Here is a 56,471-nt window from a genome sequence, read left to right as displayed (position 1 = left end):
GCTATTGGGCCTCAACACCTTGTTTGTGGCGCTGATGGACCATCCTGACTTCAAGACTCTGGACTTTTCTCACCTCAAACTGACTAACTCGGGCGGCACGGCGCTGGTCAAAGCCACCGCATTGCGTTGGGAAAAACTCACCGGTTGTCGCATCGTCGAAGGTTACGGTCTGACCGAAACCTCGCCGGTGGCCAGTACCAACCCGTACGGTGTCCACGCCCGGCTGGGCACAGTGGGCATACCGGTGCCGGGTACAATCATGAAAGTCATCAGCGATGACGGTCTTGAACTGGGGCTGGGGGAGCGCGGAGAACTGTGCGTCAAAGGCCCGCAAGTGATGAAAGGCTACTGGAAAAACCCGGAAGCGACGGCTGAAGTGCTGGATGCCGAGGGGTGGTTCAAGACGGGCGATATCGCAGTGATTGATCCTGATGGTTTTGTGCGCATCGTTGATCGCAAAAAAGACCTGATTATCGTCTCGGGCTTCAACGTGTACCCCAATGAGATCGAAGACATTGTGATGTCTCACCCCAAGGTGGCGAACTGTGCGGTCATCGGTGTACCCGACGAACGGACAGGCGAGGCGGTCAAGCTGTTCGTCGTGCCCCGTGCAGGCGGAGTGAGCGTCGAAGAGCTTAAAGCGTTTTGCAAAGATAATTTCACCGGCTACAAAGTACCCAAACAGATCGTCGTGCGTGATTCGTTGCCCATGACGCCGGTAGGCAAGATATTGCGCCGCGAGTTACGAGATACCGTCTGATTCTTCCAGCTTGGCGACAAACGCCCGCGTGCCATTGGTAGGCGGGCGTTTTTATTTACCTGTAAAACAATCGAAAATGCTCTCTAGGCGCGCTGTAAGCCCTTGTTTAGAGAGGTTTTGACCGTAATAGAGTTACTGCTCTAATGGTGACTTAGGATTGTAGGACAGTCAGAAAGGTGACGCTGAGGCCTGTTTTTGGCCCTAGGCGACCTCTGGCAAAGCTGCTACTCTCGGCGCGCTTTGTGACTTGTCGGTAAGTAAAAAGCCAGAATTATCCATTACAAAAATCAAACAAATAATAACCGCATCAAATGCGGTGAAGAATTCGCGCTGAGGAGTGGGCTTCCATGATTGAAGGCTTTTGGAAGGATAAGTACCCAGCTGGGATTGCTGCTGAAATCAATCCTGACGAATACCCAAATATTCAGACGGTATTGCGCCAATCTTGCCAACGTTTCGCCGACAAGCCGGCATTCAGCAACCTCGGCAAAACCATCACTTACGGTGAGCTCTACGAGCTGTCAGGCGCTTTTGCGGCCTGGTTGCAGCAACACACCGACCTGCAACCCGGCGACCGTATCGCTGTTCAGTTGCCCAACGTGCTGCAATACCCTATCGCTGTGTTCGGAGCCATCCGCGCCGGCTTGATCGTGGTTAACACCAACCCGCTTTACACCGCGCGGGAAATGGAACACCAATTTAATGACTCCGGTGCCAAGGCGCTGGTTTGCCTGGCGAACATGGCGCACCTGGCCGAAAAGGTCGTGCCCCAGACCTCAGTCAAGCATGTGATCGTCACCGAAGTGGCCGACTTGCTGTCGCCCTTCAAGCGCTTGCTGATCAACAGTGTCATCAAATACGTGAAGAAAATGGTTCCGGCGTATCACTTGCCTAAAGCCATCAAGTTCAACGACGTACTGAGCAAGGGTCATGGCCAGCCGGTTAATGAAGCCAATCCGGCCAGCAACGATGTGGCTGTACTTCAGTACACGGGCGGCACCACGGGTGTGGCCAAGGGCGCGATGCTGACCCATCGCAACCTGATCGCCAACATGTTGCAGTGCAAGGCGTTGATGGGTTCCAACCTCAATGAGGGCTGTGAAATCCTGATTACCCCATTGCCGCTGTACCACATCTACGCGTTCACCTTTCATTGCATGGCGATGATGTTGCTGGGCAACCACAACATCTTGATCAGCAACCCGCGCGATTTGCCGGCGATGGTCAAAGAACTGTCGAAGTGGAAATTCACCGGTTTTGTCGGGCTCAACACCCTGTTTGTTGCGCTGTGCAACAGCGATGCCTTCCGCAAGCTGGACTTCTCGCCCCTCAAGGTCACGTTGTCGGGCGGCATGGCGTTGCAACTGTCGGTGGCTGAGCGCTGGAAGACAGTGACCGGTTGCCCGATTTGCGAAGGTTACGGCATGACCGAAACCAGCCCGGTGGCCTCGGTAAACCCGATCCAAAACATTCAGGTAGGCACCATCGGCATTCCGATGCCGTCTACCCTGTGCAAAGTGATCAACGATGCGGGCGAAGAACTGCCGTTCGGTGAAGTGGGCGAGCTGTGCATCAAAGGCCCGCAAGTCATGAAGGGTTATTGGCAGCGTCCTGATGCGACGGCCGAAATCATGGACAGCGACGGTTGGTTGAAGTCCGGTGATATTGCGATCATCCAGCCTGATGGCTACATGCGCATTGTCGACCGCAAAAAAGACATGATTCTGGTGTCGGGCTTCAACGTGTACCCGAATGAACTCGAAGACGTGATGGCTTCATTGCCGGGCGTGCTGCAATCAGCGGCTATCGGCATTCCAGATGAAAAAACCGGCGAAGTGATCAAGGTTTATATCGTGGTCAAGCCGGGCATGACCCTGACCAAAGAGCAGGTCATGACTCACATGCGCGCCAATCTCACCGCCTACAAGGCGCCGAAGATTATCGAGTTCCGTGAGAGCCTGCCGACGACTAACGTAGGCAAAATCTTGCGCCGTGAATTGCGTGATGAAGAACTGAAAAAACTGGGCCTTAAAAAGTAATCCTGCCCAGAGACGACAAAGCCCCGCACTGCGGGGCTTTGTCGTTTTGCAGGATGAATTTCCTGCTGGTAACGCGTTTACTTCTGCAAGAACTGCGCAAAATTGACGCCGGTGCCTGTAGGGCGTACGTCCTGCAGGAAGGAGTCCTTGTCTGCGCTCAGCTCAAGGCTCATGGTCGGCGTGCGTTTGTGCGTGGCGCGAACCACCATGCCCTCGCGTTTTTCACGCAGGAAAGCCGTGGTGACCTTCACATGCAGCAACTCATCGGTGCTCGGGGTGTGCAGCAGCAGGTGCACCCATTCGTATTGACCGATGGCCAGGCGAGCCAGCGGAATATCGAACCACCAAATGTTCTTGTTGGTGTTCAGTGTGGCGAAATGGCAGTTGTTGACGCCAAGCACTGCGCCGCCAAGTTCCTGGTTTCTGCGGGCAATGGCCTGCTTTTTATCGAGTTTCATAACCTTCCTACATTTTGCGGATCTTCAGCGCCATAGCCTGAATACGTTGCGCATTCTCGGGGGTTAGCGGGCAAACATAAAGCTCAACCTGCGCCGAACGACGAAATGAGCCACAGAAAATAAATGAAACTCTGCGCGATGAGAATGGGTCAACCCTTGTGTCGAGGTAATGACATCCGAAATTTCATCAGGAGAAATCCCATGAGCAGCACTGGCGATAAGATCAAAGGCATGGCGAACGAAGCAGTCGGTAATGTCAAACAAGCGGTCGGCAAAGCCACCGACAATGACAAGCTGCGCGCAGAAGGGAAGGCCCAGGAGTTGAAAGGCGAAGGGCAGCAGGCAGTCGGCAAGGCCAAAGATGCGGTGAAGAAAACCATCGACAAAGCCTGATCGCGCCCCTCGTCACAACGCCATAACGGTCACCTCTCGGGTGGCCGTTTTTACAGGTTTGACGGTTAAATGTTTCCAAAGTCGCCAGTTAGACTACTTTTGAGGTAAAACCCCCCTCCAGTGGGAGGGCGTGTTGAGCCCCTTTTTCAGCGGCGAAAGGAGACGCTATGTTTTTTCCGGTCTTGAAAGGCCTGCCGTTAGGCAAAGTACTCATTCGCACAGTCAAAGAGTTTATCGACGATGAGATGTCGACCTATGCCTCTGCGCTGGCCTATCAAATGCTCTTCTCGTTGTTCCCGTTCATTCTGTTTCTGATTGCACTGATCGGCTTTTTGCATTTGCCTGACTTCTTCACCTGGCTGCGTTTGCAGTCCGAACTGGTGCTGCCGCCGCAGGCGCTTGAGCAAGTCAATCCGGTGATTGACCAATTGCAGCAGTCCAAGGGCGGGTTGCTCTCGGTGGGTATCGTGATCGCATTGTGGACGGCCTCAGCCAGCGTGCGTCTGATGATGAGCGCGATGAATGCGGCCTATGACGTGGTTGAAGGGCGTCCGGCCTGGAAGCGTTTTCCGCTGTCGATTTTCTACACCATTGGTCTTGCCGGCATGCTTCTGGCTGCCGCCGCGCTGATGGTGCTCGGCCCGCAAGTGATGAGCTGGCTGGCGGGCCAGGTGGGCCTTGAAGAATTTGTGGTCACGCTGTGGACCATTCTGCGCTGGCCGGTAATCATTTTGTTGCTGATGGTGGCCGTGGCTGTCATCTACTACGTCATGCCCGATGTAGAGCAGAAATTTCGCTTTATTACGCCAGGCTCGGTCTTGGCCGTAGTGGTCTGGATTCTGGCCTCGCTGGGTTTTGCTTTTTATGTCAAAACATTTGCCGATTACAACGCCATGTATGGCAGCATCGGCGCAATTATTGTGCTGTTGCTGTACTTCTATATTTCGGCAGCCGTGCTGCTGTTGGGCGCTGAAATGAACGCTGTGATTGAGCACATGTCCGCCGAAGGCAAGGACTCGGGTGAAAAGACATTCGATGAGTCCGATGATGCCGAGGTCAAACATCATGTGTCCGGTCTGGGGCGTGACCACTCCCTTAAACCCACTTCAGATGAAGCCTGATCATGATTCGTGAAATTTTGAAAATGGGTGACGAGCGCCTGCTGCGGGTTGCTCAGCCAGTACCCACCGAGATGTTTGATACGCCAGAACTCTGGCAATTGATCGATGACATGTTGCAGACCATGGAGCACGCCGGTGGTGTGGGCCTGGCAGCCCCGCAAATCGGGGTTGACCTGCAATTGGTGATCTTCGGCTTCGAGCACAGCGAGCGTTACCCCGATGCAGAGGCCGTGCCGCAAACCATCCTCATTAACCCGCTGATCACGCCATTGAGTCCGGCTGTCGAAGAGGATTGGGAAGGCTGCTTGTCAGTGCCGGGGCTACGTGGGGCAGTCGAGCGTTTTCAGAAAATCCGTTACGAAGGTTTCACCCCTAAAGGTGAGCCGGTCGTCCGCGTGGCCGAAGGTTTCCATGCGCGGGTGGTGCAGCATGAATGCGATCACCTGATCGGCCGTTTGTACCCGTCCCGGATCAAGGATTTCAACAAATTCGGTTTTATCGACGTGCTGTTTCCGGATCTGGAGCCTGGCACTAAAGAGTAGGTTTGAGGCCCATCGCTATCATCGCCTTGTTGCGTTGATAGCGCACCAGACGCTCATGCAACACCTGGGGCAAGTCGGTATCTAGGCTAAACCCCAGCCTTTCATAGAACCCTTGCAGCTCAGGGTCGCAAAACAACCAGACCGGCCCCTCACAAGCCGACGCCGCAGCCTCCACCAATGCCGCGGCAATCCCACGCCCACGCACCGCGGGTGCGACAAATAACCCGGTCAACCAGTTGCCGTGGGCTACGGGACGCAAACACAAACCGGCGACAATCTCTTCTTGGCGAGCTACCCACAATTGCGCGTCTTTACTCGCTTTCATCGACGACTGGTGAGCGCGATAAAACTTGTTCATGAGGGGCCACAACGGCGCTTCGAGCGGGGCGTAAACAAGGGTAGTCATGAAGTCCACAGGCTTTGATAACGGGCACGCAGTATATACACGCACATCGGTTATGCGGCGTTGAAAACAGGCTTGCCAGCGATGCAGGCGCTGCGGTTTTTCTGCTCATTGTGAGCGTTTCGTCGCGCCTTGCTGGCAATTGGCTTGCACCCTTTTTTTGTCTGTCTATGCTTCAAGCACAAGGGGCTTGATGCGCAAATGCTTACCCCTGAGTGAGTATCACGCTAACAGTAAGCACTTAATTCGCTGGCGGTCTTGTGCGCCTTGAAATGATCGATTCATCAATAAGCAGCATCTTCAGGGGTTGAGTCATGTTTAATTTACACCGCAAAGCCGACTTGCTTGAGAACCAGCGCCTTAGCTGTTCTTTGGATGATATGAAGGCCAAGTTAATGGCTGTCAGCCGTTCAATGGCAATGATCGAGTTCAGCCCTGAAGGCATCATTCTTGAAGCCAACGATAACTTTTGCCGAGTGATGGGCTACAGCGTTGACGAGATTCGCGGCAAGCATCACCGTCTGTTTTGCGAAGACGCTTACCAGCGTGGAATCGAATATGCTCAGTTCTGGAAAAGCCTGGCGAATGGCGCACCACTCAGCGGGACTTTTTTACGGCTTGATAAAGCAGGGCGCGAGATTTGGCTCGAAGCCAGTTACATGCCGATTACCGATGCAAACCAGCAAGTAACCAGCGTCATCAAAGTGGCTGCCGACATTAGCGAACGGATCAATAAAGAGCACGAGAATCAGAGCATCGTGAATGCCCTGAGCCGCTCCATGGCCATGATTGAGTTTTCACCCGATGGCCGAGTCATCAATGCCAACCAGAACTTTCTCGATACCCTGCATTACTCGCTGGCTGAAATTGTGGGCCAGCACCACAGCATGTTCTGCCGCCGCAATGAAGCAGAATCAGCTGAGTACAAGGCCTTCTGGGCCTCGCTCAATCGTGGCGAATACCATTCCAGGCGCTTTGAGCGGGTCGATAAATACGGCCATACCGTGTTCCTGGAAGCCTCCTACAACCCGATCTTCGACGCCAAGGGGCGTTTGTACAAAGTGGTGAAGTTTGCCAGCGACATCACGGCACAAGTCACTAATCTGCAAACGGCTGCCGAATCTGCCCACGCAACGTCAGTACAAAACGACGCGTGCGCGCAGAAAGGTTCACAGGTGGTTCAGCAAACTGTGCAAACCATCGAGGCCATTTCCAAAGACCTCAACGAGGCCGCGCAAAGCATCGACGCTGTGAGCAAGCAATCGGACATCATCGGAAAAATTGTGCAGACCATTCGCGGCATCGCCGATCAAACCAATCTGCTGGCGCTCAACGCGGCCATTGAAGCGGCCCGTGCGGGCGAACATGGACGAGGTTTTGCGGTGGTGGCAGACGAAGTCCGAAGCTTGGCGGCGCGCACCAGTGCGGCGACGGTGGAAATCGTCGAGGTGGTGCGCAAAAACCACGATTTATCGCTGAGTGCGGTGACCAGCATGCAATCCAGTTTGAGCCGAACCGGGCTCGGGGTTTCATTGGCCAATGAAGCGGGCGAAGCGATTCTGGAAATCCAGCAAGGTTCCAAGCACGTGGTCGACGCCATCAGCCAGTTCAACTCGACGCTGCAAATCAATTAGCCGACCAAACCTGTGTAGGAGCGAGCTTGCTCGCGATCTTTTGATCTTTTAAAAGATCGCGAGGCAAGCTCGCTCCTACACAGGTAACTGCTGTTGTGCGGCGGCGGCTTGTTTGACCGCTTCTTTTTGCTGCATCAGCGCGGTGATCTGGTCAGAAATAGCCTGCTGTTTCTCCGGCGGCATGGCTTTTACATCGTCTTCAGTCAGGCCCAACTCCTTCAATAACTGCTCGCGAATTCGCTGGGCTGGCGATTTGCTCATGTAGTCCTTGAACTCATCGGTGGCCGAAGGTTGGGTCGCAGCGCTTGTCGCTGACGAACTGGCCTGCAACATGACGCGGGTTTTAGCGAAGGCGGCGTCGATGTTATCCACTTGGGCATTGCCCGCCACGGATGCCGCAGGTGCTTGAATATTGGTTAACGGTTGCGCGTTTTGCTGGGCTTGGCTGTACAGCACGCTGGCGGCAGCATTCGCCGGATCAAGGTCGGTGCGCTGGCTCTTTTGGATAGCAGAGGTTTGCTGCGTGTTAATCAACATGAACGTGGCCCTCTAAAAGGTGATGCCGATTAGCAGAGCAAATAGCGTGCCCAGCCTGCGGAGCCCAGTTTTAAAGAGCTGCAGGCCAGCAGGCGGGCTGTCGGAAGGGCCGGGCGGACAACTTTTGCCGCTCAGCGGCCACCTTAGGTGCTTTCACGCAGCATCAACTCAAAGCCCATGTCCTGCACCGGCTGTTGTACCTTGTTTCCGGCCATCAGGGTGAGCATCTGTTCTGCGGCGCGACGGCCTATGGCTTCTCGGGGAGTACGAATACTGCTGAGGCGCGGCACCATGAACTCGGAGGAGGGCAGGTCGTTGAAGCCCAGGACGGATATTTGCTCTGGAATTTTGATCCCGATGCGGGCGGCTTCCAGCAAGGCGCCGTGGGCCAGGTCATCGTTACCGAAAAAGATCGCATCCACCTGCGGATGGCTGGCCAGCAACTGCAAGAACAGTTCGCCGCCCAGGCCCACCGATGAAGGCCGCGGCGTCAGCACTTCAAGGTCGGGACTGTACAAACCGGCTTCCTGCAAGGCGCGGCGGTAACCTTCGCCACGCAAGAGGGTGCGCTGATCCAGCTGTGCGCCGATGTAGGCCAGTTGGCGACGCCCGCGTGAGATCAAGTGCTGGGCAGCGGTTTCGCCCGCTTTTAATTGCGAGAATCCGACACAGTTGAGGCCCGCGCCCGCATCCAGTTCCATCATGTACACGCAAGGCGTATTGCTCGCTTCAATCATGCGCCGCGAGCTTTCAGAACGGTCAAAGCCTGTCAGCAAGAGGCCGCGCGGCTGGTAAGCCATGTAGTTGCGCAGCAGGTTCTCTTCTTCATCGCGGGAGTAGTGATAGTTGCCGATCAGCACTTCAAAACCTTTAGGGCGCAGCACATCGTGGATCGCTTCGAGGGTGTCGATAAACAGCAGGTTGGACAATGACGGCACCAGCACCACCACCGAATGGCTTTGCGCCGAAGCCAGCGCCCGAGCGGCCGGGTTAACCACGTAGTTCAGCTCATCGGCTGCCCTGCGCACCTTTTCTGACAGCTCTGTGGCCACACTGCTGATACCGCGCAGGGCACGCGAGGCGGTAATCGGACTGACGCCAGCAAGGCGTGCCACCTCATTGAGGGTAGGGCGACCCGTGGTGCGGGGGTTTTTATCGTTTTTAGAAGAGGTCATCGGGGCGGCTTGCCAAACAAAAAACAAGTCACTAAGGTAGCGCTGTCCTTGTCTGTCGGCAATTGCCTGATTGTCTGTAGGACTATTCAATATCTTTGTATGTCGAGAGCGTCACGGCGTCTCCCCATAAAAACGAGAAATAGACGTCGGTAGCCTGGTCTTTGTGCTTTGCTTTCAAGCATTGAATGCACTGACAAAGACAGCGCTGTCTACGGACTGAGGTGTTTCATGAGTCAACCTATCACTGCCCTGGTCGTCATGGGGGTTGCCGGCTGCGGCAAGTCCAGCGTGAGCCAGGCGTTGTGCCATCTCAATGGTGCGACCCCGATTGAAGGCGATGCGTTTCACCCAGCGGCCAACATTGAAAAAATGAGCGCCGGTATCCCCCTGACTGATGAAGACCGTGCTGGCTGGTTAGACAGCTTGTGCGATGAATTGCGTGCGGCGGTTGCTCGTGGCCAGCGCCCGGTCTTGACCTGTTCGGCGCTAAAACTGCGTTATCGCGAGCGTTTGCGTAGTGCTGTTGATGGCTTGGGTTTCGTGTTTTTGGAGCTGACGCCGCAGGTGGCCGCAGACCGAGTGGCGCATCGTCCGGGGCACTTTATGCCCAAGACGCTGATTGACAGCCAGTTCGCCGCCCTTGAGTCGCCGAGCCAAGAACCTTTGGTGCTGACGCTGAACGCGGCAGCGCTGGATATTAACCAGTTGGCGGGCGCTGCCCGTGATTGGTGGTGTGAACATTCTTTACTGGCAACCTCATGATTTTGTTTCAAAAAGACAGCGCTGTCCGTTTCAGCGAAGACTGCACATTCGCATTTGAGAACAAAAACAAGGCAGGAGACGCCCCATGCTAGGCATGTCCCACAACACGTTTCTGCTGATAGATGCAGTCGTGACCATTATCGGGCTGATCGTATTGATCACCCGATTCAAGCTGCATCCGTTTATCGCGTTGATTATTGCCTCTGCGTTTCTGGGGCTGACCGCCGGTATGCCAGCGGGCCTGATCATCAAATCGTTCCAGGACGGTTTTGGGGGTGTGCTGGGTTTTGTCGGGATCATTTTGGCGTTGGGCACCATGCTCGGCAAAATGATGGCTGACTCGGGGGGCGCGGACCAGATTGCCCGTACGCTGATTCGTGCCTTTGGTAAGGAGCGGGTTCAGTGGGCGATGATGTTTGCTGCGTTTTTGGTCGGCATTCCGCTGTTCTTCGAGATCGGCTTTGTGTTGCTGATCCCGCTGGTGTTTATCGTTGCCCGCCGTACTGGCGTGTCGTTGATCAAAATCGGCATCCCGTTGCTCGCCGGCCTGTCTGCCGTGCATGGCCTGGTGCCGCCGCACCCTGGCCCCTTGCTGGCGATTGGCGTGTTCGGTGCTGATATTGGTAAAACCATTCTGTATGGCCTGATCGTGGCGTTGCCGACAGCGATCATTGCAGGCCCGATTTACGGGACCTTCATCTCCAAGTACATCCCGGGGAACCCGTCTCAGGAACTCATGGATCAACTGGCCAGCGAGCCTGAATCCAGCAGTCTGCCAAGCTTTAGCATCACGCTGATCACGGTGCTGTTGCCGGTGTTCCTGATGTTGCTCAAGACCTTTGCCGACGTGGCGTTGCCGGATGGCAACTTCTTCCGCGTGTGGATGGACATGATCGGTCACCCGATCAGTGCGCTGTTGCTGGCGTTGCTGCTGTCGCTCTACACCTTTGGTGCGCGGCAGGGGATTGATTCCAAGCGCATTCTCAAGTTGCTCGACGCGAGCCTGGCGCCGACTGCTGCGATCATTTTGATCATTGGTGCGGGCGGTGGCTTCAAGCAAATGCTGGTAGCCAGCGGTGTGGGTGATGTGATCGGGCACATGGCCGTGAACGCGCAAATCTCGCCGATCTTGCTGGCGTGGCTGGTAGCCGCTGTGATTCGTATCGCAACCGGTTCTGCGACCGTGGCGACCATTACCGGGGCGGGGATTGTGTTGCCGGTGGTGGATTTGATTCCGGGTGTGAACCGCGAGCTGTTGGTACTGGCGACGGGCGCGGGCTCGTTGATCTTGTCCCACGTGAACGATGCGGGTTTCTGGCTGGTGAAGCAGTACTTCAACATGACCGTGGCTGAAACCTTCAAGACCTGGACCGCGATGGAAACCATCCTGTCGGTTGTCGGCTTGATCTTCATCATGCTGCTGTCGTTGGTGGTGTAGCAGTTGCCGAAGGCTACGTCCGGCGGCGTAGCCGTCGTAAAGCCAGGCAACGCGATTCTCCAAATAAATCGCGTGTCTGGGCTTCACGATCGCTTCGCAATCGGACGCAGCCTCGCTCGGCTCGTCAGCTGCTACGCAGGCGTAATGGTTTGGTTTAGCTGGCGCTCAAACCATCCGCCCGGAACATGGCACGAATGCCGCGCAAGGCCTGACGGATACGGTCCTGGTTTTCAATCAGGGCAAAACGCACATGGTCGTCACCGTATTCACCAAAGCCTACGCCGGGTGAGACACAGACCTTGGCATCTGACAGCAGCTTTTTGGCAAACTCCAGCGAACCCATATGGGCATACGCTTCGGGGATTTTGGCCCAGACATACATCGATGCTTTCGGGTTTTCAACCATCCAGCCCAGTTCGTGCAGGCCTTTGACCAATACGTTACGGCGTTGGCGGTACTGCTCGGCAATGTCTTTGACGCACTGCTGATCGCCTTCAAGTGCCGCAATGGCTGCCACTTGCAGCGGGGTAAACGTGCCGTAGTCGTGGTAGCTCTTGATCCGGGCCAGTGCGTTCACCAACTCCGGATTGCCGACCATAAAGCCAATTCGCCAGCCTGCCATGTTGTAGCTTTTAGACAGGGTGAAGAACTCGACGGCAATGTCTTTGGCGCCCGGTACCTGCATGATCGAAGGCGCTTTCCAGCCGTCATACACAATGTCGGCGTAAGCCAGGTCGTGGACCACCAACACGTCATATTGCTTGGCCAGCGCGACCACGCGTTCGAAGAAGTCCAGCTCGACACACTGCGCCGTAGGGTTGGACGGGAAACCCAGGATCATCATTTTTGGCTTGGGGATTGAGCCGCGAATGGCTTTTTCCAGCTCGGCAAAAAAATCCACGCCCGGAATCAACGGCACCGAACGTACTTGGGCACCGGCAATGACTGCACCGTAGATGTGAATCGGGTAGCTGGGGTTCGGCACCAACACGGTGTCGCCCTGATCGAGGGTGGCGAGCATCAAGTGCGCCAGGCCTTCTTTGGAACCAATGGTGACGATGGCTTCGTGTTCCGGGTCGATCTCAACGTTGTAGCGGTCGGCGTACCAACGAGAAATAGCCCTGCGCAGTCGTGGGATGCCACGCGAAGTCGAGTAGCCGTGAGTGTCCTCACGCTGTGCGACGGTGCAGAGTTTTTCAACGATATGTGGCGGAGTCGGGCCGTCAGGGTTGCCCATGCTGAAGTCGATGATGTCTTCGCCACGACGTCGGGCGGCCATCTTCAGCTCAGCCGTGATGTTGAAAACGTAAGGGGGGAGTCGATCTATGCGCGCAAAGCGGCGCGGCGAACCTTGGTCAGCCATGTAAGCCTCTGATACGTAAGCGCCCGGAACCGTCCGAGCGACGTTGACCACTGCGGTGGTCTGGGCGAGACAATAAGGGCGATGATGGCCCTTTGTCTAGATGGCTGGGGTGAGTTTTTTTCTGCAAACAGAGTCGAGTGATTTTTGTTCCTGCACTTGATCGCGACGTTGCCGACTCACTCGATGTTATGCCGCCTTCACAAGCCGCTGAAAGATTGCAGGAAATCCGGCGCCCTCTTAAACCGCGTGCAACGCCTGCTCCACAGGCGGGAGCGTGAAGGCCAGGCGTCGTTCGCCGCGATAGGCCTCGCCGCATTCAACCCAGCCCTGGCTCAGATAAAAGGCCAAGGCATGGGTGTTAGAAGGGCTGACCGACAACATCAATTGACGAACTTCAGGCCATAGCCGGTTGATGACTGGAGGCAGTGCGTGCAGGCAGACTTTGCCCAGCCCTTGACCTTGGACACGCCTGTCGACTTGCAAGGCGTGCAGAGTGGCGCTGTCAGGTTCGGCCCAGTGAGCCAACAGGGGTTGACGCTTAAGGAGCATGAAGGCCACGGGCTGTTCGTCGCTGAGCAGCACGAAGCCTTTTATCCCCGCATGAGAGTGGGCTGGCAGCGAATGCAGGGCTGATTCAATGTCTCCGCAAAAGGCGATCTGCTGTGGCTGGACTTCAATGCCGCGCAATAGGGCGCGTTGCACGGGCGTCAGGTCTTCATAAACGCAGAGGCGGGTGTGCATGTCAGGCCTCAAGGCTCAGAGAAAGCGGCAAGGTGAAGGTAAAAATCGTGCCTTGTTGTTCATTCGATACCACGCTGAGTTGGCCATGGTGTGACAAGGCAATCTGGCTGGCAATGTACAGGCCCAGTCCAAGGCCTGCTTGCGGGGTATCGTTGGCAGGGCGCGAATAGGGCTGAAAAAGGTGCGGTAGAACATCACTCGCAATGGGTTTGCCTTGATTGACCACGCAGAGGGTGAATATCTGGTCGCAGACCAAGGCAGTGACGCGCACGGGCACTTTCGTACAACCATGGGTGATGGCATTGGCGAGCAAGTTTGAGAGCAACTGCGCCAAGCGGTTGCTGTCACATTTAATCGTGTCTAACGGGCCGATGACCGAGTGGATCTGACGCTCGGGGTGAATGTGCTGCACCTCTGAAATCACGTGTTCGAGCATCTGCTTGAGGTTTTGGCATTCGTGCAGTGTCACGGGAATACCGCTGCCAAGCTGTCCTCTGGCAAAGTCCAGCACATCTTCAACCAATTGCGTGGCGCGATCGCCGCAGGCCTTGATGTGCTGCACCAAATTGTGGGTTTGCGGATCAGGATGTTTGCGTAGCAAGAACTCGGCAGCAGTGGTGATTGCAAATAAAGGGTTGCGCAAATCATGCCCAAGCACTGCGATGAACTGTTCGCGCAACTGCGCATTCTCGCGCTCTTGGGCCAACGCAGTTTCTACACGCTGCAAGTTTTCTTCTGCCTCGATTTGCAGTGACAGCAGGCGCGAAAAAGACTCCATTGTGCTTTGGATGGCGCTGTTCTTAAGGTCCGCAGGGTTGGGGTCGAGTGCACACAAGGTGCCAAAGAAACTGCCATCGGTACGCAACACCGGGATCGTGATGTAGCTTTCGAATTGATAGATTTTTGGCGTGTGGTGGTGTTGATACACCGGATCTTCGCTGGCTTTGTCGATAATGATCGGCTGGAAAGAGTTCATGCTGTCAAAGCACAATGTACTGACTAGATCTAGCTCCCCACCGGGTTCCAGGCCAAAGCCCAGATTGTCGAGTACCGCGCACGCGGTCCAGGTTTGTTGGGTGACACGCGCCACAGCCGCAAAGCGCATACCGGTCATTTCTGTAATGACCTGCAGAATCGCCGGGACAGCACTGATCCGGTTAATCGTGGCGATATCGGCAGCGGCACTTGGCCTCATAGAAGGTGTTCTCGGTCTAAACGTAATAAAAGATGATTTTAGCGAGCCCGTGCAATGATGTACGAAAATTGTAAGGCAAGCTGTCCATAAAAAAGCCGCGCCCTGACATTCAGGGCGCGGCGTTGGAGTGTTTTAACCTGACTTAGGTGTCTTGCTTGTTTTCCAATACTTCGGCAGTTTTTGCGTCCAGGCTGACTTCCCACTTAACGCCCTTGGCATCCTTCAGTTCAACTTCATAGACCAATTTGCCGAAAGAATGATCAAGTTCGGTGTCGACGATGGTTGCGCCAGGGTGTTGGTTGGTTGCAGTTTGATTCAACTTTTCAAACGAGGTGATTTCGCCTGATTTAAGCAACCCTGGAATATGGTCCGGGCGAACATCGGCCTGGGCTAAACCAGCTGTCAAGGTGAGTGCTGCGGCGGCGAACATTAGGTTAAGTGCTTTCATGTTTAATCCCTCGTGGGTGAGCTGTTTAAGTGGGATCAGGTTAACTGTCGCAACTTAACTCACCCTTAATTTCCGCCCTGCGCCTGAAATCTGTAGGAGCGAGCTTGCCTCGCGATCTTTTAAAAGATCAAAAGATCGCGAGGCAAGCTCGCTCCTACAAAGGGTTACTGCGCCGCATCTATGGCCTGGAGTGGGCGCTAATAGCCGTTTTTCTCCAGCAATTGGCTCACGGTTTGAGCGGCCGGGCGCTGGTAGAACTTAAGCAGTTCGCTGGTGCGGTTAGTGAAAATGCCGTCGACGCCGGCATCCATTGCTTTCTTGAAGTCCACGGGTTCGTCGAGGGTATACACGTGCACGAGCATGCCCTTGTCGTGAGTTGCCTTGTTCATCCAGGGTTGAATCAGGTCGAAGTAGCTCTGGTCGCCGCCGTGGGTCAAGGCGGCTGACGGGCCTGTGCCGATGGCGCCGTTGGCCTTGGCGAAGTCGAGCCACTGAAGGAACTCGGCGTTGTCCTTGGGGTGCAATTTGGCGTAGTAAGCGGCTTTGTCCTTCTCGCCCGAGTCGGCGAAGCTGACGTTGGAGTCGGGTGCAATAGCGCCTGCACCGACCCACAGCAGCAAGATCTTAGGCGTGTCGGGCATTTCTTTTTGCAGCAATGTCAGGCTGTTTTTTTCGAAGGTTTGCAAGATCACTCGGCCTTTGCCTTCACCGGGTTGTGGCGCCGTGCCTGTAGATGCAGGCGCAGGGGGAGCCAGCCAGCCCCGTTCGCTCAGTTTGTTTTTGAGGTCGTGTTCAATGCCGGGAAATTGCCCGGGTTCTTTGGTTTCGATGTACAGGCCCGGCTTGTGTTGTGGGTTGCCTTGGGCGATATCAATGATTTCGTCCAGGGTCAAAATGGGCAAGCCGACGTAAGCGGGGCGGGCGCGATCCGGGTAGGCCTGATTGAACCAGCTACCGGCATCCAGGGTTTTCAATTCTGCCAGGGTGAAGGCGCTGGCCGGGCTGTCCTTGCGTTCCGGGAATTTTTTGGCGACGTCAGTGGTGCGCAGCAAGCTGTTGTCATGCAGCGCAAACAGAACCCCGTCTTTACTGCGCTGCAGGTCCATTTCCAGATAGTCGGCACCCAAGTCGCGAGCCAGCGTGTAGGACGCGGCGGTTGACTCTGGTGCATCGAATGACGCCCCGCGATGGGCGATCACTGCCGGGTGCGCAATGCCGTGCGCGTTAGCCAGCGCTGTCGGATTCATCTCGGGCGCGCTGGCGGCATGGGCACCGCTCGTTGTGAGCAGCAGGCTCAGCAGCAAGGCGCTTTTGGCGAAGTCAGGCATGTTTGAGGTCCTTGGTATTAGAAAAGTTGTGCAGTACCCTTGGGGTCAACAGCGTCCCCGGCAGAGGGATGAGCATTCAACCTTGCGTGTAAACCATCGTCCCTAGTCGTCAATGAGGTTTACCATGCGCATCACTTCGCAGTTAATCTGCCAGGCCGCCGATCTACTTAACGGTTTTGTTGGTTTCAATCGTAAGACAGAACACTACATTGTTCGTTTTAGTGAAGACTCTTTCGGAATGGATGTGGCCGACGACAACATCACGCCCACCAGCGAGTTCGTCTGGCAGGCAGGCGCTGCAGATACCATGACGCTCAAGCGCGAGCTGATTCAGCTGTTACTGGATCAAAATATCGACGATCGCCTGAACATCACCGAGCCCTTGCGGGTGTACATGCAGCGTCAGGACGTGCCCGAGATTACGGCGGTGCGTCGCTGTGTGAGTTAAGGCTTGCTCAGGAGGGTGTCTGCAAGCATGTCACCAGCCCCAATACTGATTTTGTCGCGGCCGGTATTCTTGGCGATGTACAGCGCCTTGTCGGCCTCGTTCAGCCACATGGAGGCGTCCGTGAACTCGGGGCGGCAAGACGCCAGGCCAATGCTCAGGCTCACCTGCAGATCAGGTTCATCGGGGTAATGGTAGTGACTGCACACGTGGCGCAGCCGTTCCATGATTTCCTGCGCCTGCGCCTGCGCCAGTGAGCGGTTCGGCAAAATAACGCAAAACTCGTCCCCGCCATAACGGCCAGCCAAGTCTTCTGCTCTCAGGTTTTCCTTGAGCGCAATGCTGAGCTGTCGCAACACACTGTCACCCACAATGTGCCCATAGTTGTCATTGATGTGCTTGAAGTGGTCGATATCGATTAACGCCAGTGTGGCGTTTGAGTGGCTTTGCTGACACTTGTGAAAGCTGAGTTGCAGCAAATCTTTCCATGAGCCGTGATTGAGCAGTCCGGTCAGGCTGTCGGTGCGGCTGAGGGCACTCAGTGCGCGCTTGTGTTCTGCCAGTTTGATGGCCATGCGATAACTGACCATCCCGATTGCAAATGGATAAAGCGTCAGCATGGGCAGGCAAGCATAGATTTGCACGGACGTGGTGTCAGGGTTGAAGGCCACGCCAAACAGCAGCCATGAAAGGATGATCCCCAGCCCCTGCGCCACAGCCCCACGCACCAGCATTTTGGGGCCGCCGACCGAGACGTTGTTCATCATGATCATCGACAAAATGGTCACTGCCGGGAGCGGATTGAATTGGATGGTTGCGACCCAAAAACCGCCAAATACGGAGTCCATCAACAGGTTGTTACGTTCTGCGCGATAAGGGTAAACCGAGTGGGATGACAGCTGAAATGCCAGGTGCGACCAAGCAAGGCTGTTAATGAGTAATAACACCCAGACCCAGGTAGGCATGTTCATAGGCTCGAGAGCCGCCATCACACTGACGCAGCTCAGCACCAGGCCAAAAGTTCTAGGCGCATAAATGCGCCGGGCGAATGACAAACCTTTGCCTCTTTGATCATCCATAGCTATCTACGCAAAGTGTTGAGGCTTGGGGTGCGGTCGCCGCCAGTGAGCACCACGTTTTTTTCATTTTCACGGACGGGCATTGTCGATTATTACGCCAGTCATATTCAGTAACCTACTAGGATTTTTAACGGAATAGCATCAGGTACGCTTTTTTGGCGTTAGAAAATGACGATTGGCCTTCTATCGTTCAAAAAACAGGCGTAATAATCACGCTTTGTGTCGGGGAGTCTTTGCAGCATGCCAATCGAGCCTTCTGAAACGAACAGGCTAAAGCCTGCCGAGCAGTATCAAGGGAAGTTTCGTAATCAAGGTGTCAGGCCGGCAGCGAGTCTGGGAAAAACCTTGCGCATTTTTTGGAAAATGATTTTTCACAAGCCCGCGGACACCCGGCCTGCGGCTCCGGTCCCCGTTAAACCCTTGACCCGTGAAGCTCTAGAGAAAGCACCGGATTTAAGCGTGTTTCGTCTGGGGCACTCCACTCTGCTGCTCAAACTCAAAGGCAAGTTCTGGCTGACAGACCCGGTGTATGCCGAGCGTGCGTCGCCCTTTACGTGGGCGGGGCCCAAGCGTTTTCATGCGCCGCCGATTAGCCTGGATGAACTTCCGCCGCTGCAAGGCGTGATCCTTTCGCATAACCACTACGATCACCTGGATCAAAAAACAGTGCTGCAACTGGCAGCCAAAACGCAGCACTTTTTGGCCCCGCTGGGCGTTGGTGATTTGCTGATCAAGTGGGGCGTGCCCGCGCAAAAAATTCAGCAGCTGGATTGGTGGCAAGAAACCGAGCGTGACGGTATTCGTTTTATCGCCACGCCCTGCCAGCACTTTTCAGGTAGGGGCTTGTTTGATCACAACGAGACGTTGTGGGTGTCGTGGGTAATGATCATCGATGACGTACGAATTTTCTTCAGTGGCGATTCAGGTTACTTCGACGGGTTTAAATTAATCGGCGAGCAGTTTGGTCCCTTCGACCTGACGCTTATGGAAACGGGTGCCTACAACGTTGACTGGCCAGACGTGCACATGCAGCCCGAGCACAGTTTGCAGGCTCATATCGACCTGAAAGGCCGCTGGTTGCTGCCCATTCACAACGGTACTTTTGATTTGGCCTTTCATGCCTGGCACGAGCCGTTTGACCGCATTGTGGCGTTGGCAAACGAGCGCAATGTGCTCATTTCAACGCCAGCAATGGGCGAGGCGTTCAACCTGTCAGAGCCCCACAAGGGCCGCGCCTGGTGGCTCGAAGCGCAAACCACCGATGCGGTGCCTGGCAAGCAGGTCCGCCTCTGAGGCGTGGGATTGTTACTCGATGAGGGCGAAGTCTTCCCGACCTATCGGGTCGGGAGTGGTGCCCCGAACATTGCCGCCTCGGCCCGGTGCAAAGCCGGGAAAGAACACCAAGCCTTCGGCTTCCAGGCAGTAAGCCAGCGCAAGCCGTGTGACATCGCGGATGGGACCGTCAGCTTCAAAGCGTTGAATCGCCGGAACCGAGACCTTGGACAGCTCACTCAGATCTTCGACGCTCCAGCCGAGCATTTCACGGGCTTGTGCGCAGTGCAGCGGGGTGAATTGGTTGATGACGATTCGTTCAAACGTGCTGCGCATGGCTAAGTTGGGCATGGGGAGTCTCCAGGGCTGAGTCAGTGCTTGAAAATATACTGTGTTTTTATACAGTTGTTTTCGGAGGCGATCAAACTCATTTTTTGAATCAGTTCCAAGCCCCTGGCTCAGCCATGCCATTCACCTAAGTGAAATCTGATTCTGTAGCGAGCGTGGTATTACGCAGCTCTTGAGTGAACAGCATTGCCTTGGGTGAAGCTGTTTGCATCGCAAGCAACAGTCGAAATTTTCGATATTGAGTCGCCGCCTTTCGTTCGCCCAATAAAAAGGGCCGCCTTGCGGCAGCCCTTCCAACAGCAGTCAGCTCAAGCCCGGAATCAATCCCAGCTCAGTGCGCCGCCAGTTTGGTACTCAATAACCCGCGTCTCGAAGAAGTTTTTCTCTTTCTTCAAGTCCATGATTTCGCTCATCCATGGGAATGGGTTAGTGGTGCCTGGGTACTCTTCTTTCAGACCGATTTGCGACAGGCGGCGGTTGGCGATGAACTTGAGGTAGTCCTCCATCATGGCCGCGTTCATGCCCAGTACGCCGCGTGGCATGGTGTCACGTGCGTATTCGATCTCAAGCTGGGTGCCTTGCAGGATCATCTGCGAAGCTTCTTCCTTCATTTCGGCGTCCCACAGGTGCGGGTTTTCGATTTTGATCTGGTTGATCACATCGATGCCGAAGTTCAGGTGCATGGATTCGTCACGCAGGATGTACTGGAACTGCTCGGCAACGCCGGTCATCTTGTTGCGGCGACCCATCGACAGGATCTGGGTGAAGCCGCAGTAGAAGAAGATGCCTTCCAGAACGCAGTAGTAGGCGATCAGGTTGCGCAGCAGCTCTTTGTCGGTCTCAACGGTGCCGGTTTCGAACTTCGGATCCGAGATCGAGCGGGTGTACTTCAGACCCCAGGTGGCCTTTTTAGCGACCGACGGGATCTCGTGGTACATGTTGAAGATCTCGCCTTCATCCATGGCCAGCGATTCGATGCAGTATTGGTAGGCGTGGGTGTGGATCGCCTCTTCGAACGCCTGGCGCAGGATGTACTGGCGGCATTCCGGGTTGGTGATCAGGCGGTACACGGCCAGCACCAGGTTGTTGGCAACCAGGGAGTCAGCTGTGGAGAAGAAGCCCAGGTTACGCATCACGATGCGGCGTTCGTCGTCGGTCAGGCCTTCGGGGTTTTTCCAGAGGGCGATGTCGGCGGTCATGTTGACTTCTTGCGGCATCCAGTGGTTTGCGCAACCGTCCAGATACTTCTGCCACGCCCAGTCATACTTGAACGGTACGAGCTGGTTAAGGTCGGCGCGGCAGTTGATCATCATTTTTTCGTCGACAGCCACGCGAGCGCTGGCGCCTTCGAGTTCGGCCAGACCTTCAGCGATGTCGAGGTTGTCCAGAGCTGCCTTGGCGCGCTTGATTGCAGCGGAGTCGGTGGCAGTGACTGCACGGGCTTCCTGGGCTGCAACGCCGCCTGCGGTGTCAAGGCGGTCCATATTGGCTTCGGTCGCGTGGCCAGCGTTGGCGCCTTTAACAGCGACTTCGCCTTCGTCTTCTTTGTCGAATTCGTCCCAGCTCAGCATGACGTGTCGTCTCCTGCGTGAGGGCCTTGTGCCCGTGTGATAACACTGATGGTTTGTTTTACACACGGCCCATAGGCCACTTGGATCTAAGGAATGTTGCTGCAGTCGCGATGTACGCACGCAAAAACATGAATGTTTTCGGGGGCTGCTCCGCTGTCGCTCGGGGGACGTTAGGGTCGCCCTGGCCCTGAAGGCCGGAGTAGCGTGGTCTACAGCCCGCTCAAGGGTTTGTGCTCCCTTTGGAAGGCGCCAGTATAGGGTTTTGTACAGGGTATTTCAGCCAGTTTTTTTTCGGTCGATGCGACGAAATGCCCTAAATTTGGCCTGGACATAAGCATAGCTGCGGCTGGGGCGCGGGGAGGGTGTTGCGGGGCTTTTTTGCGGAGCAGACTAAGCCCGGTCGAAACCGGGCGTTAAGTCGAGGCGGTGTTAGCTCAAACGATGACCATTGGTGCGATCGTAGCCGTCTTCAGCGAAAGCGGCCGAGCGGGTGTTGTCGTAGCCGTCTTCAGCGAAAGTGGCCGAGCGGGTGTTGTCGTAGCCGTCTTCGGCGAAAGTGGCCGAGCGGGTGTTGTTGTAGCCGTCTTCGGCGAAAGTAGCCGAATGAGTGCGGTCATAACCGTCAGCAGCAAAGGCAGTGCCGGCAAGTACAGACAAGCTTAAAGCCATGATTAAAGCGCGTTTCATTTGATAATTCTCTGGCGATATAAGCGCAGGCAGGTAACTCTGCAATCAAGTAAGCGAGTGCATTAAAAGTTGCAGTTAAGTGCCGCGTTGGATCGCATATAACAAATAAGGTGATTGAGCGTTAAGTAAGATGTGAGCCCGTCAATCAACCGTTGGAGCAGCCGTTGCCCATGACGCGGTATTCAAGGGTGTGCTGCATGCCGTGCGAGTCCAGATAAACCATTTGAGCCGGTACTACCTCACAAACACTGGGGATCTCGCTCATGGAAATCACTTTGGCAATATCAAGTTCGGAAGAGTAGGAATACTGTTCTACGGCTGGTTTTTGCTGCGAAACCTGAGTACTTGCTTCATCAGCAAAAGCGCTTAAACACACACTGCTGAGGGCCAGAACTAACAACGCTTTCATTTCTTTTTTACCTGTCTTGGGTCGAGTTGGGTCACGCAACCCTTGTGAGGCTGCGTGTGGAACTGGATTAGTTAAGAGCGATTAAATAGGCCTTCGTGGGGGCTGTAACTTGCGTTAATCGCAGTGCCTTGGTTGGCGAGATGAATTTTAGGCCTGTGCCGTGCAGGCATATAGAGGGACTTTTGATAAAGACTGTTGACAGATTCTGCAACAATCGTCGAAAACAGGCTGTGTTTGCAGGTATTTCAAATCCGTCGGCGCAAGGTAAAGCGCTGTAAGCATTGGTCTTGAGCCTTGCGCGGAAAAACCATGGTTTTTCTGTGTGTTTCTTACTACCAACGTCGAATGGATCTCACGCGTAGGCCCGGCTAAAACAGGGTCATAAAACAACAACTACAAACATTGAGGTATGAAACATGAGTGCCGCTTCCCTGTATCCCGTACGCCCTGAAGTTGCAGCCAATACGCTGACGGATGAGGCGACCTACAAGGCGATGTACCAGCAGTCCGTCGTCAACCCGGATGGCTTCTGGCGTGATCAAGCCAAGCGTCTTGACTGGATCAAGCCGTTCACGACTGTCAAACAGACCTCCTTCGATGACCACCATGTCGACATCAAATGGTTTGCGGACGGCACTCTTAACGTTTCCTACAATTGCCTGGACCGCCACCTTGCCGAGCGCGGCGATCAGGTCGCGATCATCTGGGAGGGCGATGACCCTTCCGAGCAGCGCAACATTACCTACCGTGAACTGCACGAAGAAGTGTGCAAACTGGCCAACGCCCTGCGCGGCCAGGACGTACACCGTGGCGATGTTGTGACTATCTATATGCCCATGGTGCCTGAGGCGGTTGTCGCCATGCTGGCCTGTACCCGCATCGGCGCGATTCACTCAGTGGTGTTCGGTGGCTTCTCGCCTGAAGCGCTGGCCGGCCGGATCATCGACTGCAAATCCAAAGTGGTGATCACGGCCGACGAAGGCGTACGTGGCGGCAAGCGCACAGCGCTGAAGGCTAATGTCGACGTGGCACTGACCAACCCTGACACCTCAAGCGTGCAGAAAATCATCGTGTTCAAGCGTACCGGCGGCGACATTGCCTGGTACAAACACCGTGACATTTGGTATCACGATTTGATGGCAGTGGCTTCGACCCACTGCGCGCCCAAAGAAATGGGCGCAGAAGAAGCGCTGTTCATCCTCTATACCTCCGGCTCCACGGGCAAACCAAAAGGTGTGCAGCACACCACCGGCGGTTACCTGCTGTATGCCGCGCTGACCCATGAGCGTGTGTTCGATTACCGTCCGGGCGAAGTCTACTGGTGCACGGCTGACGTGGGCTGGGTGACTGGCCACACTTACATCGTCTACGGCCCGCTGGCCAACGGTGCGACCACCGTGTTGTTTGAAGGGGTGCCGAACTACCCGGACATCACCCGGGTGTCGAAAATCGTCGACAAGCACAAGGTCAACATCCTCTACACCGCGCCAACGGCCATTCGCGCCATGATGGCCGAAGGTCAGGCGGCCGTTAAAGATGCTGATGGCTCCAGCTTGCGCCTGCTGGGTTCGGTGGGCGAGCCGATTAACCCCGAGGCCTGGAACTGGTACTACACGACTGTCGGTAAAGAGCGCTGCCCGATTGTGGATACCTGGTGGCAGACCGAAACCGGCGCTTGCATGATGAGCCCGCTGCCGGGTGCACACGCACTCAAGCCAGGGTCTGCGGCGCGTCCGTTCTTTGGCGTGGTGCCAGGCCTGGTAGACAACCTGGGCAACCTGATCGAAGGCGCGGCCGAGGGCAATCTGGTGATTCTGGATTCGTGGCCGGGTCAGGCGCGTACCTTGTACGGCGATCACGATCGCTTCGTTGATACCTACTTCAAGACCTTCCGTGGCATGTACTTCACGGGTGATGGCGCGCGTCGCGATGAAGACGGTTACTACTGGATCACCGGCCGTGTGGACGACGTGCTCAACGTGTCGGGCCACCGCATGGGCACCGCTGAAATCGAAAGCGCGATGGTTGCGCACCCTAAAGTCGCCGAAGCTGCCGTTGTTGGCGTGCCGCATGACATCAAAGGGCAGGGCATTTATGTCTACGTCACGCTAAATGGTGGCGAAGAGCCAAGCGAAGCGTTGCGTCTGGAGTTGAAAAACTGGGTGCGCAAAGAGATTGGTCCGATTGCCTCGCCTGATGTCATTCAGTGGGCGCCGGGCTTGCCGAAGACACGCTCGGGCAAAATCATGCGTCGGATTTTGCGCAAAATTGCCACCGGTGAATATGACGGTCTGGGCGATATTTCGACCCTGGCGGATCCGGGCGTGGTGCAACATTTGGTTGAAACCCACAAGAGCATGAAGGTCGCGTAACGCGTCTTTAGCGCCCACAAAGCCCCGCCAGGTCATACTTGGCGGGGCTTTTTTCTGACAGCCTGTAGCCGCTGCCGCAGGCTGCGATAAGGGCCGAAGGGCCTTCGCCTTCAATTTTTAAAAGCAGGGCCGCTTCGCGCCCCATCGCAGCCTGCGGCAACGGCTACAGGTTTTGTGTGGCAGCTACAGGTGTTACCTCATGTGTAACCGTGCGCACAAAAACGGGGCTTTGTGACACCCAAAGCACTGTTTTAGAGCCTTTGTGTGGGCCTTCAAAAATAAGATGAAACGCTACACTTGCCGGAATAGAAGGGTTTGCGAATAATAGGCCCGCTATTTGCAACTCATACAGGTTCTATGTCTTTTGCTCTTGCATGAATTTGAAGAGCTGTCAATGCTTGGAGTCGCCTTTCTCGGTGCATCTGTAATTTGTTGTCGCATTGAAGAAATTACGGCTTGAAGCCTGTCGTTAGAATGCCGGTCACTCGCTCGTCGTAGTTGCGCTGATCTCAGTGCAACGCCAGTAGGACGTGGCGCCGCATTCCCGGTTTAACCTCCGCATATTGGGCTCGCGCTCATTCTGCATTTATTGCCCTTTACCGATGGAGTCCTAAGATGAAGAAACTCGTGCTTCTTGGCGCCTTGGCACTTTCCGTGCTGTCCCTGCAGGCTTTCGCTGCTGAAAAGCCGCTGAAGATTGGCATTGAAGCTGCCTACCCTCCGTTTGCTTCCAAGGCGCCGGATGGCAGCATTGTGGGCTTTGACTACGACATCGGTAACGCCCTGTGTGAGCAGATGCAGGTCAAGTGCGTATGGGTCGAGCAAGAGTTCGACGGTCTGATCCCAGCACTTAAAGTGCGCAAGATCGACGCCATCCTGTCCTCGATGTCGATCACTGACGACCGCAAGAAGTCTGTGGACTTCACCAACCGTTACTACCTGACCCCGGCTCGCCTGGTGCTCAAGGACGGCACGACCGTTTCTGATTCGCTTGAAGAGCTCAAGGGCAAGAAGATCGGCGTGCAGCGCGGTTCGATTCACGACCGTTTCGCCAAGGAAGTCTTTGCTCCTAAAGGCGCCACTGTTGTGCCTTACAGCTCGCAGAACGAGATCTACCTGGACATCGAAGCCGGTCGTCTGGACGGCACTGTGGCCGACGCCACCCTGTTGCAGGAAGGCTTTCTCGATACCCCGGCTGGCAAAGGCTACGCATTCGTAGGGCCTTCGTTCACTGACGCCAAGTACTTCGGTGACGGCATCGGCATCGCTGTGCGCAAGGGTGATAAAGAGCTGAAAGACAAAATCGACGGTGCAATCACGGCGATCCGTGCAAACGGCAAGTACGACGAAATCCAGAAAAAATACTTCAACTTCGATATTTACGGGCCAGAAGCCAAGTAAATCATCGCTGCTGTAAGTCTGAAATGGCGCAAGCGACAGGATCTCTGAAGTTTGCGCCATTTTTTCATCCTAATTTTTGAGGGCCGGAATCATGTTGAAAGGCTACGGGGCTGTCATCCTCGATGGTGCTTGGCTGACGCTTCAGCTCGCCTTGTCATCCATGGCCCTGGCCATTGTTCTAGGTCTGATTGGTGTTTCATTGCGCCTGTCGCCAGTGCGCTGGCTGGCCTGGCTCGGCGATCTGTATTCAACCGTCATCCGCGGGATTCCCGATCTGGTACTGATCCTGCTGATTTTCTACGGCGGGCAGAATTTGCTGAACAACGTCGCGCCGATGCTTGGCTACGACGATTACATCGACCTGAATCCCTTGCTGGCCGGTATTTTCACCTTGGGCTTTATCTTTGGTGCGTACCTGTCCGAGACCTTTCGCGGGGCCTTTATGGCGATTCCCAAAGGTCAGGCTGAAGCCGGCATGGCGTATGGCATGAGCCGCTTTCAGGTGTTTTTCCGGGTATTGGTGCCGCAGATGATCCGTCTGGCGATTCCGGGCTTTACCAATAACTGGCTGGTATTGACCAAGGCCACGGCCCTGATTTCGGTGGTCGGCTTGCAAGACATGATGTTCAAGGCCAAGCAGGCAGCCGATGCGACCCGCGAACCTTTTACCTTCTTCCTGGCCGTAGCAGCGTTGTACCTGGTGTTGACCAGTGTTTCGCTGCTGGCGTTGCGACAACTTGAAAAGCGCTACTCGGTAGGCGTAAAGGCGGCTGATCTATGATCTTCGACTACAACGTCATTTGGGACAGCATGCCGCTGTACCTGAGTGGTTTGCTTGAGACGCTCAAGCTGCTGGGTATTTCGCTGTTCTTTGGCTTGCTGGTCGCGTTGCCGCTGGGTTTGATGCGGGTTTCCAAGCAGCCGTGGGTCAACTTCCCGGCGTGGCTGTACACCTACGTGATTCGCGGCACACCGATGCTGGTGCAACTGTTCTTGATCTACTACGGCCTGGCTCAGTTCGATGCGGTGCGTGAAAGCTTTCTGTGGCCTTTGTTGTCCAGTGCAACGTTCTGCGCCTGCCTGGCATTTGCGATCAACACCAGCGCCTACACCGCTGAGATCATCGCGGGCAGCCTCAAGGCCACGCCCCATGGCGAGATTGAAGCGGCCAAGGCCATGGGCATGTCGCGTACCAAAATGTATCGCCGTATTTTGCTGCCGTCGGCCATGCGCCGGGCGCTGCCGCAGTACAGCAACGAAGTGATCATGATGCTGCAGACCACGAGTCTGGCGTCCATCGTGACCTTGATCGATATCACCGGGGCCGCGCGGACTGTCAATGCGCAGTACTACTTGCCGTTTGAAGCGTACATCACCGCGGGTGTGTTCTACCTGTGCCTGACCTTCATTCTGGTGCGCCTGTTCAAATTGGCTGAACGCCGCTGGCTGGGCTACATGGCCCCGCGCAAGGCCTGAGAGTTGAGCTGTGCGCTCAACGTCTGACCCACTGTTTTTGTGAGAACCGACAGCATGTACAAACTTGAAGTCCAAGACCTGCATAAGCGCTACGGCAGTCACGAGGTGCTGAAAGGCGTGTCTCTGGCTGCAAAGGCAGGTGATGTGATCAGCATCATCGGTTCCAGCGGTTCAGGCAAAAGCACCTTTTTGCGTTGCATCAACCTGCTTGAGCAACCGCATGCCGGCAAGATCCTGCTCAACAATGAAGAGCTGAAACTGGTCGCGAAAAAAGACGGCGCGCTGGTCGCCGCAGACCCTAAACAGTTGCAGCGCATGCGTTCGCGCCTGTCGATGGTGTTTCAGCATTTCAACCTGTGGTCGCACATGACCGCGCTGGAAAACATCATGGAAGCGCCCGTGCATGTACTGGGCATGACCAAGGTAGAAGCGCGGGAAAAGGCCGAGCACTACCTGAACCAGGTCGGCGTGTCCCATCGTAAAGAGGCTTATCCGGGGCATATGTCCGGCGGTGAGCAGCAGCGTGTGGCCATTGCCCGTGCGCTGGCGATGGAGCCGGAGGTCATGCTGTTTGACGAGCCGACCTCGGCCCTCGACCCGGAGCTGGTTGGCGACGTGCTGAAGGTGATGCAAGACCTCGCCCTCGAAGGTCGGACCATGGTGGTGGTGACGCACGAAATGGGCTTTGCCCGCGAAGTGTCAAACCAGTTGGTATTTCTGCACAAAGGCATTGTTGAAGAAAGCGGCAACCCGCGTGAAGTGCTGGTCAATCCACAGTGCGAACGTTTGCAGCAGTTCTTGTCGGGCAGCCTAAAGTAATAACGCATGACCGATGTAGGAGCGAGCTTGTCTCGCGAGCTTTTAAACCATCAAAAGCTCGCGAGGCAAGCTCGCTCCTACAGTTGGTCGTGTGCAGTTCTTAATTGTGATGTAAGACTGCTTTTTGCACCAACTTAGTGCATGCTTGCCCGCTCTGTGGTGGCTGATCTAGCTTGGTTGTTGCCACCTTCGGCATTAACACTGTTTTAGCTTCGGATTGCATGCCATGACTGCCCAACGAATAGGTTTCCTGATTTGGCCCAGCACGAAAGCGTTGACGCTGGCGCTGGCTGAGGAGGCCTTGCGGGTCGCCCAGCGGGTGCATCCAGAAGTGACCTATGAATTGGTGTTTCTGTGCGCCGAAGCGCAGACCGACACCGCCGCCAGCGGCTGGCAATTGCCGGGTGAGCCGTGGGCCGGAAAGCTCGAAGGCTGTCAGAAACTGTTCCTAGTGGCCGATGAGCCTCCGGCGTCTATAGCGCCCGCGCTAAGCAGTGCGCTCAAGCAACTGGTGCGTGCCGGTTGCGTGATAGGCGGGCTGTCTGCCGGTGTGTACCCCTTGGCGCAGTTGGGTTTGCTTGATGGTTATCGGGCGGCGGTTCACTGGCGCTGGCAGGATGATTTTGCCGAGCGCTTCCCCAAGGTGATTGCGACAAGCCATCTGTTTGACTGGGATCGTGATCGTTTGAGTGCGTGCGGCGGGCTGTCGGTGCTGGATTTGCTGCTGGCGCTGTTGGCCCGCGATCACGGCGCCGAGCTGGCGGGTGCGGTGTCCGAAGAATTGGTCGTCGAGCGGATTCGTGAAGGCGGTGAGCGTCAGCGTATTCCCCTGCAAAACCGCCTCGGCTCAAGCCATCCCAAGCTGACTCAAGCCGTGCTGTTGATGGAGGCCAACATCGAAGAACCGCTGACCACTGACGAAATTGCACAGCATGTGTGCGTGTCGCGTCGTCAGTTGGAGCGGATCTTCAAGCAGTACCTCAATCGCGTGCCGAGCCAGTATTACCTTGAGCTGCGCTTGAACAAGGCTCGGCAAATGCTGATGCAAACCAGCAAGTCGATTATTCAGATCGGCCTGTCGTGCGGGTTCTCCTCGGGGCCGCATTTCTCCAGTGCGTACCGCAACTTCTTTGGCGCAACGCCGCGTGAAGATCGCAACCAGCGTCGCAGCAGCAGCCCGTTCGAACTGTCTTCGGTGCCTGCCGAGCGAGGCTGAAGCTACTCATCAAGTTCAACGATATCGACATCGATGTTGGCGGGATCCAGGCCATCGAATGAAAGATTCATGTCTATGCCGGTCTGACTGAAATACCCGCGCACCTGGTTCAGGCTCTCTTCGGACAGGGGGTTGCCTGCCAGGTCGAGCGCCTCGGTGATAAATGCCGGGGCCTCGAAGAGTCCGGACGGCAGATTGATGATGAGGTTGTCACTCAGATCAATCGTTTCAATATCGGACAGCCCCAGAAGCGAGGTCGGGAACTCGCTGAGTTCAGTGTTGCTCAGGAAGACCGAATTCAAGTTTTGCATGTTGCCGAAGTCGGGCGTGATACCGAGCGGGTTGTTATCAAGATCGATGTGTTCCAGGTTTTCCAGTCCGGCGAAGGCTTGGGCCGATGCGGGGGTGAGCGTGATGTTGCTGTCTTCGAGATACAACTCGGTGATGTTCTGCATTGAAAACAGCGACTCTGGCAAGGCATCAAGCGCAAAGCCTTGAAGTTTCAATACACGTAACTTGGGGAAATGTTGCAAGAACTCGTTAACGCCAGTGACTGGCCCCGTTCCTCTCAAGGACATGTAAGTCACGTGGCTGAAATCGGCGCTGATGTTGGGCATGTTGTCCAGTATCGTTCGGGTAAACGTCAGCTCAAACCCATCTCGTGTAGCGTCTGCGTAGTGGTTGTCGAACGCAGTTTGTCTGCGCCAGCATCGTTCGAGTTCTCTGCTGAATGCGCGTCGGTCTTGAACAATCGCTATTCTGGCCAGTGGCGAAATCAAATCGCCTGTTCGCTGGTTAACGGCCGGTGCATCGACCGTCCACACTTCCATGTCATCACGCAGTGTCTGAACTTCTTGCTCAAGTTCGGCCAGCCGTTGCATTGCCTGGGATTCTTGGGTTGGCAAGGTCGCAATAATGCGCCCCCGTTCGACGACGTTCAGGTTGGGATACAGCGCATATACTTTTGCGGCAATGCTGGAGCCCGAGGACTCAGGGGCGTCCGCGCCTAACAAGGGGTAGCTGGCGCGCCCATGCGCCAGTTCCATGGGCGACTTGAAGCCCTCGGCTACAGGTGGCTGGTCCATGTAAAGGTAAACGGGCAGGCGATCAAGGAGCGGGGCTTGGTGCACGCGTGCTTTCAGCTCGCCGCCTTGGCCTACGTGAGGGAAGCCCAGTTGATTACGCTCATGGTCGGGCAGGGCGTGCAGCAGGGCGCTGTAAAGATCATCCGGGCCATGCAGTTCTTGATTCAGTGCGTCACGTGCGCTGTAACGGTTGCCTGTCTTGACCAGCACTTTGCGCAGGGGAGCATTCTCGTTGCCCAGGCTGTTGTTCAGCGTACCCTCAAAGTGTTCTTCGCGAATTTCAATGCGCACCTCTTTTGACCAGCCGGGCAAGGCCTCAATGCTTTTCAGGGTCAGCCATTCACTGTCGACACTGGCCGCGGAGTCGAGGAACAAACCTTCATAGGCGCGATTGATTCGGGTTTGTACAAGCAATTGGCGGGCTTCTTCTTGAAGCCGGGCCGGGATGGTTTTTTCATTCAGCAACTGCTGCACTTCGCCGCCGCTGGCATGCCAGATCAATTCTTGCGCGGCCTTGGTCGGTAGCCCTGGGTGCTCTTTTTGCAGCAGCGTAACTTCAGCGTTGGCCTGCGGATCGAGCGAGGCGTATCGCGAATTGAACAGCTGGATTCGCTTGAGCCGGGCTTCGCGCGCCAGCAAGTTGCCCAGTGTGCGGGTTTGGGCTGCCAGGTTGGGTAGCGGGTCTGCGAATGCAGGGCTGATTTCCAGCAATATCTTGAGCTCGTTCTCGTCCAGGGCTTGCAGCAGCGTTTTCAGCAAGCCTCCCTGGCGCAGTTCAGCGTCATTGATGTGTATCCAGTCGGCTGGGGTTGAGGATGCCGGGTATTGAGCCAGCGTCTCGCCTTTCTCGTTCACGACCTTCAGGGCTTTAGCAGGGCTCCATGTGTCTGCGCTGGTCAGGAGTTGCAGTTGGGTTTGCGGATCGGCCTGCTGTTGAATCAGCGGGTCTGCACTTTCCATGTGCTCGATAAAACGCTGAATGTCCTGATCGATCCTGAAGCGCTGGATGCTGTCTGACAGCAGGGCGGGTGTCGGCAGTGCGTCTGCATGCATCTTGCGCAACACGCCCGGATCGGTTTGCGTGATGGCGAGGATGCGCGCAGCCAGCGTGTCAGAAAATGAAGCCGCCGTTGGATTCAGGCGCTTGAACAGTTGGGTGTCATTCCAGTGCAGAGGCTGTTCGGTTTCTGCTGACCAGGCCCCTGTTCCGTTGTGTCGCACGCGGGGTGAGTAAGCCTGCTCCCGGGTGGGGTGTTTGATGCGGTAGCCCGGGGTATGCGAAGACATCTCGGCGCGGTAGTTTTTCCCTTCGAGGGGCAGGTACTGAACGCTTTCGTGGTGATACAGCCCGATGTCGGTCGGTGTCTGATGTTCTGGCAAAGGGGCGGGGTGTTCATAAGGGGTCAGGTTCGGCTCCCACAGGCGGGTCTCGCTGCTGGGGAGCGTCACAGGTTTTAAGCGGTTGATAAAAGGCGATGTGGAAAGGGGGAGCGCTTCGCTCAGTACTTTGCCGCCAATGGCGAGTGCGCCAATCTGAACCACGCTGCTCACAACGTTAAACAAATGGTCCCAAGCTTCCAGGGTTTTGCCGTGTGCCCAGTCTTGAATGCCTTCGTAAACGTCGTCGAGTATCTGATAGGCCATTTGCAGCATCATCAGTTCGCCAATGACCGGGACAAAAATAGCAGCCACAAACTCAACCGCATTCACGATGCCTTCCAGTAGGCGTTTAAGGCGCTCATGGCGGTCATGCCGGGTTTTTTGATCTTCGGTGTCTGTACTGACGGCAATCAAGGGTGCATCCGCCAGTATTTTTCGGTGCTTCTGTAAATAAAGGTATTCGCTGTACTCGTGGTCGAGATTGAACAGGGCAACACTTAAAGTCGGGTGTTCTATCGGGATGTAAATGACTTCGACCGGGTAGTCTTCGGGGCGGCCTTCGAGTGGTTGGCCTGTGGGGCTGATGGCCTTGAATAGCGTGTGCTTCAGTGTGCCAAAGAATGTGCCGAGGTCCTTGTGATCGATGAAACGGCTGAAGTATTGCTGATAGTCGTTTTGACGAAGTTGCTTAGCCATCGTGGCGACAAACTCATCCAGCGAGCTGTAATGCTTGAGCGGATGGTGTGGGTCGTCGGGCAAGTAGACAACGACTTCAGTGGTGTTCAGTGGCAAGGCAGCCTTGTAGGAAAACACCAGCACCCCGGTGAGCGTGACACCTTGCAAGACCATGCTGTACGGGTGGAGGGTGGGCGGGGTCTCGTGGGTCCAGCCTCGCGTGTCGCCCAACGCTGCGAGCGAGTTGTAGACGGTTTGCGGGATGTCTTTATGGGCTAGCGCGTGATGCATGGAGGCTTCAAAGGCTGTTCTAAGGCTGTGCCTGACCGCGGTTTTAACACTGAGTGCCTGGTGCGGGTTATTGATGCCCAGCGCCGTGTCGAGGTGAGCTTTGTACTGTTTGCCAATATCCAGCGTGCGGCACAGTTTTATAAAGCTCGCCACCGGCAGTTGTGTGTTCAGTGCTTCCAGCGTTTGGTATTGCCCTGTGGTTGATGGCTGGGTAATGAATCCTGAGTCTGGCGTGTGAGCATCGTCATCGCCTTCAAACGCTTCGAAGTTGTGCAGGGCCGCATCGAGCATTGAGACGCGCCAGTTTTTGGCGGCGCCTGTATCAAGCCCCAGCAAAGGCAACTTGAGCGGGAGGTAGAGATTGATAAAGGTGCGTTTGAGGTCTAGTTCAAGATCAACGTTGTAGTGTTGATTGAGGGCTTTGATCAGCAATGGCTGGGCAAAGGTATGAATGTCTTGCAGACTTTCCAGTAATTGCGCGCTGCTATGGTGCGATTTCCAGTGCTCGATATGGGCCTGGTTTAACGCATGTTGCTGGGCAGGTGGCAGTTGGTCTGGTCTGTGTTTTGGGTCGGGTTTTAATTGCTTCAGTGCCTGAAGGCCTGACTCGGGCGTTTGAGTTATCCAGTCGGGAAGCAGGGCCTTGATAACCTCATGGTGAATTAAGGTTGGAGCGGGCAGTTGCGGTGCAGCGGCGATGTGCGTGTCCATAGTCATGCTCTCGTCTCTCATAAAGACTCAGTTATCGGTATGTTGTGTCAGCCATGAATAAAGGCCGTGTCAGCCACCAACATCGCCTGCGGGGCTACTGAAAAAAAGCGCAAATACCTGCTGGAAGCCGACCGCGACAGATCAGGATTCAGCGCTCAGCGGACAAATAATTAGCCCCTGCAGAACGCACAAATCTGCAGGGTGTGCAAAGCGTCATGGCTTGCGGGTAAAACAAAGCCAGCTAGCGCTGCCGTTCGGGCTGTCCAGCGTTTAAACTGCGTCTTTGCGACGTAATATGTCGCATTGGCGTAAACCCCGATAAACCGTGGTTGGGCGCTATAAGAAGTTGTCGCTTGGCGGCAAGGCCGCATCCCCATCAGTCCTTACAATCCCCCCATCGCTCGCCATTTTAGGCAGGCGTTTCTCATCAGGAGACTCCGATGTCCGTTGAGCAAGCCCCGGTGCAACGCGCCGATTTCGATCAGGTCATGGTTCCGAACTACGCACCTGCTGCTTTCATTCCTGTGCGTGGCGCCGGTTCCCGAGTGTGGGATCAATCGGGGCGCGAACTCATCGACTTCGCAGGCGGCATTGCGGTTAACGTGTTGGGCCACGCCCATCCGGCGCTGGTTGGCGCGCTGACCGAACAGGCCAATAACCTGTGGCATGTATCCAACGTTTTCACCAACGAGCCTGCGCTGCGCCTGGCTAAAAAGCTGGTGGATGCGACTTTCGCCGAGCGTGTGTTCTTCTGTAACTCGGGCGCCGAAGCCAACGAGGCCGCTTTCAAGTTGGCCCGTCGCGTGGCGTTCGACCGTTTCGGTGCTGAGAAATACGAAATCATCGCCGCCCTCAATAGCTTCCACGGCCGCACGCTGTTCACGGTCAACGTGGGCGGGCAGTCGAAGTACTCCGACGGCTTTGGTCCAAAAATCACCGGCATTACGCACATCCCGTTCAACGACCTCGACGCGCTGAAAGCGGCGATTTCGGACAAGACGTGCGCGGTGGTACTTGAGCCGATTCAAGGCGAAGGTGGCGTTCTGCCGGCTGAGCAGGCGTACCTGCAAGGCGCTCGCGAACTGTGCGATCAGCACAATGCGCTGCTGGTGTTTGACGAAGTGCAAACCGGCATGGGCCGTACGGGCGAACTGTTTGCCTACCAGCATTACGGCGTGACCCCGGACATCCTGACCAGCGCTAAAAGCCTGGGCGGCGGTTTCCCGATTGCGGCCATGTTGACCACCGAAGCGTTGGCCAAACACCTGGTGGTTGGCACTCACGGCACCACCTATGGCGGCAACCCGCTGGCGTGCGCGGTGGGCAACGCCGTGATCGACGTGATCAACACGCCAGAGGTGTTGAACGGCGTTAAAGCCAAACACGACCTGTTTAAAACCCGTCTTGAGCAAATCGGCCAGCACTACGGCCTGTTCTCGCAAGTTCGCGGCATGGGTCTGTTGATCGGCTGTGTGTTGAGCGATGCCTGGAAAGGCCGCGCCAAAGACGTCTTCAACGCCGCTGAAAAAGAAAACCTGATGATCCTGCAAGCGGGCCCGGACGTGGTGCGTTTCGCGCCAAGCCTGGTGGTTGAAGACGCAGACATCACCGAAGGCCTCGATCGTTTCGAGCGCGCAGTGAAAAACCTGACGCAAGCCTGATCCGTAACACAACTCTGTAGGAGCGAGCTCGCCTCGCGATCTTTCAAAGATCACGAGGTGAGTTGCTCCACAGGGCCCCATTTTTTATTTTCTGGATTAAGGAGTGACACCATGCTGGTGATGCGCCCCGCGCAAATGGCTGACCTGGACGAGGTACAGCGTCTGGCTGCGGACAGCCCGATTGGTGTCACTTCACTGCCGGACGACACCGGACGCCTGCGCGACAAGATCGCTGCGTCCGAAGCTTCGTTTGCAGCCGAAGTCAGCTTTAACGGTGAAGAAAGCTACTTTTTTGTTCTTGAAGACACGGCCACCGGCAAGCTGGTGGGCTGTTCAGCCATCGTGGCATCGGCCGGTTACTCCGAGCCGTTTTACAGCTTTCGCAACGAGACCTTCGTTCACGCCTCGCGCGAGCTGAAGATTCACAACAAGATTCACGTGCTGTCCCAGTGTCACGACCTGACCGGCAACAGTCTGTTGACCAGCTTCTACGTGGTTCCGGATCTGGTCGGCACGGCCTGGTCCGAGCTTAACTCGCGTGGTCGTCTGTTGTTTGTGGCCAATCATCCGGAGCGTTTTGCGGATTCGGTAGTGACCGAGATCGTCGGTTACAGCGATGAAAATGGCGACTCGCCATTCTGGGACGCCATTGGTCGCAACTTCTTCGACTTGAACTACGCTGCCGCCGAGCGCCTGTGCGGGCTCAAAAGCCGCACGTTCCTCGCCGAACTGATGCCGCATTACCCGATTTACGTACCGTTGCTGCCCGATACGGCTCAAGAGGCGATGGGGCAGGTGCACCCGCGTGCGCAAATCACCTTCGACATTCTGATGCGCGAAGGTTTTGAAACGGATCATTACATCGACATTTTCGACGGCGGCCCGACCCTGCATGCGCGGGTTTCGGGCATCCGCTCGATTGCTCAAAGTCGCGTGGTTCCGGTCAAGATCGGTGAACTGAGCAAGGGCGGCGGTCGCCAGTACCTGGTTGCAAATGCCCAGTTGCAGGATTACCGCGCCGTATTGCTGGAGCTCGATTGGGCGCCGGGCAAGCCGGTCATGCTGGATCTGGAAGCGGCCGAAGCACTGGGCGTTGGCGAAGGTGCCAGCGTGCGAGTGGTTGCGGTTTAACGCGTTTGAGCGAGTTTCACGGGGTTCGCCAGCGAGCCCTGTTTAAGGAGATAGCATGATCGTTCGTCCTGTACGCAATAGCGATTTACCGGCCCTGATTGAACTGGCCCGCAGCACGGGCACCGGCCTGACTACCTTGCCGGCCAACGAACAGCGCCTGCTGCACCGTGTGTCTTGGGCTGAAAAAACCTTCCGTGGCGAAGCCGAGCGCGGCGATGCGGACTACCTGTTTGTGCTTGAAGATGACGACGGCAAAGTCGTCGGCATTTCAGCCATTGCGGGCGCAGTCGGCCTGCGAGAGCCGTGGTACAACTTTCGGGTTGGCTTGACCGTCAGCGCCTCCCAGGAACTGAACATCTACCGTGAAATCCCGACCCTGTTTTTGGCCAACGACCTGACGGGCAACTCTGAGCTGTGCTCGTTGTTCCTCAGTGCCGATTACCGCAACGGCCTCAATGGACGCATGCTGGCCAAGGCGCGGATGCTGTTTATCGCTGAATTCCTCGAACTGTTTGGCAACAAGATCATTGCTGAAATGCGTGGCATGTCGGATGAAAGTGGCCGCTCGCCGTTCTGGGAAAGCCTGGGTCGGCACTTCTTCAAAATGGAATTCAGCCAGGCTGACTACCTGACCGGCGTGGGCAACAAAGCCTTTATCGCCGAGCTGATGCCCAAGTTTCCGGTGTACACCTGCTTCTTGTCCGAAGACGCCCGCGCGGTGATTGGCAAGGTGCATACCCACACCGAGCCCGCCTTGAACATGCTTAAAAGCGAAGGCTTCAGCTACCAGGGCTATGTCGATATTTTTGACGCGGGCCCGGCTGTGGAGTGCGAAACCACCAAGATTCGCGCCGTGCGCGACAGCGAAACGCTGGTGCTGGCCATTGGCACGCCGGGCGACGACGCCACGCCTTACCTGATTCACAACCGCAAACGCGAAGATTGCCGCATCACCGCCGCTCCGGCGCGTTGGGCTGCCGGCACCCTGGTGGTCGACAAACTGACCGCCAAACGCCTGCAGCTGAGTGCGGGCGATCAAGTGCGTGCCGTACCGTTGTCCGCGCAGCCAGTTGCCCCACGGGAGTCCAAATAATGAGCACGTTGTACATCGCAGGCGCCTGGCAGAACGGTCAGGGCGAAGCCATGGAATCGCTGAATCCGGTGACCCAACAGGTACTGTGGACCGGCCATGCGGCCAATGCCGAACAGGTGTTCGAGGCGGTCAAGGCGGCGCGTCAGGCCTTTCCGGGCTGGACCAAACGTTCTTTCGAGGAGCGCCTGACGGTGCTTGAAGCCTTCGCCGCGAGCCTGAAAACTCACGCTGATGAGCTGGCGCATTGCATCGGTGAAGAAACCGGCAAGCCGCTGTGGGAGTCGGCCACCGAAGTCACCAGCATGATCAACAAGGTGGCGATCTCGGTACAAAGCTATCGCGAGCGCACCGGTGAAAAAAGCGGTCCGCTGGGTGATGCCACCGCTGTTCTGCGGCACAAGCCGCATGGCGTGGTGGCGGTGTTTGGCCCGTACAACTTCCCGGGTCATTTGCCTAACGGGCATATTGTCCCGGCCTTGCTGGCGGGCAACAGCGTGGTGTTCAAACCGAGCGAATTGACCCCGAAAGTCGCTGAGCTGACGGTCAAATGCTGGGTTGAAGCGGGTCTGCCAGCAGGCGTGTTGAACCTGTTGCAAGGCGCCCGCAAGACCGGTGTGGCACTGGCGGCCCACGCAGGCATCGATGGCTTGTTTTTCACCGGATCGAGCCGTACGGGCAACAGCCTGCATCAGCAGTTCGCCGGTCGTCCGGACAAGATCCTGGCGCTGGAAATGGGCGGTAACAACCCGCTGGTGGTCGATCAGGTGGCCGATCTGGACGCTGCGGTTTATACGATTATTCAGTCGGCCTTTATCTCGGCCGGTCAACGTTGTACGTGTGCTCGCCGTTTGCTGGTGCCACAAGGTACCTGGGGCGACAGCCTGCTTGAGCGTTTGGTCGCGGTCAGCAAAGACATCGACGTCGGTGCGTTTGATCAGCAGCCAGCGCCGTTCATGGGCTCGGTGATTTCCCTTTCAGCCGCGCGAGATTTGCTGGCCGCGCAGACGCTGCTGATCGAGAACGGTGCGCAGGTACTGCTGAGAATGACCCAGCCGAACGCGACTGCCGCGTTGCTGACGCCCGGCATTATTGATGTGACCGCTGTCAGCGAGCGTTCCGACGAAGAACTGTTCGGGCCGTTGTTGCAGGTCATTCGGTACGCCGACTTTGACGCGGCGATTGCCGAGGCCAACAACACTGCATTTGGTTTGGCGGCGGGCTTGTTGTCGGACTCCGAGGCGCGTTACCAGCAGTTCTGGCTGGAAAGCCGGGCCGGGATTGTGAACTGGAACAAACAACTGACGGGTGCAGCCAGCAGTGCGCCGTTTGGGGGGGTAGGGGCGTCGGGCAACCATCGCGCCAGTGCGTATTACGCAGCCGATTATTGCGCGTACCCGGTGGCATCGCTGGAAACCCCGACCCTGGCGCTGCCCGCGGCGCTGACGCCAGGCGTTCGCTTGTCCTGAAGCCTCATATCATCACTGTGGGAGCGGGCTTGCTCGCGATACAGGCAGCGCGGTTTTACGGTTAGGCTGCGGTCATGCTATCGCGAGCAAGCCCGCTCCCACAGGTCATGTGTTGTACCTCGTCTATATACAAACGTTTTCCGGAGCCTCACCGATGAAATCCTTTGAAGTCAATTTTGACGGTCTAGTGGGGCCGACCCATAACTACGGCGGTTTGTCGTTTGGCAACGTCGCGTCCCAGAGCAACAGTCAGCAAGCCTCCAACCCCAAGGAAGCGGCGCTGCAAGGCCTGGAAAAAATGAAAGCGCTGATGGACATGGGCTTTGTCCAAGGCGTGCTAGCGCCGCAAGAGCGCCCGGACGTCGGCGCCTTGCGCAGCCTGGGCTTTGCCGGGACCGACGCGCAAGTGATTGAGCGCGCCGCTAAAGAAGCCATGCCTTTGCTGGTTGCCAGTTGCTCGGCCTCCAGCATGTGGGTGGCCAACGCAGCCACGGTCAGCCCTAGCGCCGACACGGCGGACGGTCGCGTGCATTTCACGGCCGCCAACCTCAACTGCAAATTCCATCGCAGCATCGAGCACCCGACTACCAGCCGTGTGCTGGGGGCGATGTTTGCCGATCAGCAACACTTTGCGCACCACGCGGCATTGCCTGCTGTGGCCCAGTTCGGTGACGAAGGCGCGGCCAACCACACACGTTTTTGCCGTGACTACGGCGAGGCCGGGGTTGAGTTTTTTGTCTACGGGCGCAGCGCGTTCGACAGCCGTTACCCGGCGCCGCAAAAGTACCCGGCCCGCCAGACCCTCGAAGCCTCGCAAGCCGTAGCGCGGTTGCACGGCCTGAGCGAGGAGGGTGTGGTGTTTGCCCAGCAAAACCCGTCGGTGATCGATCAGGGCGTGTTCCATAACGACGTGATCGCGGTCGGCAACGGTGAGTTGCTGTTCCATCACCAGGATGCGTTTCTGAATACCGAAGCCATGCTCGACGAATTGCGCCGCAAGCTGGCCGCACGCGGGGCGCAGTTCCAGTCCATCAGCGTGCCGCGTGACCAGGTGGCTGTAGAGGATGCGGTGCGTTCTTACTTGTTCAACAGCCAGTTGCTCAGCCGTGCTGACGGTTCGATGCTGCTGATCGTGCCCGAAGAGTGCCGTGCGAACCCGCGTGTCTGGCAGTACCTGCAAGGTTTGACCAGCGCAAGCGGCCCGATTCGTGAAGTGAAGGTGTTTGATCTTAAGCAGAGCATGCAAAACGGCGGTGGCCCGGCGTGCCTGCGACTGCGCGTCGCGCTCAATGAAACTGAGCTGGCGGCGGTCAATCCGGGGGTTATCATGACCGCCCCGTTGTATGACACGTTGACCGGCTGGGTGAACAAGCACTACCGCGATGCCCTGCGCGAAAGCGACCTGGCAGACCCTCAGTTGTTGCTTGAATGCCGGACGGCACTGGATGAACTGACGCAAATCCTTAAACTGGGCTCGGTTTACCCGTTTCAGATCAATTGAACATGCGCGCGCCGACCCTTTAAGGCGCGCCATCTGACTTTCCAATGAGAGCGAAATTATGAGCGATTCCCTGCAGCTGATCCTTGAAGACACTGATGGCACGCAACTGGAAACGTCCTGCACCCGCGTCGCAATCCTGTGGCAGGGCAAAGAGCTGTGGATTCAACAAGACGGCCGTGGCCAGTTGCTGATCGGTGTTGATGTTGAAGAAGGCGATGCTGAATACGCCAACCTGCTGCTGCGTCCATTGGCGACTAACCTTGTTAGTCTGCAACTGGAAATGGAGCCGGCTGACTTGAGCGACGAAGATGGCGAAGACGGTCACGTGCACGGCCCAGACTGTAATCACTGATTAAGGAAGCGTTATGCTCGCTCTCGGCAAACTGCTTGAACTGACCTTGGCCGGACGTGAACCGGCCGAGAAAACTCAACTGACTGTCGACGGCGTGCGGATGCGCTGGCTGGCCGAGGGCGCGCTCGAAGTGCGTCCTCCCGAGGCGCGCGACAGCGGCATGGATTTGCTGCTGTCGGCTGGCATCCATGGTAATGAAACAGCGCCGATCGAGCTGTTGGATCGCCTGTTGAATGCCATTGCTCGTGGCGAAGTGAAGCCGCGAGTCCGAATTCTGTTTCTGTTTGGCAACCCGGGTGCCATGCGCACCGGCGCACGGTTTGTCGAAGAAGACCTTAACCGCCTGTTCAATGGCCGCCACGAAAGCAGCAGCGGGCCAGAAGCCTTGCGCGCCTGCGAACTTGAGCATCTGGCTGAGGCGTTTTTCAATCAGCCTGAGCGCACGCGTCTGCATTACGACCTGCACACGGCCATTCGCGGTTCGAAAATCGAGCAGTTCGCGTTGTATCCCTATAAAGAAGGGCGTGAGCACTCCCGCCTGGAGCTTGCACGCCTGCGCGCTGCCGGGATGGAAGCGGTGTTGCTGCAGAACAAGCCTTCCATTGTGTTCAGCGCCTACACCTACGATCAGTTGGGCGCCGAGGCCTTTACCCTGGAGCTGGGTAAAGCCCGACCGTTTGGGCAAAACGCCGGGGTTAACGTCGAACGTCTGGAGTTGCGCTTGAAGCACATCATCGAAGGCACCGAGCAGCCACTGGAAGACACTTCTCTGGAGGGTTTGCAGCTGTTCAGCGTGGCACGTGAAGTGATCAAGCACAGCGATGCGTTCATCCTGCACTTGCCGGCTGATGTCGAGAACTTTTGCGAGCTGCCCAAGGGTTACTTGCTGGCGCAAGATGCGCCGAAAACCCGTTGGGTTATCGAGGAGGAGGGCGCTCGGATCATCTTCCCGAACCCCAAGGTCAAGAACGGCTTGCGTGCCGGGATCATCATCGAACCCGTGAAGGCGCTCGCGTAGCCTGCTGATCAACTGTAGGAGCGAGCTTGCCTCGCGATCTTTTGATCTTTTAAAAGATCGCGAGGCATGCTCGCTCCTACATAAAGGCGCAAACAAAAACAGGCCCTTTGAAGGGCCTGTTTTTGTTTGCGAGCTAATTACACCGCGCGTTTTTGCTGGGTATCCAGACGCTTGATAGCGCGGATTTTCTGCAAGGTATCAACGCATGTTTTCGCCGCTTCCTGACCTTTGTGCACGAAGTGATCAAAGAAAAACTTCTGATGCTCTTCGCCCGCGTGGAAGTGGTGCGGCGTAAGGCTGACCGAGAACACCGGGATTTCGGTTTCCAGTTGCACTTGCATCAAGCCGCTGACGACCGACTGGGCCACGAAATCATGGCGGTAGATGCCGCCATCAACGACCAGTGCGGCGCCGACGATACCGGCATAACGACCGGTTTTGGCCAGCAGCTTGGCGTGCAGCGGGATTTCAAAGGCGCCGCCAACTTCAAAAAAGTCGATATCGCTTTCCTGGTAGCCCTGCAGCAGCATTTCGGCCAGAAAGCCTTTACGGCTCTGATCGACGATCTCTTTGTGCCAGCTGGCCTGGATAAAAGCGACGCGCTCGTTGTGATGAATTGCGGTGGGTTGCATGTTCTGACTCCTGTTTGTGTGAAAAACAGGGCTTATGAATTGAATGGGATTTAAGGGTACGTTCCAGAAGGTGGGCACCGTGAACGGTACATGCCTGCCTGGTTGACGGCCCTTTGGCGCCAATCCCGTTCTCTCTTCATCCGGACTATGACCGTCGGCCTCGGAATCACACCGAGTCTGCTGACCTTGCCACCTCTTCAGCTAAACGCTGTCGTAAGTACCAAGCGCTCGCGGGCTATGCGCGTTGCGCGCAATTACCGCCGGTGGGGAGTTGCACCCCGCCCTGAGAACGTTGCCACCAGCATTTCTGGCGGCGGACATTTTGTATCACATATGTTTCAAAGATGCATCGCTGCTTTTTGCTAATAGCCATCGTTTTTTTCGATGCCGGTATGCGGGTATTCTTGTCCGACAGGGACATTCCCGATGAGTATCCCGAGGTGCTCATCTCACATGGCTGAGGATTTTTACATGACGGTTATTGATCTGCGCAGTGACACCGTGACCCAACCCAGTGTCGGTATGCGTGAGGCCATGGCGAGTGCTGCGTTGGGGGACGATGTTTATGGTGAAGATCCTACCGTGAACAAGCTGGAGTCCGAGATGGCCTTGCGCCTGGGCTTTGCCAAGGCGCTGTTTGTGCCCACCGGAACCATGAGCAATCTGCTGGCGTTGATGGCGCATTGTGGGCGCGGCGATGAATACATCGTCGGGCAGAAGGCGCACACCTATATGTACGAGGGCGGCGGTGCAGCGGTGTTGGGGTCTATTCAGCCACAGCCGCTGGACGTGCAAGCCGATGGCAGTCTGGATCTGCAACAGGTCGCTGCCGCGATCAAACCTGACGACTTTCACTTCGCCCGCACTCGCTTGCTGGCGCTGGAAAACACCATGCAGGGTAAGGTCTTGTCGGCCGAATACCTGGCCGCCGCCAGTCGACTGACTCGTGAGCATGGCCTGGCCTTGCACCTTGATGGCGCGCGGTTGTACAACGCGGCGGTCAAACAGGGTGTCGATGCGGGCGACATTACCCGGCATTTCGACTCGGTCTCGGTGTGCCTTTCCAAAGGCCTGGGCGCGCCTGTGGGCTCGGTGCTGTGCGGCACCGCAGACCTGATTGGCAAGGCCCGGCGCTTGCGCAAAATGCTCGGCGGCGGCATGCGTCAGGCGGGGCAACTGGCAGCGGCAGGCCTGTACGCGCTAGACAACCAGGTCGAGCGTCTGGCCGATGATCATGCCAATGCCCAGTTGCTGGTCGAAGGCCTGCGCGCTGCCGGCTATGAGGTTGAGCCGGTGCAGACCAATATGGTGTACGCGCAGGTGAACGGGAGGGCCGAGGCGCTCAAACACTTTGCAGCAGAGCGCGGGATCAAGATCAGTGCGGCACCGCGCTTGCGTCTGGTGACGCACATGGACGTCAGTCGCAGCCAGATCGAGCAAACCATCGAGGTTTTCAGCGCCTTTTCCCATCAATAAGCTTGCAATCCGTCCAATTGCTTGCCGCTATCGTATAAACACGCTGTACCCGAGGCGAAGGGCCGATATAATGCGGCCCTTTGCGAGTCGCACTGTCGATTGACGTGATTTACTTGCCTCTGGCCGCAGCCTCCGTGGAAGAACCTATGAAAAGCGCAGAAATCCGTGAAGCCTTCCTTCGCTTCTTCGAGGAGCAAGGTCACACCCGTGTCCCTTCCAGCTCCTTGGTCCCGAATAACGACCCGACCCTGCTGTTCACTAACGCGGGGATGAACCAGTTCAAGGACTGCTTCCTGGGTCAAGAAAAACGTGCTTACACCCGAGCGACCAGCAGCCAGAAGTGCGTGCGAGCCGGTGGTAAGAACAGCGACCTGGAAAACGTCGGTTACACCGCACGTCACCACACGTTCTTTGAAATGCTCGGCAACTTCAGCTTTGGCGATTATTTCAAGAAAGACGCGATCAACTTCGCCTGGACTTTCCTGACCGGCGTTTTGAAACTGCCGAAAGACAAGCTCTGGGTGACGGTTTACGCCAGCGATGACGAAGCCTATGACATCTGGACCCAACAAGTGGGCGTGCCTGCCGAGCGCATGATCCGCATTGGCGACAACAAAGGTGCTCCGTACGCGTCGGACAACTTCTGGACCATGGGCGATACCGGCCCGTGCGGCCCGTGCACCGAGATTTTCTATGACCATGGCCCGGACATCTGGGGCGGCCCGCCGGGCTCGCCAGATGAAGACGGTGACCGTTACATCGAAATCTGGAACAACGTATTCATGCAGTTCAACCGCACCGCCGATGGCGTGTTGCATCCGTTGCCAGCGCCGTCGGTAGACACCGGCATGGGCCTGGAACGGATCAGTGCGGTGATGCAGCACGTGAACTCCAACTACGATATCGACCTGTTCCAGAGCCTGTTGACCGCCGCCGCTCAAGCCATTGGCTGCAATAACGAAGGCCAGGCATCGCTCAAAGTCGTGGCTGACCACATTCGTTCGTGCAGCTTCCTGATTGCTGACGGCGTGCTGCCTTCCAACGAAGGCCGTGGCTACGTGCTGCGTCGCATCATTCGTCGCGCTTGCCGTCACGGCAACAAGCTGGGTGCTACCGGTAACTTCTTCTACAAGATCGTCGCGGCGCTGGTTGCCGAGATGGGTGCAAGCTTCCCGGAACTGGTGCGTGAGCAGGCCAACATTGAGCGTGTACTCAAGGCTGAAGAAGAGCAGTTCTCCAAGACCCTGGAGCAGGGCCTGAAAATCCTCGAGCAGGATCTGGCTGAGCTCAAAGGCACTGTGGTGCCGGGCGACGTCGTGTTCAAGCTATATGACACGTATGGTTTCCCGATGGACCTGACCGCTGACATCGCCCGCGAGCGCAACCTGACTGTGGACGAAGAAGGCTTCGAACGCGAGATGGAAGCTCAGCGTGTGCGTGCACGTTCGGCCAGCTCGTTCGGTCTGGACTACAACACGTTGGTCAAAGTTGACGTGCCAACCGAGTTCGTCGGCTACAACGCGACCCACAGCTCGGCCAAAGTGATTGCCCTCTATAAAGAAGGCCAGTCCGTTGCCACCCTGAATGAAGGCGACGAGGGCGTAGTGGTTCTCGACCAGACGCCTTTCTATGCAGAGTCCGGCGGTCAAGTGGGTGATTGCGGTTACCTGCAAGCCGGCGCCGCGCGCTTTGACGTGCGTGACACCACCAAAACCGGCGGTGCGTTCCTGCACCACGGCGTGGTGGCCGCGGGCGGTCTCAAGGTCGGCGAAACCGTTGAAGCTCAGGTAGATGGCGATGTGCGTCATGCCACCTCGCTGAACCACTCGGCGACTCACTTGCTGCACGCCGCCTTGCGCCAGGTGCTGGGCGAGCATGTTCAGCAGAAGGGTTCTCTGGTCGACAGTCAGCGCATGCGCTTCGACTTCAGCCACTTCGAAGCCATCAAGCCTGAGCAGATCAAGGCGCTGGAAGACATCGTCAACACCGAAATTCGCAAGAACACCCCGGTCGAGACTGAAGAAACCGATATCGAAACCGCCAAGCAAAAAGGCGCCATGGCGCTGTTTGGCGAGAAGTACGGCGACAACGTGCGCGTGCTGAGCATGGGCGGCGATTTCTCGGTGGAGCTGTGTGGTGGTATCCATGCCAAGCGCACCGGTGACATCGGCCTGATGAAAATCACCAGCGAAGGCGGTGTGGCGTCGGGTATTCGTCGTATTGAAGCGGTCACGGGCGCAGCCGCGCTGGCTTACCTGAACGCCGCTGAAGAGCAGCTCAAGGAAGCCGCGAGCCTGGTCAAGGGGTCGCGTGACAACCTGGTCGACAAACTGTCGGCTGTGCTGGAGCGTAACCGCCAACTGGAAAAACAACTGGAACAATTGCAGGCCAAGGCCGCAAGCGCTGCGGGCGATGATCTGTCATCGTCGGCGGTGGATATAAAAGGCGTGAAAGTGTTGGCCGCTCGCCTGGACGGTCAAGATGGCAAGGCGCTATTGGCGCTGGTAGATCAGCTGAAGAACAAGCTCGGCCGTGCGGTGATCCTGCTCGGCAGTGTTCATGAAGATAAGGTCGTACTGGTTGCAGGCGTAACCAAAGACCTGACTGGCCAACTCAAAGCCGGTGATTTGATGAAGCAGGCCGCTGCGGCAGTGGGCGGGAAGGGCGGTGGTCGTCCGGACATGGCGCAAGGCGGTGGTGTTGACGCTGCTGCCCTGGACGCCGCGTTGGCCCTGACTGTGCCCTTCGTTGAACAGGGTATCTGAGGTCCAGTACGCGCCATCGTCTAGTGATGGCGCGTCGTTTGAATGATAAATGGGCGCCCTTTATGGGCTGAGGCTGCTTTGAAATGGCTTTGATCGTACAGAAATTCGGAGGCACCTCGGTCGGCACTGTCGAAAGAATCGAGCAGGTCGCCGATAAAGTTAAGAAGTTCCGTGAAGCTGGCCACGACTTGGTGATTGTGCTGTCTGCGATGAGCGGCGAGACCAATCGTTTGATTGAGCTGGCTAAACAGATCAGCGATCAGCCGTTGCCCCGTGAGCTGGATGTGATTGTGTCCACCGGCGAGCAAGTGACGATTGGCCTGCTGTCGATGGCGCTGAACAAACGCGGTGTGCCTGCGGTGTCCTACACCGGTAGCCAGGTGCGCATTCTGACGGACAGTTCGCACACCAAAGCCCGCATCCTGAAAATTGATGACCAGAAGATTCGCGCCGACCTCAAGGCTGGTCGCGTGGTTGTGGTTGCAGGCTTTCAGGGCGTGGATGAAGGCGGCAACATCACCACCTTGGGCCGTGGCGGCTCGGACACGACCGGCGTGGCACTGGCAGCAGCCTTGAAGGCTGATGAGTGCCAGATCTACACCGATGTTGACGGTGTCTACACCACCGACCCGCGGGTTGTGGCGAAGGCTCAGCGTCTGGAAAAGATCACCTTCGAAGAAATGCTGGAAATGGCCAGCCTGGGCTCCAAAGTGTTGCAGATCCGCGCTGTCGAGTTTGCAGGCAAGTACAACGTTCCGCTGCGCGTATTGCACAGCTTCAAAGAGGGTCCGGGCACCCTCATTACTATTGATGAAGAGGAATCCATGGAACAGCCGATCATTTCTGGCATCGCTTTCAACCGCGACGAAGCCAAGCTGACCATCCGTGGCGTGCCAGACACCCCGGGCGTGGCGTTCAAGATCCTGGGCCCGATCAGCGCGGCCAACATTGAAGTCGACATGATCGTGCAGAACGTTGCGCACGATAACACCACCGACTTCACCTTCACGGTGCACCGCAACGACTACCAGGCTGCTTCTCAGGTCCTGGAAAACACCTCGCGCGAGATTGGCGCGCGTGAAGTGGTGGGCGATACCAACATTGCCAAGGTGTCGATTGTCGGCGTGGGCATGCGCTCTCATGCGGGTGTTGCCAGCCGCATGTTTGAATCGCTGGCCAAAGAGAACATCAACATCCTGATGATCTCGACCTCCGAGATCAAAGTCTCGGTAGTGATCGAAGAGAAGTACCTGGAGCTGGCTGTGCGCTCCCTGCACACCGCTTTTGAATTGGATGCACCTGCCCGTCAGGGTGAGTAAAGATTTGCCCAGAGGGCGCGGTTGATCCGCGCCCTTTGTTTTTTTGATTGGTGTGACCGAAAACTTTAACTTTTGTCATGTTGGTCAATACTAAGGGCGCAGGGCCGATATAGCTGTTTAGCTAGTAGGCCCAAGCCCTTTTTTTTTGCAGACTGTTGTCCCTGAAATGAAAGCGTGAGGAGAAACGTATGCTGATTCTGACTCGCCGGTGCGCAGAAAGCCTGATCATAGGCGATGGTGAAATTACTGTGACCGTGCTCGGCGTCAAAGGAAACCAAGTGCGAATTGGCGTGAATGCGCCCAAGGAAGTGGCCGTTCACCGCGAGGAAATCTACCTGCGGATCAAGAAGGAAAAGGACGAAGAACCAAGTCTTTAATTTTATTTAAGTTTTTGGTTGCATACGGGGAAAAGGCTGGTTATTATACGCCCCGTGTTGCGGAGAGGTGGCCGAGTGGCCGAAGGCGCTCCCCTGCTAAGGGAGTACATCTCAAAAGGGTGTCGGGGGTTCGAATCCCCCCTTCTCCGCCATTATTCATGTAGCACGTTCGAATCTAGCCATTTCAGTAAGTTGTTGAATTTATTGAAAAAAACACTTGGCAGAGAGATTCAACGGTCTATAATACGCAGCTTCAAATGCACTCGTAGCTCAGCTGGATAGAGTACTCGGCTACGAACCGAGCGGTCACAGGTTCGAATCCTGTCGAGTGCACCATTTAAGAGTTAGTTGCTTCGGTAGTTAACTTTGCTTCAACCAGCGGTGGTCTGGTCTAACAAACACAACTTGCACTCGTAGCTCAGCTGGATAGAGTACTCGGCTACGAACCGAGCGGTCACAGGTTCGAATCCTGTCGAGTGCACCATTTAAGAGTTAGTTGCTTCGGCAGTTAACTTTGCTTCAACCAGGGTGGTCTGGTCTAACAAACACAACTTGCACTCGTAGCTCAGCTGGATAGAGTACTCGGCTACGAACCGAGCGGTCACAGGTTCGAATCCTGTCGAGTGCACCAAACACCAAAAAGCCCGCATTTTATGCGGGCTTTTTGCTGTCTGCAATTTGAGTAATTTTGAGTTGAGCAGGCCAACAGCAACGTTTTGTCATGCGCCGGACTTATCACCTGTTTATCTTGAGCTCCACCCAGCCACTGTGCTCAGGAATTTACTGGGGAGGGCGCGGTCTAGTGTTGGAGCTGCCGAAGGCTGCGATCTTTTGATCTGACGTAAAAAATCAAAAAAACACAGCCTTCGATAGCTCCCGCAGGAGAAAGTGAGACGCGCTGATTATCCTGAAAGGTGTGTTCTCTTCAGGTCACAAAGCGTCGCAGATTCATCGTCACCAGCAAACGTTGGCGGAGTCTCGCAAGCGTTTGTAATGCCCAAGATTTATAGCGTCATTAATTTTTAAGCCGTGTATGATGCGCCCGTCAGCCCCGCCGGGGCTTGTGGAAACCCTCCATGGACTTACCCAGTAGTAGCTCAGCATCCCGCTTTTCCAATCATGAATTGACTGATTGATCCTTCCGGCGTGCCCTGCTGCTGGGAGTGGAGTTCGCCTATGACCGAAGTTGAAGTAAAGAAAACGCAAGACAGCCTGCAAAGCCGCCTCGCTCAAGTTATTGAGCTGCTTAATCGCCAGCGTGTGGTCGAAGACCTGACTCATCGTCAGGAAGGCCATCACCAGGACCGGGTCGAGAGCCTGGTTCACCGCCAAAATCTTGTTGATCTCCAGCGCAAGCTGGAAGACCTGCACTCCGCAGACGTTGCCTACATTCTGGAAGCTTTACCGCTGGACGACCGTCTGACGGTTTGGCAGCTGGTCAAGGCTGATCGTGATGGCGACATCCTGCTGGAAGTGTCTGACTCCGTGCGTGAAACCCTGATCGCCGACATGGACGATCACGAACTCCTGGCTGCGGCCAAGGAGATGGACGCCGACGAACTTGCTGACCTGGCCCCTGAGCTGCCGCGAGACGTCATCCACGAGCTGATGGAGACCCTTGATGGCCAGCAGCGTGAGCGCGTTCGCTCCGCGTTGTCCTATAACGAGGATCAAGTCGGCGCACTGATGGACTTTGAGATGGTGACGATCCGCGAGGACGTCAGTCTTGAAGTGGTCTTGCGTTACCTGCGTCGTCTCAAAGAATTGCCCGGGCATACCGACAAACTGTTTGTGGTCGATTACGACGGTGTGCTCAAGGGCGTGCTGCCGATCAAGCGCTTGCTGGTCAATGACCCTGAAAAACAAGTTGCAGATGTCATGGCCAACGATCCGGTGAGTTTCCACCCGGACGAAGACGCCTACGATGCGGCTCAGGCGTTTGAGCGTTATGACTTGATCTCGGCGCCGGTAGTCGACAAAAACGGCAAGCTGATCGGCCGTTTGACCATCGACGAAATGGTCGACCTGATTCGTGAGGAAAGCGAAAGCGAAGTCCTCAACATGGCGGGTCTGCGCGAAGAAGAAGACATCTTTGCCTCGGTCTGGAAATCCCTGCGTAACCGTTGGGCCTGGCTGGCAGTCAACCTGGTCACCGCGTTCATTGCTTCGCGGGTTATCGGCCTGTTTGAAGGCTCGATTGAGAAACTGGTAGCCCTCGCAGCCCTGATGCCCATTGTGGCCGGGATTGGCGGCAACTCCGGCAACCAGACCATCACCATGATTGTGCGCGCCATGGCGCTGGACCAAGTCAACACCGGAAGCACCTCGCGCCTGATGCGCAAAGAGCTGGCGGTTGCCTTGATCAACGGCGTGGTGTGGGGTGGGGTCATCGGTATCGTTGCTTACTTGCTGTATGGCAGTTGGTCGCTGGGGGTGGTGATGACCGCTGCCATGACGCTTAACTTGCTGCTGGCCGCGTTGATGGGGGTTTTGATCCCCATGACCCTGGCCCGGATGGGACGCGATCCGGCCATGGGAGCGAGTGTGATGATTACCGCCATGACCGACAGTGGCGGGTTCTTCATCTTCCTCGGTCTGGCAACCATCTTCCTGCTTTGACCGCTAACGGCCTGATCAGACATCTGTTTGATCGGGCCGTTTTTGCATCAGCGCTCCGAGCGCCTGAAAAACGCCCATAAAAAAAGCCAGCGCAGTGCTGGCTTTTCAATGCCTGGTTTAAATCAAGAGGCGTCGGATGTTACTTCAACATCGTGAGCAATCAGAGAAACCAGAGCGTTTTGTTGGCGGTGAGAGAGCTGGCGGAAGCGTTGCAGCAATTCGCGTTCGTTCAGGGAAAGCTCAGGGCTGTCCAGACGCATGGTGAGTTCTTCACCCAGCGCGCCTTCTTGTATGAGGCTTTGTTCCAGTCGAGCAATGATTTCTGAGTTCATGCTGCGATGGTGATTGCGAGCCACTTCGGCAATGCGTTCACGCATTCCGTCTGGCAGGCGTACGACGAACTTGTCAGCCGTACGGCTTGAGTAAATTGCCTGTTTCAATGGGCGCATTATAGTCAACCGGTTAGTTCAGGGGAGCGGTTCTTGGAAATTGGTCGCAAGATGTGGTTTAAGACCAGCCTTATGACCAAATGTTCAACCTGAATTGCGAAGAGGCGCGCATCATGCCTCAAATCTGCCACTTCCCTGGCGTCAATTCTGTGACAAATATTGAACCTGATAAAGGCTATACGCCAGCATCGATTGTCAAAAATGTGCATTTGCCTGCGTAGTTTACAGGCTATCGACTGTTCGAGAAGGAACGGTTATGTGTAAAGGCCACTATTGAGTGCCTTGAATGCTTATTAGCAGACCCTTTATTTGATGGCTGCCCCTGCGGTGAGTTCATTTTTTGCATTCCGGGAGATCCACAGAGTGTCAGGCAAGTTGATCTATTTGATGGGACCTTCAGGCTCAGGCAAAGACAGCCTGATCGAAGCGGTACGCCCATATCTGGCAGCCCGCGGGTGTGAGGTCATGCGCCGAGTCATTACCCGCTCTGCCGAAGCGGTGGGTGAAGATGCCATCGGTGTTTCACAACAGGACTTTCAGTCGCTCAAGGCCCAAAGTGCCTTTGCCCTGGACTGGCAAGCGAATGGCCTGGAGTACGGCATTAAGGTGCAACTCGATGATTGGCTCAAGGCCGGGCGCAGCGTGCTGGTCAACGGCTCAAGAGGGCATCTGAAGCGTGCGCGTGAACGTTACCCGGACTTACTGGCAATCATGTTGCGTGTTGATACCCACGTATTGCAGCAGCGCTTGCAGGCACGTGGCCGAGAGACCCCGGTTGAAATCAGCGCCAGGCTTGCGCGCAATGAACTGTTTCTTGATTCAGTCGACGCGCTGCGCGCACAAGGCGTGCACCTGCTCGATAATTCGGCCGCATTGTCGGTAGGGGTTCAAAGTTTGTTAGCGCTTATCGATGCGGGTATCGGTGCAGGTGTTGCAGCCTCAGCGTAACTGCGGGTCAAACTTGATCCGCCGGCCGAGGACCAAGGCAATCAGCCATCCGATGAAAAACAACGCTGCCGCAACACGCGGCGCATGACCCAGTTCGCCCTGAGTGAACACCTCAAGGGCCAGGCTCAGTAGCGCCAACATCAGCAAACCGAAAGCAATTTTGGGCATGGAATTCAGACTCTCTTTAAAAGACCCAGTGATCGCCCAGAGTGCTCTCGCTGGCAGTGGCAGTACGTTCGGCCGGTGCGACGCTGTTGGCACGAGTCATGACTGCCAGTTGTGGCAGTGGCTTAAGGGGTTTGGTGTACGTGCTGACGACCTCAACGCTCTGTTCGGCGACGACGGGCTCAGATTGAAAGTGAAAGCCCGCCAAAACAGCCAAGGCGAGAGCATTCAACAGTAAAAGTGTGCTGTTCATCGCAGTCGTCCTTGTCGAGTGAGGTGGATACAGTTAATAGAGCAGGCATCGTGCCAATTCTGGTGAGTGTAAAAATCCATATAAATCAATGGTTTATGTTGTTTGTACGAGGAGTTTTCAGTGCAAATTGCAATGATGGCTTTTTGGTGTAGTGCAAAATGCACGATGCTGGAAAATCCAGGCGGGGAGGGCAGGGAATTACCCTGTAGAGGCTGGTGCAGATTGCGATCTTTTAATGATTAAAAGATCGCAATCTGCGAAGAAAACAACAGGCTACCGTGCAAATTTCGCTGCCCAGCCGCTAATCGCCTTGGGCCGTGGCGTGGCATACGTGCGCACCTTGGACGTCGACAACCCCAGGCGCACCAACGACTCAGCGATGGTCACTGCTGCGCTGACGCCATCAATCACCGGCACCCCGGTACGCTGACGAATCTGCTCATCGAGCCCGGCCATTCCGCCGCAACCCAAACAAATCACTTCGGCCCGGTCCTCACTGACTGCCAGCTCGGCCTGACGCACAATGGCCTCAAGCGCACGCTGGGGGGACGCTTCCAGCTCCAGCACTGCCAGACCACTGGCCCGCACCGACGCACAGCGATCCCATAAACCTGACAAGCGCAGGCGGTCCTCGATCAATGGCACGGTGCGATCCAGCGTGGTGACCACCGAATACGAGCGGCCTAAAAACATCGCCGTACTTGCCGCCGCATCAGTAATGTCCACCACCGGTACATTGAGCAACTCTTGCAAACCCTCGCGCCCATGCTCGCCATACCCGGCCTGAATCACCGCATCGAACGGCTGGTCGTAGGACATGACCTTGTCCATCACCGCGATAGCGGCCAAATAACTCTCAAAATTACCTTCAACCGAATCAGCCCCGAAGTCGGGGGTGAGTCCAATAATTTCGGTGCCAGGTGCGGCGGCGGCCTGCGCTTGTCGAGCAATGGCCTGGGTGATGCTGTCAGTGGTGTTGACGTTGACCACGAGAATTCGCATGCAAGCTCCTAAAGCAAGAAGGTATAAATGCGGCCCGGCACAGGCAGGCCGCTGGAAAATCAGTGGCTCACGTTATCGACGGCAATCGACTCGCCGCTGACGTTGGCGTAATGCGCCTGGCGCTTGGCAAAAATCAGGTACAGCAACGCCGCGATACCCGCACCAATCAACCACGAAAACGGTGAGACAGCCTGAAAGCCCGGCACCAGCGCCAGAATAATTGCGATCAGTGCTGCGGGAATAAACGCCGCGACTGCGCGTAAATTGACTCCCCGTGAGTAGAAATAAGCGCCATTAGGGTCTTCGCTGTACAGCGCCGGCACGTCGATCTGGCCTTTTCGTACAAACCAGTAATCGACCATGATCACCCCGTACAACGGGCCGAGCAGGGCGCCCAGGCCGGACAGGAAATACACAATCACCAGCGGGCTGTTGTAGAGATTCCACGGCAGAATCAGTACCGCAATCGTTGCGCTGATAAGCCCGGCCCGGCGGAACGTCAAGTGCTTGGGCGCCAGGTTGCTCAGCACAAAGGCCGGGGCAACGAAGTTGGCCATGATGTTCACTGCCACCGTCACAATCAGAAACGCCAGACACCCCAGTACCAAAAAGAAAGTATTTGGAATCGAGGCAATGATTTGTGTCGGGCTTTCGATAATCTGCCCGTTGATTTGAAACTGCGCGCCGCACAACAGCACCGTGATCCCGGCGAACACCAGAATATTCACCGGCAAGCCCCAGAAATTGCCGACCTTGATCGTTTTGCAGCACGGCGAAGAACGGGAAAAGTCGCTGAAATTCAGAATCAGCGTGCCATAAATCGCCAGCCACAACGCCCCGCCAGCAAACACATTGCGCCACACTTCGGCTGTGCTCAAAGGCACGCGATTAGACCAGGCAATCGTGCCGTTAGCCTGAAAGTACATCCACGCAGCAAGGCTGATCACAGTCAGCAGAATCACCGGCCCGGCGAATGCTTCATAGCGTCGAACCATTTCCATGCCATAAGCCAGAATCGCCAACTGCACGAACCAGATCGCCACAAAACTCACCCAGCCCAGACTCGACAGACCAAGAATCGAGTCATGGTCATACGCCGCAAAGTCGGGATGCACTGCGATCAACAACACGCGCAGGACCACAGAGGCCAAATACGTCTGAATCCCGAACCAGGCAATCGCGATAACCGCACGTATCAATGCCGGAATCTGCGCCCCATGAATGCCGAAACTGATGCGGCTGATCACCGGAAACGGCACACCGGTTCGCTGACCCATATAGCCGGACAGATTCATAAAGTAAAACACCAGCGCTGCCCCGATCCCGAGCGACAGCAGAATCTGCCAACCATTAAGTCCCAGTGCATACAAACCGATGGCAAACGAATAATTGGCGATGTTGTGCACATCGTTAGTCCACAACGCAAAAATGCTGTAGCGGCCCCATCGTCGACCCTCGGTCTTGGTCGGTGCCAAATCGATGTTATGCAGGCGAGGGCTGAGTGCCAGTGTGGTTGGCGTACCGTCCACCAGCGATTGAGGGGGTGCAACAGAAGAAGGTAAATCCAGAGCGATAGTGCTGGAGAGTCTTGTACGCATGCTGGGCAAGCTCCTGACGCCAAGCCTGCGTGATGACTGTTCATGAGCATGTGCTCGACAAATCTTCGTCACGACAGGCCGGAATCACTGGTTATGAAATCCGCGGCATGCCTGCATTTAAGGAGCAGGCTACGAAACAATGTGTACTTAGTTTTTTGTTGTTTTGTATACAAGTGTCGTGCGGTAGAAAGCGATATTCATGCCAGCCGAAAGATCTTGATCAGTGCGCGTATTTTTGGAAGTGCTTTTACTAATCTAACTATCTGAAAAATAAATCTATTTTTATGATTGTTAAAAAATATGGAATTCAATGCGTGGCCAAAAACCCGAAAGGGTGAGAAGCGTGCTCCTCAGAAAAGCTGTTACTTTTTGATGCAGCGATCCTGCGTTGCACCAGGAAGTGCACCGTTATGTGACAAGTTGTATACGATTTTTTGTCTATAGAAGGAGGAGTTGTCACGGATTCTTGAGGCAGACGAGTAATCAGTAGTCGCTGCCGCAGGCTGCGATAAGGGCCGAAGGATCTTCAAAAGCGAGGTTGCCGCGCAACCCATCGTGGCCTGTAGAGACACCTAAAACCCACTGTGGGAGCCTGGCTTACCAGCGATTGCAGCTGCGCGGTTCAACACAAAAGCCGCATCGCCTGCATCGCTGGCAAGCCAGGCTCCCACACAACCTGTAGCGCTTGCGCTGACACGTAAAAAGCCCACGGACGACATGACAAACCCAAGCGTGCCCGTTACCATGCACGCCGTCCTCTGCGTCACACCGTCAGCGTGTGGCGTACACAATTTGTCTCAGTAGCTCAATTGGATAGAGCATCCCCCTCCTAAGGGGAAGGTTGGCCGTTCGAACCGGCCCTGGGACACCATATAAATAAGGCAGCTCGGGCTGTCTGCGTTGCTAAGCTGGTTTCCGAAGGGGGCAATAAGGGGGCAAAACGCAAGCCTAGGTGCTTGCCGGGCTGCCAGTCGGATGGCTGGCGTTTGATAGCTGGACTAGAGTCCAGTATATTTCCCCTACAGATAGAATCACTGCCAGAGGTTTTTTATGCAGGCCAAGACATTGCGAT

Annotated in this window: 51 protein-coding genes, 5 tRNA genes, 1 pseudogene and 1 riboswitch (2 of these 58 running past the window's edge); of the genes and pseudogenes, 36 read left to right on the top strand and 21 right to left on the bottom strand. The window is 56.1% G+C overall.

All coding sequences use genetic code 11. From position 1 onward, the window contains the following. A protein-coding gene (gene fadD2 / locus RHM56_RS16610) for a long-chain-fatty-acid--CoA ligase FadD2 (protein WP_322234042.1) crosses the window boundary here: on the top strand, positions 1-760 show its final stretch. It extends 929 nt beyond the left edge of the window; only the last 760 of its 1,689 coding nucleotides appear in the window; the start codon falls outside the window, past its left edge; its stop codon occupies positions 758-760. 347 nt (positions 761-1,107) lie between these two features. Beyond that, entirely contained in the window at positions 1,108-2,799 is a 1,692-nt protein-coding gene (gene fadD1 / locus RHM56_RS16605) for a long-chain-fatty-acid--CoA ligase FadD1 (protein ID WP_322234040.1), read from the top strand. 77 nt (positions 2,800-2,876) lie between these two features. Here the strand turns inward: fadD1 and RHM56_RS16600 are convergent, their stop codons facing one another. Continuing rightward, a complete protein-coding gene (locus RHM56_RS16600; protein ID WP_322234037.1) occupies positions 2,877-3,257 on the bottom strand; it encodes a hypothetical protein in 381 nt (126 codons plus the stop codon). Between the two features lie 201 nt (positions 3,258-3,458). On the opposite strand from RHM56_RS16600, the gene RHM56_RS16595 reads away from it, so the two are divergent. The 3 genes from RHM56_RS16595 to def all read left to right on the top strand — a co-directional run bounded on the left by RHM56_RS16595 (position 3,459) and on the right by def (position 5,313). Then, positions 3,459-3,650, top strand: a complete 192-nt coding sequence (locus RHM56_RS16595) for a CsbD family protein (protein ID WP_322234034.1) — start codon at positions 3,459-3,461, stop codon at positions 3,648-3,650. A 167-nt stretch (positions 3,651-3,817) separates the two neighbouring features. Beyond that, positions 3,818-4,771 carry a YihY/virulence factor BrkB family protein gene (locus RHM56_RS16590; RefSeq protein WP_322234031.1) on the top strand — a complete coding sequence of 318 codons (954 nt, stop codon included), beginning with the start codon at positions 3,818-3,820 and terminating at the stop codon, positions 4,769-4,771. A 2-nt stretch (positions 4,772-4,773) separates the two neighbouring features. Then, positions 4,774-5,313 carry a peptide deformylase gene (gene def, locus RHM56_RS16585; RefSeq protein WP_322234029.1) on the top strand — a complete coding sequence of 180 codons (540 nt, stop codon included), beginning with the start codon at positions 4,774-4,776 and terminating at the stop codon, positions 5,311-5,313. Here def and RHM56_RS16580 read toward each other — a convergent pair. Continuing rightward, on the bottom strand, positions 5,303-5,719 hold the full coding sequence (locus RHM56_RS16580) for a GNAT family N-acetyltransferase (protein ID WP_322234027.1): 417 nt from the start codon (positions 5,717-5,719) through the stop codon (positions 5,303-5,305). The two genes, def and RHM56_RS16580, sit on opposite strands and share 11 nt — an antisense overlap. Before the next feature lie 311 nt (positions 5,720-6,030). Here RHM56_RS16580 and RHM56_RS25980 point away from each other — a divergent pair. Together RHM56_RS25980 and RHM56_RS25975 are read left to right on the top strand one after the other, a co-directional pair. Continuing rightward, a pseudogene (locus RHM56_RS25980) lies at positions 6,031-6,801 on the top strand (PAS domain-containing protein); the annotation flags it as partial. Further along, a complete protein-coding gene (locus tag RHM56_RS25975; RefSeq protein WP_416194919.1) occupies positions 6,778-7,350 on the top strand; it encodes a methyl-accepting chemotaxis protein in 573 nt (190 codons plus the stop codon). The pseudogene RHM56_RS25980 and the gene RHM56_RS25975, both read left to right, overlap by 24 nt. Before the next feature lie 75 nt (positions 7,351-7,425). Here RHM56_RS25975 and RHM56_RS16570 read toward each other — a convergent pair whose 3' ends face one another. Both RHM56_RS16570 and RHM56_RS16565 read right to left on the bottom strand, forming a co-directional pair. Beyond that, the gene (locus RHM56_RS16570) at positions 7,426-7,887 is read right to left on the bottom strand and encodes a hypothetical protein (RefSeq protein WP_322234022.1); all 462 of its coding nucleotides are present in this window, start codon (positions 7,885-7,887) and stop codon (positions 7,426-7,428) included. Between the two features lie 143 nt (positions 7,888-8,030). Then, positions 8,031-9,062, bottom strand: coding sequence for a LacI family DNA-binding transcriptional regulator (locus RHM56_RS16565; protein ID WP_322234019.1), 1,032 nt, complete (start codon positions 9,060-9,062; stop codon positions 8,031-8,033). A gap of 228 nt (positions 9,063-9,290) precedes the next feature. Between RHM56_RS16565 and RHM56_RS16560 the strand changes: the two genes are divergently transcribed. Both RHM56_RS16560 and RHM56_RS16555 read left to right on the top strand, forming a co-directional pair. Beyond that, entirely contained in the window at positions 9,291-9,824 is a 534-nt protein-coding gene (locus RHM56_RS16560) for a gluconokinase, GntK/IdnK-type (RefSeq protein WP_322234016.1), read from the top strand. Between the two features lie 85 nt (positions 9,825-9,909). Beyond that, a complete protein-coding gene (locus tag RHM56_RS16555; protein WP_322234013.1) occupies positions 9,910-11,262 on the top strand; it encodes a GntP family permease in 1,353 nt (450 codons plus the stop codon). 154 nt (positions 11,263-11,416) lie between these two features. Here RHM56_RS16555 and alaC read toward each other — a convergent pair whose 3' ends face one another. The 5 genes from alaC to RHM56_RS16530 form a co-directional block, all read right to left on the bottom strand. After that, positions 11,417-12,625 (bottom strand): alanine transaminase, encoded by a 1,209-nt coding sequence (gene alaC, locus RHM56_RS16550; RefSeq protein WP_322234009.1) that lies wholly within the window; start codon positions 12,623-12,625, stop codon positions 11,417-11,419. Between the two features lie 237 nt (positions 12,626-12,862). Then, a complete protein-coding gene (locus tag RHM56_RS16545; RefSeq protein ID WP_322234006.1) occupies positions 12,863-13,366 on the bottom strand; it encodes a GNAT family N-acetyltransferase in 504 nt (167 codons plus the stop codon). Position 13,367: 1 nt separating this feature from the next. Next, positions 13,368-14,561, bottom strand: a complete 1,194-nt coding sequence (locus RHM56_RS16540; protein ID WP_322234003.1) for a GAF domain-containing sensor histidine kinase — start codon at positions 14,559-14,561, stop codon at positions 13,368-13,370. A 142-nt stretch (positions 14,562-14,703) separates the two neighbouring features. Continuing rightward, on the bottom strand, positions 14,704-15,009 hold the full coding sequence (locus tag RHM56_RS16535; RefSeq protein ID WP_322234000.1) for a PepSY domain-containing protein: 306 nt from the start codon (positions 15,007-15,009) through the stop codon (positions 14,704-14,706). A gap of 197 nt (positions 15,010-15,206) precedes the next feature. Further along, entirely contained in the window at positions 15,207-16,337 is a 1,131-nt protein-coding gene (locus RHM56_RS16530) for a glycerophosphodiester phosphodiesterase (RefSeq protein WP_322233998.1), read from the bottom strand. A gap of 124 nt (positions 16,338-16,461) precedes the next feature. On the opposite strand from RHM56_RS16530, the gene RHM56_RS16525 reads away from it, so the two are divergent. Then, entirely contained in the window at positions 16,462-16,785 is a 324-nt protein-coding gene (locus RHM56_RS16525) for a DUF2025 family protein (protein ID WP_322233996.1), read from the top strand. Here RHM56_RS16525 and RHM56_RS16520 read toward each other — a convergent pair. Further along, on the bottom strand, positions 16,782-17,861 hold the full coding sequence (locus RHM56_RS16520) for a diguanylate cyclase (protein WP_322233994.1): 1,080 nt from the start codon (positions 17,859-17,861) through the stop codon (positions 16,782-16,784). The two genes, RHM56_RS16525 and RHM56_RS16520, sit on opposite strands and share 4 nt — an antisense overlap. A 240-nt stretch (positions 17,862-18,101) precedes the next feature. Between RHM56_RS16520 and RHM56_RS16515 the strand changes: the two genes are divergently transcribed. Continuing rightward, positions 18,102-19,154, top strand: coding sequence for an MBL fold metallo-hydrolase (locus tag RHM56_RS16515; protein WP_322233991.1), 1,053 nt, complete (start codon positions 18,102-18,104; stop codon positions 19,152-19,154). Positions 19,155-19,166: 12 nt separating this feature from the next. Here RHM56_RS16515 and RHM56_RS16510 read toward each other — a convergent pair whose 3' ends face one another. The 4 genes from RHM56_RS16510 to RHM56_RS16495 all read right to left on the bottom strand — a co-directional run bounded on the left by RHM56_RS16510 (position 19,167) and on the right by RHM56_RS16495 (position 22,148). Then, entirely contained in the window at positions 19,167-19,484 is a 318-nt protein-coding gene (locus RHM56_RS16510; RefSeq protein WP_322233989.1) for an XRE family transcriptional regulator, read from the bottom strand. 317 nt (positions 19,485-19,801) lie between these two features. Continuing rightward, positions 19,802-21,052: a ribonucleotide-diphosphate reductase subunit beta gene (locus tag RHM56_RS16505; RefSeq protein ID WP_322233986.1), complete on the bottom strand. Its 1,251-nt coding sequence runs from the start codon at positions 21,050-21,052 to the stop codon at positions 19,802-19,804. A gap of 429 nt (positions 21,053-21,481) precedes the next feature. Continuing rightward, complete coding sequence (locus tag RHM56_RS16500; RefSeq protein WP_322233983.1) at positions 21,482-21,739, bottom strand: heme utilization protein; 258 nt, start codon at positions 21,737-21,739, stop codon at positions 21,482-21,484. Positions 21,740-21,884: 145 nt separating this feature from the next. Then, positions 21,885-22,148 (bottom strand): DUF2790 domain-containing protein, encoded by a 264-nt coding sequence (locus RHM56_RS16495; RefSeq protein ID WP_322233981.1) that lies wholly within the window; start codon positions 22,146-22,148, stop codon positions 21,885-21,887. Between the two features lie 416 nt (positions 22,149-22,564). Here RHM56_RS16495 and acs point away from each other — a divergent pair, with 416 nt between their 5' ends. The 6 genes from acs (at position 22,565) to argR (ending at position 29,432) form a co-directional block, all read left to right on the top strand. Next, a complete protein-coding gene (gene acs / locus RHM56_RS16490) occupies positions 22,565-24,520 on the top strand; it encodes an acetate--CoA ligase (RefSeq protein ID WP_322233979.1) in 1,956 nt (651 codons plus the stop codon). 615 nt (positions 24,521-25,135) lie between these two features. Continuing rightward, on the top strand, positions 25,136-25,921 hold the full coding sequence (locus RHM56_RS16485) for an ABC transporter substrate-binding protein (RefSeq protein ID WP_322233977.1): 786 nt from the start codon (positions 25,136-25,138) through the stop codon (positions 25,919-25,921). A gap of 91 nt (positions 25,922-26,012) precedes the next feature. After that, positions 26,013-26,702 carry an ABC transporter permease gene (locus RHM56_RS16480; RefSeq protein WP_322233975.1) on the top strand — a complete coding sequence of 230 codons (690 nt, stop codon included), beginning with the start codon at positions 26,013-26,015 and terminating at the stop codon, positions 26,700-26,702. After that, positions 26,699-27,397: an ABC transporter permease gene (locus RHM56_RS16475; RefSeq protein WP_322233973.1), complete on the top strand. Its 699-nt coding sequence runs from the start codon at positions 26,699-26,701 to the stop codon at positions 27,395-27,397. Before RHM56_RS16480 ends, RHM56_RS16475 begins: the two co-directional genes overlap by 4 nt. Positions 27,398-27,451: 54 nt before the next feature. Continuing rightward, positions 27,452-28,216 carry an ABC transporter ATP-binding protein gene (locus RHM56_RS16470; protein WP_322233970.1) on the top strand — a complete coding sequence of 255 codons (765 nt, stop codon included), beginning with the start codon at positions 27,452-27,454 and terminating at the stop codon, positions 28,214-28,216. A gap of 226 nt (positions 28,217-28,442) precedes the next feature. Beyond that, positions 28,443-29,432 (top strand): transcriptional regulator ArgR, encoded by a 990-nt coding sequence (argR, locus tag RHM56_RS16465; protein ID WP_322233967.1) that lies wholly within the window; start codon positions 28,443-28,445, stop codon positions 29,430-29,432. A 2-nt stretch (positions 29,433-29,434) separates the two neighbouring features. Here the strand turns inward: argR and RHM56_RS16460 are convergent, their stop codons facing one another. After that, positions 29,435-33,580 carry a leucine-rich repeat domain-containing protein gene (locus tag RHM56_RS16460; RefSeq protein WP_322233963.1) on the bottom strand — a complete coding sequence of 1,382 codons (4,146 nt, stop codon included), beginning with the start codon at positions 33,578-33,580 and terminating at the stop codon, positions 29,435-29,437. A 434-nt stretch (positions 33,581-34,014) separates the two neighbouring features. Here RHM56_RS16460 and RHM56_RS16455 point away from each other — a divergent pair, with 434 nt between their 5' ends. From RHM56_RS16455 to astE, 7 genes are all read left to right on the top strand, one after another. After that, on the top strand, positions 34,015-35,235 hold the full coding sequence (locus RHM56_RS16455; RefSeq protein WP_322233960.1) for an aspartate aminotransferase family protein: 1,221 nt from the start codon (positions 34,015-34,017) through the stop codon (positions 35,233-35,235). A gap of 111 nt (positions 35,236-35,346) precedes the next feature. Next, on the top strand, positions 35,347-36,366 hold the full coding sequence (aruF, locus tag RHM56_RS16450; protein WP_322233958.1) for an arginine/ornithine succinyltransferase subunit alpha: 1,020 nt from the start codon (positions 35,347-35,349) through the stop codon (positions 36,364-36,366). 55 nt (positions 36,367-36,421) lie between these two features. Beyond that, positions 36,422-37,459 (top strand): arginine N-succinyltransferase, encoded by a 1,038-nt coding sequence (gene astA / locus RHM56_RS16445; protein ID WP_322233956.1) that lies wholly within the window; start codon positions 36,422-36,424, stop codon positions 37,457-37,459. Then, positions 37,456-38,925, top strand: coding sequence for a succinylglutamate-semialdehyde dehydrogenase (astD, locus tag RHM56_RS16440; protein WP_322241795.1), 1,470 nt, complete (start codon positions 37,456-37,458; stop codon positions 38,923-38,925). Before astA ends, astD begins: the two co-directional genes overlap by 4 nt. A 154-nt stretch (positions 38,926-39,079) precedes the next feature. Beyond that, entirely contained in the window at positions 39,080-40,426 is a 1,347-nt protein-coding gene (gene astB, locus RHM56_RS16435) for an N-succinylarginine dihydrolase (RefSeq protein ID WP_322233954.1), read from the top strand. A gap of 58 nt (positions 40,427-40,484) precedes the next feature. Next, entirely contained in the window at positions 40,485-40,778 is a 294-nt protein-coding gene (locus RHM56_RS16430; RefSeq protein ID WP_322233952.1) for a topoisomerase II, read from the top strand. Between the two features lie 13 nt (positions 40,779-40,791). After that, positions 40,792-41,796, top strand: a complete 1,005-nt coding sequence (gene astE, locus RHM56_RS16425) for a succinylglutamate desuccinylase (RefSeq protein ID WP_322233951.1) — start codon at positions 40,792-40,794, stop codon at positions 41,794-41,796. Between the two features lie 137 nt (positions 41,797-41,933). Here the strand turns inward: astE and RHM56_RS16420 are convergent, their stop codons facing one another. Further along, positions 41,934-42,428 carry a 6,7-dimethyl-8-ribityllumazine synthase gene (locus RHM56_RS16420; protein ID WP_322233948.1) on the bottom strand — a complete coding sequence of 165 codons (495 nt, stop codon included), beginning with the start codon at positions 42,426-42,428 and terminating at the stop codon, positions 41,934-41,936. A gap of 123 nt (positions 42,429-42,551) precedes the next feature. Further along, positions 42,552-42,723: riboswitch (FMN riboswitch) on the bottom strand. 176 nt (positions 42,724-42,899) lie between these two features. Between RHM56_RS16420 and ltaE the strand changes: the two genes are divergently transcribed. The 9 genes from ltaE to mgtE all read left to right on the top strand — a co-directional run bounded on the left by ltaE (position 42,900) and on the right by mgtE (position 50,984). After that, complete coding sequence (gene ltaE / locus RHM56_RS16415) at positions 42,900-43,904, top strand: low-specificity L-threonine aldolase (protein WP_322233946.1); 1,005 nt, start codon at positions 42,900-42,902, stop codon at positions 43,902-43,904. Positions 43,905-44,050: 146 nt separating this feature from the next. After that, positions 44,051-46,669 (top strand): alanine--tRNA ligase, encoded by a 2,619-nt coding sequence (gene alaS / locus RHM56_RS16410; RefSeq protein ID WP_322233944.1) that lies wholly within the window; start codon positions 44,051-44,053, stop codon positions 46,667-46,669. 83 nt (positions 46,670-46,752) lie between these two features. Next, complete coding sequence (locus RHM56_RS16405; protein WP_322233943.1) at positions 46,753-47,988, top strand: aspartate kinase; 1,236 nt, start codon at positions 46,753-46,755, stop codon at positions 47,986-47,988. A 188-nt stretch (positions 47,989-48,176) separates the two neighbouring features. Beyond that, positions 48,177-48,365 (top strand): carbon storage regulator CsrA, encoded by a 189-nt coding sequence (gene csrA, locus RHM56_RS16400; RefSeq protein ID WP_003175645.1) that lies wholly within the window; start codon positions 48,177-48,179, stop codon positions 48,363-48,365. Positions 48,366-48,426: 61 nt separating this feature from the next. Further along, a tRNA-Ser gene (locus RHM56_RS16395) sits at positions 48,427-48,517 on the top strand. A gap of 107 nt (positions 48,518-48,624) precedes the next feature. Further along, positions 48,625-48,701: transfer RNA gene (locus RHM56_RS16390), tRNA-Arg, on the top strand. A gap of 71 nt (positions 48,702-48,772) precedes the next feature. Continuing rightward, positions 48,773-48,849 (top strand) — tRNA-Arg (locus RHM56_RS16385). A 70-nt stretch (positions 48,850-48,919) separates the two neighbouring features. Next, positions 48,920-48,996, top strand: a tRNA-Arg gene (locus tag RHM56_RS16380). A gap of 545 nt (positions 48,997-49,541) precedes the next feature. Next, positions 49,542-50,984 (top strand): magnesium transporter, encoded by a 1,443-nt coding sequence (mgtE, locus tag RHM56_RS16375; protein WP_322233941.1) that lies wholly within the window; start codon positions 49,542-49,544, stop codon positions 50,982-50,984. A 122-nt stretch (positions 50,985-51,106) separates the two neighbouring features. Here mgtE and RHM56_RS16370 read toward each other — a convergent pair whose 3' ends face one another. Next, entirely contained in the window at positions 51,107-51,433 is a 327-nt protein-coding gene (locus tag RHM56_RS16370) for an Arc family DNA-binding protein (protein WP_019411080.1), read from the bottom strand. A gap of 363 nt (positions 51,434-51,796) precedes the next feature. Between RHM56_RS16370 and phnN the strand changes: the two genes are divergently transcribed. Next, complete coding sequence (gene phnN / locus RHM56_RS16365) at positions 51,797-52,381, top strand: phosphonate metabolism protein/1,5-bisphosphokinase (PRPP-forming) PhnN (protein WP_322233937.1); 585 nt, start codon at positions 51,797-51,799, stop codon at positions 52,379-52,381. Here phnN and RHM56_RS16360 read toward each other — a convergent pair. The 4 genes from RHM56_RS16360 to RHM56_RS16345 all read right to left on the bottom strand — a co-directional run bounded on the left by RHM56_RS16360 (position 52,373) and on the right by RHM56_RS16345 (position 55,399). Next, positions 52,373-52,549 carry a PA3371 family protein gene (locus RHM56_RS16360; protein ID WP_322233935.1) on the bottom strand — a complete coding sequence of 59 codons (177 nt, stop codon included), beginning with the start codon at positions 52,547-52,549 and terminating at the stop codon, positions 52,373-52,375. The two genes, phnN and RHM56_RS16360, sit on opposite strands and share 9 nt — an antisense overlap. 16 nt (positions 52,550-52,565) lie before the next feature. Beyond that, positions 52,566-52,799, bottom strand: coding sequence for a hypothetical protein (locus tag RHM56_RS16355; protein ID WP_322233933.1), 234 nt, complete (start codon positions 52,797-52,799; stop codon positions 52,566-52,568). A gap of 273 nt (positions 52,800-53,072) precedes the next feature. Beyond that, positions 53,073-53,801 (bottom strand): aspartate/glutamate racemase family protein, encoded by a 729-nt coding sequence (locus tag RHM56_RS16350; RefSeq protein WP_019411085.1) that lies wholly within the window; start codon positions 53,799-53,801, stop codon positions 53,073-53,075. Positions 53,802-53,860: 59 nt separating this feature from the next. Continuing rightward, positions 53,861-55,399 (bottom strand): NCS1 family nucleobase:cation symporter-1, encoded by a 1,539-nt coding sequence (locus tag RHM56_RS16345; RefSeq protein WP_322233931.1) that lies wholly within the window; start codon positions 55,397-55,399, stop codon positions 53,861-53,863. Between the two features lie 794 nt (positions 55,400-56,193). Between RHM56_RS16345 and RHM56_RS16340 the strand changes: the two genes are divergently transcribed. Then, a tRNA-Arg gene (locus tag RHM56_RS16340) sits at positions 56,194-56,270 on the top strand. A gap of 179 nt (positions 56,271-56,449) precedes the next feature. After that, positions 56,450-56,471 carry the start of a hypothetical protein gene (locus RHM56_RS16335; protein WP_322233929.1) on the top strand. Its footprint extends 164 nt past the window's final position, so the window shows 22 of its 186 coding nt (coding positions 1-22); the start codon lies at positions 56,450-56,452; its stop codon lies off the right edge, out of view.

Source organism: Pseudomonas sp. CCC3.1 (genome assembly GCF_034347405.1).
Lineage (GTDB): Bacteria > Pseudomonadota > Gammaproteobacteria > Pseudomonadales > Pseudomonadaceae > Aquipseudomonas.
This window is presented reverse-complemented; position numbering and strand designations above follow the sequence as displayed.

Excerpts from the sequence above, each read along its gene's own strand:
- RHM56_RS16500 (WP_322233983.1), bottom strand. The coding sequence starts at position 21,739 with ATGAAACGCGCTTTAATCATGGCTTTAAGCTTGTCTGTACTTGCCGGC.
- RHM56_RS16570 (WP_322234022.1), bottom strand. The coding sequence starts at position 7,887 with ATGTTGATTAACACGCAGCAAACCTCTGCTATCCAAAAGAGCCAGCGC.
- astE (WP_322233951.1), top strand. The coding sequence starts at position 40,792 with ATGCTCGCTCTCGGCAAACTGCTTGAACTGACCTTGGCCGGACGTGAA.
- RHM56_RS16460 (WP_322233963.1), bottom strand. The coding sequence starts at position 33,580 with ATGACTATGGACACGCACATCGCCGCTGCACCGCAACTGCCCGCTCCA.
- fadD1 (WP_322234040.1), top strand. The coding sequence starts at position 1,108 with ATGATTGAAGGCTTTTGGAAGGATAAGTACCCAGCTGGGATTGCTGCT.
- RHM56_RS16350 (WP_019411085.1), bottom strand. The coding sequence starts at position 53,801 with ATGCGAATTCTCGTGGTCAACGTCAACACCACTGACAGCATCACCCAG.
- RHM56_RS16475 (WP_322233973.1), top strand. The coding sequence starts at position 26,699 with ATGATCTTCGACTACAACGTCATTTGGGACAGCATGCCGCTGTACCTG.
- RHM56_RS16540 (WP_322234003.1), bottom strand. The coding sequence starts at position 14,561 with ATGAGGCCAAGTGCCGCTGCCGATATCGCCACGATTAACCGGATCAGT.
- alaC (WP_322234009.1), bottom strand. The coding sequence starts at position 12,625 with ATGGCTGACCAAGGTTCGCCGCGCCGCTTTGCGCGCATAGATCGACTC.
- def (WP_322234029.1), top strand. The coding sequence starts at position 4,774 with ATGATTCGTGAAATTTTGAAAATGGGTGACGAGCGCCTGCTGCGGGTT.
- RHM56_RS16430 (WP_322233952.1), top strand. The coding sequence starts at position 40,485 with ATGAGCGATTCCCTGCAGCTGATCCTTGAAGACACTGATGGCACGCAA.
- RHM56_RS16590 (WP_322234031.1), top strand. The coding sequence starts at position 3,818 with ATGTTTTTTCCGGTCTTGAAAGGCCTGCCGTTAGGCAAAGTACTCATT.
- RHM56_RS16555 (WP_322234013.1), top strand. The coding sequence starts at position 9,910 with ATGCTAGGCATGTCCCACAACACGTTTCTGCTGATAGATGCAGTCGTG.
- RHM56_RS16510 (WP_322233989.1), bottom strand. The coding sequence starts at position 19,484 with ATGCCCAACTTAGCCATGCGCAGCACGTTTGAACGAATCGTCATCAAC.
- RHM56_RS16360 (WP_322233935.1), bottom strand. The coding sequence starts at position 52,549 with ATGCCCAAAATTGCTTTCGGTTTGCTGATGTTGGCGCTACTGAGCCTG.
- ltaE (WP_322233946.1), top strand. The coding sequence starts at position 42,900 with ATGACGGTTATTGATCTGCGCAGTGACACCGTGACCCAACCCAGTGTC.
- alaS (WP_322233944.1), top strand. The coding sequence starts at position 44,051 with ATGAAAAGCGCAGAAATCCGTGAAGCCTTCCTTCGCTTCTTCGAGGAG.
- RHM56_RS16560 (WP_322234016.1), top strand. The coding sequence starts at position 9,291 with ATGAGTCAACCTATCACTGCCCTGGTCGTCATGGGGGTTGCCGGCTGC.
- RHM56_RS16545 (WP_322234006.1), bottom strand. The coding sequence starts at position 13,366 with ATGCACACCCGCCTCTGCGTTTATGAAGACCTGACGCCCGTGCAACGC.
- RHM56_RS16535 (WP_322234000.1), bottom strand. The coding sequence starts at position 15,009 with ATGAAAGCACTTAACCTAATGTTCGCCGCCGCAGCACTCACCTTGACA.
- RHM56_RS16600 (WP_322234037.1), bottom strand. The coding sequence starts at position 3,257 with ATGAAACTCGATAAAAAGCAGGCCATTGCCCGCAGAAACCAGGAACTT.
- RHM56_RS16455 (WP_322233960.1), top strand. The coding sequence starts at position 34,015 with ATGTCCGTTGAGCAAGCCCCGGTGCAACGCGCCGATTTCGATCAGGTC.
- RHM56_RS16505 (WP_322233986.1), bottom strand. The coding sequence starts at position 21,052 with ATGCTGAGCTGGGACGAATTCGACAAAGAAGACGAAGGCGAAGTCGCT.
- aruF (WP_322233958.1), top strand. The coding sequence starts at position 35,347 with ATGCTGGTGATGCGCCCCGCGCAAATGGCTGACCTGGACGAGGTACAG.
- RHM56_RS16370 (WP_019411080.1), bottom strand. The coding sequence starts at position 51,433 with ATGCGCCCATTGAAACAGGCAATTTACTCAAGCCGTACGGCTGACAAG.
- acs (WP_322233979.1), top strand. The coding sequence starts at position 22,565 with ATGAGTGCCGCTTCCCTGTATCCCGTACGCCCTGAAGTTGCAGCCAAT.
- astB (WP_322233954.1), top strand. The coding sequence starts at position 39,080 with ATGAAATCCTTTGAAGTCAATTTTGACGGTCTAGTGGGGCCGACCCAT.
- RHM56_RS16420 (WP_322233948.1), bottom strand. The coding sequence starts at position 42,428 with ATGCAACCCACCGCAATTCATCACAACGAGCGCGTCGCTTTTATCCAG.
- RHM56_RS16520 (WP_322233994.1), bottom strand. The coding sequence starts at position 17,861 with ATGGATGATCAAAGAGGCAAAGGTTTGTCATTCGCCCGGCGCATTTAT.
- RHM56_RS16525 (WP_322233996.1), top strand. The coding sequence starts at position 16,462 with ATGCGCATCACTTCGCAGTTAATCTGCCAGGCCGCCGATCTACTTAAC.
- RHM56_RS16595 (WP_322234034.1), top strand. The coding sequence starts at position 3,459 with ATGAGCAGCACTGGCGATAAGATCAAAGGCATGGCGAACGAAGCAGTC.
- mgtE (WP_322233941.1), top strand. The coding sequence starts at position 49,542 with ATGACCGAAGTTGAAGTAAAGAAAACGCAAGACAGCCTGCAAAGCCGC.
- RHM56_RS16495 (WP_322233981.1), bottom strand. The coding sequence starts at position 22,148 with ATGAAAGCGTTGTTAGTTCTGGCCCTCAGCAGTGTGTGTTTAAGCGCT.
- RHM56_RS16480 (WP_322233975.1), top strand. The coding sequence starts at position 26,013 with ATGTTGAAAGGCTACGGGGCTGTCATCCTCGATGGTGCTTGGCTGACG.
- RHM56_RS16355 (WP_322233933.1), bottom strand. The coding sequence starts at position 52,799 with ATGAACAGCACACTTTTACTGTTGAATGCTCTCGCCTTGGCTGTTTTG.
- RHM56_RS16485 (WP_322233977.1), top strand. The coding sequence starts at position 25,136 with ATGAAGAAACTCGTGCTTCTTGGCGCCTTGGCACTTTCCGTGCTGTCC.
- RHM56_RS16580 (WP_322234027.1), bottom strand. The coding sequence starts at position 5,719 with ATGACTACCCTTGTTTACGCCCCGCTCGAAGCGCCGTTGTGGCCCCTC.
- RHM56_RS16345 (WP_322233931.1), bottom strand. The coding sequence starts at position 55,399 with ATGCGTACAAGACTCTCCAGCACTATCGCTCTGGATTTACCTTCTTCT.
- RHM56_RS16470 (WP_322233970.1), top strand. The coding sequence starts at position 27,452 with ATGTACAAACTTGAAGTCCAAGACCTGCATAAGCGCTACGGCAGTCAC.
- RHM56_RS16405 (WP_322233943.1), top strand. The coding sequence starts at position 46,753 with ATGGCTTTGATCGTACAGAAATTCGGAGGCACCTCGGTCGGCACTGTC.
- RHM56_RS16515 (WP_322233991.1), top strand. The coding sequence starts at position 18,102 with ATGCCAATCGAGCCTTCTGAAACGAACAGGCTAAAGCCTGCCGAGCAG.
- RHM56_RS16530 (WP_322233998.1), bottom strand. The coding sequence starts at position 16,337 with ATGCCTGACTTCGCCAAAAGCGCCTTGCTGCTGAGCCTGCTGCTCACA.
- astA (WP_322233956.1), top strand. The coding sequence starts at position 36,422 with ATGATCGTTCGTCCTGTACGCAATAGCGATTTACCGGCCCTGATTGAA.
- csrA (WP_003175645.1), top strand. The coding sequence starts at position 48,177 with ATGCTGATTCTGACTCGCCGGTGCGCAGAAAGCCTGATCATAGGCGAT.
- RHM56_RS16565 (WP_322234019.1), bottom strand. The coding sequence starts at position 9,062 with ATGACCTCTTCTAAAAACGATAAAAACCCCCGCACCACGGGTCGCCCT.
- argR (WP_322233967.1), top strand. The coding sequence starts at position 28,443 with ATGACTGCCCAACGAATAGGTTTCCTGATTTGGCCCAGCACGAAAGCG.